The organism is Paenibacillus sp. J22FR5, assembly GCF_059691975.1.
On sequence record NZ_JCAUAN010000043.1, the window covers coordinates 1 to 49,869 of the forward strand.

The 49,869-nt window shown below is 44.7% G+C and carries 43 protein-coding genes; 7 read left to right on the forward strand and 36 right to left on the reverse strand.

Annotated elements, in window-relative coordinates; translation table 11 throughout:
• From AC58P7_RS30865 to AC58P7_RS30890, 6 genes are all read right to left on the reverse strand, one after another.
• Positions 1-2,709 (reverse strand): beta strand repeat-containing protein (locus AC58P7_RS30865; protein ID WP_497349829.1); only part of this gene is annotated, 2,709 nt, incomplete at its 3' end.
• A 69-nt stretch (positions 2,710-2,778) separates the two neighbouring features.
• Complete coding sequence (locus AC58P7_RS30870; protein ID WP_497349831.1) at positions 2,779-5,154, reverse strand: preprotein translocase subunit SecA; 2,376 nt, start codon at positions 5,152-5,154, stop codon at positions 2,779-2,781.
• 456 nt (positions 5,155-5,610) lie between these two features.
• Positions 5,611-5,937: a hypothetical protein gene (locus AC58P7_RS30875; protein WP_497349833.1), complete on the reverse strand. Its 327-nt coding sequence runs from the start codon at positions 5,935-5,937 to the stop codon at positions 5,611-5,613.
• Positions 5,909-6,130, reverse strand: a complete 222-nt coding sequence (locus AC58P7_RS30880; RefSeq protein WP_497349835.1) for a hypothetical protein — start codon at positions 6,128-6,130, stop codon at positions 5,909-5,911. The genes AC58P7_RS30875 and AC58P7_RS30880 overlap by 29 nt, the downstream gene beginning before the upstream one ends.
• A gap of 149 nt (positions 6,131-6,279) precedes the next feature.
• The gene (locus AC58P7_RS30885) at positions 6,280-8,175 is read right to left on the reverse strand and encodes a PrkA family serine protein kinase (protein WP_497349837.1); all 1,896 of its coding nucleotides are present in this window, start codon (positions 8,173-8,175) and stop codon (positions 6,280-6,282) included.
• A 594-nt stretch (positions 8,176-8,769) separates the two neighbouring features.
• The gene (locus AC58P7_RS30890; protein WP_497349839.1) at positions 8,770-9,144 is read right to left on the reverse strand and encodes an iron-containing alcohol dehydrogenase; all 375 of its coding nucleotides are present in this window, start codon (positions 9,142-9,144) and stop codon (positions 8,770-8,772) included.
• Between the two features lie 108 nt (positions 9,145-9,252).
• Here AC58P7_RS30890 and AC58P7_RS30895 point away from each other — a divergent pair, with 108 nt between their 5' ends.
• Positions 9,253-9,966 carry a DUF2161 domain-containing phosphodiesterase gene (locus AC58P7_RS30895; protein WP_497349840.1) on the forward strand — a complete coding sequence of 238 codons (714 nt, stop codon included), beginning with the start codon at positions 9,253-9,255 and terminating at the stop codon, positions 9,964-9,966.
• 20 nt (positions 9,967-9,986) lie between these two features.
• Here the strand turns inward: AC58P7_RS30895 and AC58P7_RS30900 are convergent, their stop codons facing one another.
• The 5 genes from AC58P7_RS30900 to AC58P7_RS30920 all read right to left on the reverse strand — a co-directional run bounded on the left by AC58P7_RS30900 (position 9,987) and on the right by AC58P7_RS30920 (position 15,535).
• Complete coding sequence (locus tag AC58P7_RS30900) at positions 9,987-10,937, reverse strand: NAD(P)/FAD-dependent oxidoreductase (protein ID WP_497349842.1); 951 nt, start codon at positions 10,935-10,937, stop codon at positions 9,987-9,989.
• Positions 10,938-11,011: 74 nt separating this feature from the next.
• Positions 11,012-12,241 (reverse strand): MFS transporter, encoded by a 1,230-nt coding sequence (locus AC58P7_RS30905; RefSeq protein WP_497349844.1) that lies wholly within the window; start codon positions 12,239-12,241, stop codon positions 11,012-11,014.
• Positions 12,242-12,345: 104 nt separating this feature from the next.
• A complete protein-coding gene (locus AC58P7_RS30910; protein WP_497349846.1) occupies positions 12,346-13,668 on the reverse strand; it encodes an ABC transporter substrate-binding protein in 1,323 nt (440 codons plus the stop codon).
• 161 nt (positions 13,669-13,829) lie between these two features.
• A complete protein-coding gene (locus AC58P7_RS30915) occupies positions 13,830-14,666 on the reverse strand; it encodes a carbohydrate ABC transporter permease (protein ID WP_497349848.1) in 837 nt (278 codons plus the stop codon).
• Positions 14,666-15,535 (reverse strand): carbohydrate ABC transporter permease, encoded by an 870-nt coding sequence (locus tag AC58P7_RS30920; RefSeq protein WP_497349905.1) that lies wholly within the window; start codon positions 15,533-15,535, stop codon positions 14,666-14,668. The genes AC58P7_RS30915 and AC58P7_RS30920 overlap by 1 nt, the downstream gene beginning before the upstream one ends.
• 199 nt (positions 15,536-15,734) lie before the next feature.
• Between AC58P7_RS30920 and AC58P7_RS30925 the strand changes: the two genes are divergently transcribed.
• Genes AC58P7_RS30925 through AC58P7_RS30940 form a run of 4 tightly spaced genes read left to right on the forward strand, consistent with a single transcriptional unit; the run spans position 15,735 to position 20,721 of the window.
• Positions 15,735-17,534, forward strand: a complete 1,800-nt coding sequence (locus tag AC58P7_RS30925) for a cache domain-containing sensor histidine kinase (RefSeq protein WP_497349850.1) — start codon at positions 15,735-15,737, stop codon at positions 17,532-17,534.
• 1 nt (position 17,535) lies between these two features.
• Positions 17,536-19,164, forward strand: coding sequence for a response regulator (locus AC58P7_RS30930; protein WP_497349852.1), 1,629 nt, complete (start codon positions 17,536-17,538; stop codon positions 19,162-19,164).
• 52 nt (positions 19,165-19,216) lie between these two features.
• The gene (locus AC58P7_RS30935; protein ID WP_497349854.1) at positions 19,217-19,648 is read left to right on the forward strand and encodes a hypothetical protein; all 432 of its coding nucleotides are present in this window, start codon (positions 19,217-19,219) and stop codon (positions 19,646-19,648) included.
• On the forward strand, positions 19,648-20,721 hold the full coding sequence (locus AC58P7_RS30940) for a phosphodiester glycosidase family protein (RefSeq protein WP_497349856.1): 1,074 nt from the start codon (positions 19,648-19,650) through the stop codon (positions 20,719-20,721). The genes AC58P7_RS30935 and AC58P7_RS30940 overlap by 1 nt, the downstream gene beginning before the upstream one ends.
• 275 nt (positions 20,722-20,996) lie before the next feature.
• On the opposite strand, the gene AC58P7_RS30945 is transcribed toward AC58P7_RS30940, so the two are convergent.
• Both AC58P7_RS30945 and trmL read right to left on the reverse strand, forming a co-directional pair.
• On the reverse strand, positions 20,997-21,251 hold the full coding sequence (locus tag AC58P7_RS30945) for an AbrB/MazE/SpoVT family DNA-binding domain-containing protein (RefSeq protein ID WP_171630099.1): 255 nt from the start codon (positions 21,249-21,251) through the stop codon (positions 20,997-20,999).
• 192 nt (positions 21,252-21,443) lie between these two features.
• Positions 21,444-21,908 (reverse strand): tRNA (uridine(34)/cytosine(34)/5-carboxymethylaminomethyluridine(34)-2'-O)-methyltransferase TrmL, encoded by a 465-nt coding sequence (trmL, locus tag AC58P7_RS30950; protein ID WP_497349858.1) that lies wholly within the window; start codon positions 21,906-21,908, stop codon positions 21,444-21,446.
• Between the two features lie 143 nt (positions 21,909-22,051).
• On the opposite strand from trmL, the gene AC58P7_RS30955 reads away from it, so the two are divergent.
• Positions 22,052-22,765, forward strand: a complete 714-nt coding sequence (locus AC58P7_RS30955; protein ID WP_310501922.1) for a winged helix-turn-helix domain-containing protein — start codon at positions 22,052-22,054, stop codon at positions 22,763-22,765.
• Between the two features lie 324 nt (positions 22,766-23,089).
• On the opposite strand, the gene AC58P7_RS30960 is transcribed toward AC58P7_RS30955, so the two are convergent.
• The 23 genes from AC58P7_RS30960 to liaF form a co-directional block, all read right to left on the reverse strand.
• A complete protein-coding gene (locus AC58P7_RS30960) occupies positions 23,090-24,634 on the reverse strand; it encodes an MDR family MFS transporter (RefSeq protein ID WP_497349860.1) in 1,545 nt (514 codons plus the stop codon).
• 55 nt (positions 24,635-24,689) lie between these two features.
• A complete protein-coding gene (locus tag AC58P7_RS30965; protein WP_497349862.1) occupies positions 24,690-25,430 on the reverse strand; it encodes a hypothetical protein in 741 nt (246 codons plus the stop codon).
• A 25-nt stretch (positions 25,431-25,455) separates the two neighbouring features.
• Positions 25,456-26,133, reverse strand: a complete 678-nt coding sequence (locus tag AC58P7_RS30970) for a polymer-forming cytoskeletal protein (RefSeq protein ID WP_497349864.1) — start codon at positions 26,131-26,133, stop codon at positions 25,456-25,458.
• Positions 26,134-26,146: 13 nt separating this feature from the next.
• Positions 26,147-26,776 carry a YhbD family protein gene (locus tag AC58P7_RS30975; RefSeq protein WP_497349866.1) on the reverse strand — a complete coding sequence of 210 codons (630 nt, stop codon included), beginning with the start codon at positions 26,774-26,776 and terminating at the stop codon, positions 26,147-26,149.
• A gap of 457 nt (positions 26,777-27,233) precedes the next feature.
• Positions 27,234-28,220 (reverse strand): class 1b ribonucleoside-diphosphate reductase subunit beta, encoded by a 987-nt coding sequence (gene nrdF, locus AC58P7_RS30980; protein ID WP_497349868.1) that lies wholly within the window; start codon positions 28,218-28,220, stop codon positions 27,234-27,236.
• A gap of 21 nt (positions 28,221-28,241) precedes the next feature.
• Positions 28,242-30,326, reverse strand: coding sequence for a class 1b ribonucleoside-diphosphate reductase subunit alpha (gene nrdE, locus AC58P7_RS30985; RefSeq protein WP_497349869.1), 2,085 nt, complete (start codon positions 30,324-30,326; stop codon positions 28,242-28,244).
• Positions 30,313-30,672 (reverse strand): class Ib ribonucleoside-diphosphate reductase assembly flavoprotein NrdI, encoded by a 360-nt coding sequence (gene nrdI, locus AC58P7_RS30990; protein ID WP_056609533.1) that lies wholly within the window; start codon positions 30,670-30,672, stop codon positions 30,313-30,315. The genes nrdE and nrdI overlap by 14 nt, the downstream gene beginning before the upstream one ends.
• A 590-nt stretch (positions 30,673-31,262) precedes the next feature.
• Positions 31,263-32,351, reverse strand: coding sequence for a 3-phosphoserine/phosphohydroxythreonine transaminase (gene serC, locus AC58P7_RS30995; RefSeq protein WP_497349871.1), 1,089 nt, complete (start codon positions 32,349-32,351; stop codon positions 31,263-31,265).
• A 79-nt stretch (positions 32,352-32,430) separates the two neighbouring features.
• Positions 32,431-32,940 carry a mismatch-specific DNA-glycosylase gene (locus AC58P7_RS31000; RefSeq protein WP_497349873.1) on the reverse strand — a complete coding sequence of 170 codons (510 nt, stop codon included), beginning with the start codon at positions 32,938-32,940 and terminating at the stop codon, positions 32,431-32,433.
• A 17-nt stretch (positions 32,941-32,957) separates the two neighbouring features.
• Positions 32,958-34,190 (reverse strand): DUF1501 domain-containing protein, encoded by a 1,233-nt coding sequence (locus AC58P7_RS31005; RefSeq protein WP_497349875.1) that lies wholly within the window; start codon positions 34,188-34,190, stop codon positions 32,958-32,960.
• 12 nt (positions 34,191-34,202) lie between these two features.
• Positions 34,203-35,531, reverse strand: a complete 1,329-nt coding sequence (locus AC58P7_RS31010; protein ID WP_497349877.1) for a DUF1800 domain-containing protein — start codon at positions 35,529-35,531, stop codon at positions 34,203-34,205.
• Between the two features lie 133 nt (positions 35,532-35,664).
• The gene (locus AC58P7_RS31015) at positions 35,665-36,222 is read right to left on the reverse strand and encodes an NADPH-dependent FMN reductase (RefSeq protein WP_497349879.1); all 558 of its coding nucleotides are present in this window, start codon (positions 36,220-36,222) and stop codon (positions 35,665-35,667) included.
• Between the two features lie 190 nt (positions 36,223-36,412).
• A complete protein-coding gene (glnA, locus tag AC58P7_RS31020; protein WP_497349881.1) occupies positions 36,413-37,837 on the reverse strand; it encodes a type I glutamate--ammonia ligase in 1,425 nt (474 codons plus the stop codon).
• Between the two features lie 240 nt (positions 37,838-38,077).
• Entirely contained in the window at positions 38,078-39,121 is a 1,044-nt protein-coding gene (aroF, locus tag AC58P7_RS31025) for a 3-deoxy-7-phosphoheptulonate synthase (protein ID WP_497349883.1), read from the reverse strand.
• Positions 39,122-39,298: 177 nt separating this feature from the next.
• Positions 39,299-39,838 (reverse strand): DUF2062 domain-containing protein, encoded by a 540-nt coding sequence (locus tag AC58P7_RS31030; RefSeq protein WP_497349885.1) that lies wholly within the window; start codon positions 39,836-39,838, stop codon positions 39,299-39,301.
• A gap of 36 nt (positions 39,839-39,874) precedes the next feature.
• On the reverse strand, positions 39,875-40,831 hold the full coding sequence (locus AC58P7_RS31035; RefSeq protein ID WP_497349887.1) for a 4-hydroxy-3-methylbut-2-enyl diphosphate reductase: 957 nt from the start codon (positions 40,829-40,831) through the stop codon (positions 39,875-39,877).
• Positions 40,832-40,877: 46 nt separating this feature from the next.
• Positions 40,878-42,353 (reverse strand): sensor histidine kinase, encoded by a 1,476-nt coding sequence (locus tag AC58P7_RS31040; protein ID WP_497349889.1) that lies wholly within the window; start codon positions 42,351-42,353, stop codon positions 40,878-40,880.
• 1 nt (position 42,354) lies between these two features.
• Positions 42,355-43,044, reverse strand: coding sequence for a response regulator transcription factor (locus AC58P7_RS31045; RefSeq protein WP_497349891.1), 690 nt, complete (start codon positions 43,042-43,044; stop codon positions 42,355-42,357).
• 123 nt (positions 43,045-43,167) lie between these two features.
• On the reverse strand, positions 43,168-44,760 hold the full coding sequence (locus AC58P7_RS31050) for a S1C family serine protease (protein WP_497349893.1): 1,593 nt from the start codon (positions 44,758-44,760) through the stop codon (positions 43,168-43,170).
• 139 nt (positions 44,761-44,899) lie between these two features.
• Positions 44,900-45,313 carry a YugN family protein gene (locus tag AC58P7_RS31055; protein ID WP_497349895.1) on the reverse strand — a complete coding sequence of 138 codons (414 nt, stop codon included), beginning with the start codon at positions 45,311-45,313 and terminating at the stop codon, positions 44,900-44,902.
• 102 nt (positions 45,314-45,415) lie between these two features.
• Positions 45,416-46,066, reverse strand: a complete 651-nt coding sequence (locus AC58P7_RS31060; protein WP_497349897.1) for a response regulator transcription factor — start codon at positions 46,064-46,066, stop codon at positions 45,416-45,418.
• Positions 46,050-47,102 carry a HAMP domain-containing sensor histidine kinase gene (locus AC58P7_RS31065; RefSeq protein WP_497349899.1) on the reverse strand — a complete coding sequence of 351 codons (1,053 nt, stop codon included), beginning with the start codon at positions 47,100-47,102 and terminating at the stop codon, positions 46,050-46,052. Before AC58P7_RS31065 ends, AC58P7_RS31060 begins: the two co-directional genes overlap by 17 nt.
• A gap of 9 nt (positions 47,103-47,111) precedes the next feature.
• Positions 47,112-48,185, reverse strand: coding sequence for a cell wall-active antibiotics response protein LiaF (gene liaF, locus AC58P7_RS31070; protein ID WP_497349901.1), 1,074 nt, complete (start codon positions 48,183-48,185; stop codon positions 47,112-47,114).
• A gap of 270 nt (positions 48,186-48,455) precedes the next feature.
• Here liaF and AC58P7_RS31075 point away from each other — a divergent pair, with 270 nt between their 5' ends.
• On the forward strand, positions 48,456-49,745 hold the full coding sequence (locus AC58P7_RS31075) for an ammonium transporter (RefSeq protein ID WP_497349903.1): 1,290 nt from the start codon (positions 48,456-48,458) through the stop codon (positions 49,743-49,745).
• Positions 49,746-49,869 lie beyond the last annotated feature (124 nt).

A 49,869-nucleotide genomic window follows, 5' to 3' on the forward strand; every position in this document is an offset into this window, starting at 1 on the left:
TGTATCGAACGTCAATACGATCTGATCTGTCGATGCCGCACCTACACTCGCTACATTCGTTGCTGCCGCCGTTGTGAATACTGGCACCTTCGAACCGAAGCTGCCTCCGATAATTTGTTGAATTGACGAAGGCGCAGCCGTTTCACGCGAATAGTCCGACAAACTTTCTCCCGTTGTATCATACGTAACTGTATCGCCTGCCAAAACTGTTGCCCCTGCCCCCAACGTCACTCGCAACGTCGTCGCGTTTTGCCATATCGCGCTACCGTCCGTTGTACCCAAGCTATGACTGTTGTTCACTGACAAGTTTGCAAGATTCGCCGTATCCCCGTTCACTTTGTTCGTAGGCGCATTAAAGACGATATCGAAATATTGTCCAGCTTGACGATAGGTAGTGTTACTATAATTCGGGCTTGCCGTGTTCATCATTAACGTTGCTGTTCCAAACGATCCTGTATTAATTGTATGAGCAGACTCGCTAATAGCACTTGTTCCCGCAGCATCTTTTAAGTTCCCGCTCGGATCAATGGTAACCGTATCATTCGTAAACAAAACAGCATCAGAGTCCAAATTAACAACCAACGTCTGATTGTCAGTCCAAGAAACGCTAGGCGCCGTTCCTAATGAACGTCCAACAGGAACCTTTACTACCGTAGATACATTGCTGTTATTGATTGTCTGATTCGTAGGAATATCAAAGAGAATGGTTATTGTGTCGCCTGCGCCTGCACCGTTCTCAGCTGCACCTGACTCCGCCGCTGTAATACTGGAAATATATGGAACTTGTAAATTCACAAGAGTAACTGCTACATTACCTGAGCTTCCATTCGCTTTATTCGCATCAGCGTACGTTACGACCATATTGTTGCCGAATGCTGCAACATTCAATTCAGAAGGAGTCGCCGCCGAATTCGTAGCGGTCGTTACAGGCTTGAATTTCCCTTTGAATATGCCCGTAGTTGGTCCTGTTTCCGTCAAAGTTAAATTAAAACCTGCCACATCGTCCGCAGAGGATACACTGACAGTCGTGGATTCTTGAACAGCCGGATTTAAATCCAAATCTGTATCATTCAACGATACTTCGATAACTTCCTGACCGCTTACGTTCAATCTTTGATAAGATAGAACCCCCGTCATCCGATCCTTGCGCTGCATCGTGGCTGTCGTGGTTGCATTAGCGGCATTGTCCGCCTTAAAAGCATCCGTGTAAGTGACCGTCACCTGCTCCAGGTTGTTTGCCACACCGATGACGCCAGCACCAGTAGAGTTGCCGATTGTGAACGTGCCGGTAAATACGCCCGTATCTGCACTTTCAGTCAAAGCAACGGTAATGCCTGTAGCATCTGTTATTGCAGATTTGACATCAACGTTGAGTGTTTCACCGGATGTAGTGTTGATAAGATCAGCGTCATTCACGGTGATAGTTACAGTCTCACCTACAACGGCGTAAGTTTTGTCCAGTGAAACAGTGCCTGTAACATGGTCTTTCCGTGTAATTGTGTGGGTCAGGGAAGATACATTACCCGAAACGTCGCGCGTGTCCGTGTAGCTTACCGTAACGGTGCTTCCATTCAAAGCTTGTATCGAAGGGCTCGATGACGTCGCATCGTTCATAACAAAAGTACCTGTGTATATACCCGTGTCTGCACCAGTTTCCGTCAATTGCAAAGAAAAACCCGTCGCATCGTCGGCAGAGGTCACCTGGACAGTAGCATTCTCCGCTGAACCGGCATTTAAATTCAAATCGTTGTCCGTCAATGTTACGGTAATAGCTTCGTTAAAGGCCGCTTTTGCCGGCGAAGCTGTAAGTGTAGCTGTGGAATAATCCTTGCGGATCAATGTGCTTGTAACAGTGTCGGAAGTATTATCAGCTTCCTTATCGTCCGCGTACTCCACGAAAAAGCCGCTGTTATTAGCAGGGGAAATCTCCGTTCCTACTGTAAAAGTTCCAGCAAACACTCCTGTGTTTACACCGGTTTCCGTCAATAGTAAGGAGAAGCCGGCGACTTCAGCCGTTGTCGTCAAATTCACAACTTGCGTCTGAACAGTAGTGGCATCGGTATTCAAATCAAGGTCAGACAGCTCAACCCGTACTACCTGACCATTATGTACAAGTCCATTCGAAATCGTGGCATTGGAACTGTTGTCTTTAAAACTCAAAGCCCCGGTCGCATGATCTCTTCTGGTAATCGTTTTGACAATCGGATTAAGCGTGTGGGAGGTATTCCAGTTCGGATCCAGAATGGTTACAGGGTTATTGTTCTGCACCTTTATTTCATCAACGGCCGGACTACCCGTATTTTCACTTACCAGCTTCAAGGAACCTTGAAAAATGCCGGTATTGATGCCTGTTTCTGTGAGCGTGATGCTAAGTGTTCGATTATCGTCAGGAGAAGAGACACTAACCGAGGTCGTTTCGACAGCGCCAGAATTGGTGTTCAATGTGCCGTCGCCGCCATTCGCATTGACAGTAATCATGACGCTTTCTCCCGCAGCCGCATACGAAGAACTGACCGACATGGAGCCCGCATAAGTAGCAGCGTGAGCTGTTTGAGCTGGTAAAAACGGCAGAAGTGAGCCTGCGACCAAAATCCCGCCTGTTACAACGGCCATATTGTTTTTAGACGAAGTCTCCTTCTTTCTACGATTAAACTTGCTTGGCTGAGCCACTTCTTTTTCTTCTGGATTCTGCTTCTTATTATCTGACATATAGGCCTCCTATAATGTAATCAAAATTTGAATTTATATATGATACTTTGATAACAAAGCCATCTAATCTCAACAAGCTACTGTTTGACTGGCGCGCTGCAATTCGCGCCATGCGTTTCGCAATGCGTCCTTTCGGACAGCATGCATCATTTCTTCAAACATGGACGATATTTCCTTTTCGAACTGTATGTAAGGGTCCAGATTTCCGTAAGCCTGTAAACCAATTCCCTTCTTCACATCCTCTACGGCCTCTATGAATTCCATCCAGTGGTGATCCAAAGCAGTTATCAGCGCCCGCTTTTCCACCTGTTGACTTCCATCGCCGTAAAGCTCTGTCAGTTCTTCGAAAACGATACAAATTTGAGGCGCGAGACTTGCCTTTATGCTGGCTGCCGTCACCTCATCTTGGCATTCCAGCCTGAGCGGCCTCTGATCGGGAAATACGCTTCGAACAGCTGCCATGATCCCCGCAAAATTCAACGACTCCACTGAATTCGCGAAAAAGCCCTCAACAATGTTCAAAATCACATCTTGTATAGACTCTGTTAACTTGGCATGTACATCCTCTGTTTCCAGAAGCTCGTTCCTGATCGAATACATCGCCAATCTTTGAAGATTAAGCACACAATCGAAGGCAAGGAGTTGTTTTCTAACAAAAACATGTTGTGATTCCACTTGTTTTTGAGCGTCACTGATTCCTTTGATGTAACGCTTTCGAGGGATAGGCTCTGACAAATCGAAATTAGCGTTTTCCAATTCGTCCAACATTTGTTCTGGATAATAATGCCATAACATTTCATCTTCCAAAGAAGCATAAAACCTTGAATACCCCGGATCCCCTTGACGCCCACTGCGTCCGCGAAGCTGGTTGTCGATTCGAGAAGATTCATGACGGGAAGTACCTAACACATATAGTCCGCCTAGCTCTTCTACACCAGGCTCAAGCTTGATGTCTACCCCTCTTCCGGCCATGTTCGTAGCAATCGTGACTGCGCCATACGTGCCTGCCTTTTCAATGATTTTCGCTTCTTCGCTAATATGCTTTGCATTTAATAATCGATGTGGAATTCCTGCTTCGTTAAGCAGAGAGCTAACATATTCCGACCTTTTGATATCTTCGGTTCCAACAAGCACAGGCTGTCCGGTTTCATGGATACGTCTTATATCTTCTATGACTCTATTAAATTTCGCTTCTTCCGTGAAAAATAATAGATCTCGCAAATCTTTGCGAATGACAGGTCTATGGGTAGGGATTCTCACAACATCTATACCGTAAATATCACGAAGCTCGTCCTTAGACTCCATCGCAGTGCCCGTCATGCCGCATATTTGGGCGTACATAGCGAAAAAACTTTGCAAGGTTATCGTTGCAAGGGTTTTTGGCTGCCCTTGAACCAGAATCCGCTCTTTTGCTTCTATAGCTTGATGGAGTCCTTCCATAAACCTTCTTCCTAACATGGGCCGTCCTGTGTTCGGGTCGATAATAACTGCTTCCTCGGTTCCGTCATCATGGCGGATAATGACATAATCAACATCTCGTTTGAAAACATAGTTCGCTCGCAATGCCTGAACTATAAAATGATAGAGTTCCGAATGCTCCTGCTTTGTCAAATTATCAACAGAAAAAAGATCTTCACAATAATCCATTCCTTCTTCCGTTAACACGACATGTTTATGGGACTCCATGATCTGAAAATGGCTTTCACTAAGTTTTTTTATTTTCTCGTCAATAAAATATAAATACTGTTGTCCATTACCTGGAGGCGCCGAAATAATTAAAGGAGTGCGCGCTTCATCTATCAGGATACTGTCCACTTCGTCTATAATGATATCGTATAAACCACGCTGAACCTTTTCTCCTGCGCTCAGCACCAAATGATCCCTTAAATAGTCAAACCCAAGCTCCACATGTGTGGAATAAATAACATCTTTTAGGTACTGCTCCTTCCTTACAGCAGGAGACATTCCAGCAATGATGCAACCAACGGTAAGTCCAAGCATGCGAAAAATTTCTCCCATCTTGCGACTATCCCGCTCAGCCAAATATTCGTTTACTGTAGCAATATGTACGCCGTTCCCTTCCAAAGCTTGCAAAAAAGCAGGGAACACAGCGGTTACTGTCTTGCCTTCCCCCGTCTTCATTTCTGCAATATGCCCTCTGTAGAGCATGATTGCCCCGTAAAGCTGAACATCGTGCACAACAATTCCTAAGACTCTACGGCATGCCAGCTTAACCAAAGCATATGCCTCAGGTAGAAGAACTTCTCCAGGGGTTCCGCTTTGGATCTGTTCGGCTAGTTCTTTTGACCGATGCTGCAATTCATCATTTGCCAAACTTTCTTCCATCTCTAGATACAGATTATTGATTTCACTAATGATAGAGACAATATCTGCCGGCAACTGCATTTGATTTCGAGTTATACTTTTTAATAATCGAGTAAGCATTCTACTATCTGTCACCCCCTTCTAGTGAAGCTCGATTTACTTGAGCTACGACCTTTTAGTCAAAAACAGAATTATACAAATGCTCACTGTATTTCGACATTCCCGTCATAATACTGCAAATTAAACTGTAAACTTTCAATTTGTTAGATCTTTCGACCTAATTATAACTAATTTTGGTTAGTATGGCTATCAATAGTCTAGAAAAACTAATCCCAAAGACCCGAAATTCAAATTTTACATGCAAATTATGCATGGGTCATACTTCCTAGTTTTCTTCGATTCGACAAGATATAACGAATAACCTTTTTTATTCGACATTATCTCCCGCGATTCAAATAGTTATTTTTCTGTAAACTATATTTTACATCACATAACTGCTTCAATAAAAAAAGAAGCCCTATTGCATTTTTCTCAACAAAAGGAGGCTTCCTCTAGGAATTTTTCATCGTTTTTTCCCTATTTCTTCCTAAATTTGATCAAATCACAAAGCCCCACGAAAAAAACAACAATCGTCGTGAGCACGATCATTCGGAAATCCCAGGCATTCGGAAACTCATTCATTTTGGTATCCGTGGCCCGAAGGATCAGTACAAAAAATAACAACACCAAATCAAAAAACATGCAATAAGCCATACGTGCCGAAAGTTTATAGAGCGGAAGTTTGTCTATCATTTTGCCGAATCCAAATAAATCACTCCACTTTCCGGATTCAGACTTCGACTTCTGGGGGGGATCGCAATCATCCTTCTTCTTGTCAACGATCGGCTTTGGCTCGTTTGACATTCTCCTGGCCAACTCCTTGCAACGGTTCAGCAGCATCCTGCCACATCAGTACGGCTCCGATGAAGCTTACACCTACAATGAAAATCCCCCCCAAAGGTGATAGTAGCTTCACTTCCCATGTCAAGATAATAGCTAGAAAGCTTACTAACATTAAAATATAAGCACCTGTAATCTTCATTGAGTTCCTTGCCATGATCTCTTACACCTCCCTTTTATATGAAGCTAAAGTAGTATATGAGAGATTCATAGATGACGTGTTAGGCGGCAATCCTCATCTCCATCACGGCAAAAAGACCTAAGGGGTCGTCACCCACTCAGGTCTTTCGCTCTAAGCATTTTTACTTATCTGTTCAATAAGCTTCCTACGTATCGCAGCAATTCATTCGCGCAAACCGGGCAATAGCCATGCTCATCGATCAACTGTTTCGTCACGTCGTTAATTTTCTTCAGCTGCTTCTCATCCGGTGTTTTCGTGGATGTTGTAATCTTCACGATGTCCTTCAGATCAGCGAATAGCTTCTTCTCAATGGCTTCACGCAGACGCTCGTGAGAGCTGTAGTCGAACCTTCTGCCTTTGCGTGAGTAGGATGAGATGCGGATCAAGATCTCTTCGCGGAACGCTTTTTTCGCATTTTCCGATATACCAATTTGCTCTTCAATGGAACGCATGAGCCGCTCATCTGGATCCATTTCCTCACCGGTTAACGGATCTTTAATTTTCCCCCAGTTGCAGTAGGCTTCAATATTATCCAAGTAGTTATCGAAAATGGTTCTAGCCGACTCCTCAAAGGAGTAGACGAACGCTTTCTGCACTTCTTTCTTGGCAATATCGTCATATTCCTTACGGGCAACGGAGATGAAATTGAGGAAGCGCTCCCGCTCATCCTTAGTAATCGATGGATGCTGATCCAAGCCATCCTTCAATGCACGCAGCACATCCAAGGCATTAATACACTGGAGGTCCTGGCGGATTAAGGCACTAGAAATTCGGTTAATAACATAACGCGGATCAATACCGCTCATGCCTTCTTCTTGATATTCATTTTGCATTTCCTTCAAATCGGCTTCTTTGTAGCCTTCTACAACTTCACCGTCATACATGCGCATTTTCTTGATCAAATCCATGCCTTGCTTCTTCGTTTCCTTCAAACGTGTAAGAATGGAGAAGATCGCGGCCACACGAAGTGCATGCGGCGCAATATGGATGTGCGACATATCACTCTGTCCGATAAGCTTGTAGTAAATTTTTTCTTCATCGGACACGCGCAAATTGTAAGGGATCGGCATGACAATCATACGAGACTGCAAGGCCTCATTTTTCTTATTGGCGATAAAAGACTTATACTCCGTTTCATTCGTATGCGCGATAATTAACTCATCGGCACTGATAAGGGCGAAGCGGCCCGCCTTAAAATTCCCCTCTTGCGTAAGTGAGAGCAAATTCCAAAGGAATTTCTCATCGCATTTCAGCATTTCCTGGAACTCCATGATTCCCCTGTTCGCCTTATTCAGCTCGCCATCGAAACGATACGCGCGCGGATCCGACTCGGAACCGAACTCTGTAATCGTCGAGAAATCGATACTTCCTGTTAAATCGGCAATATCCTGAGATTTGGGATCTGACGGGCTGAAGGTACCAATCCCCACACGCCCTTCTTCGGAGACAAAAACACGCTCCACATGCACATCTTCAATACAACCGTTATACTCCGTTTTCAAACGCATTTGGCACGATGGACATAAGCTGCCTTCAATTTTCACATTAAGCTCGCGCTCGATCTCTAAACGCAACTCCATCGGAATTAAATGAAGTGGCTCCTCGTGCATTGGACACCCTTTGATGGCGTAGACTGCACCCAAATCGGTTTTGGCAAATTGCTCTAACCCTCGCTTCAACATCGTCACAATTGTGGATTTCCCACCGCTTACAGGACCCATTAGCAATAAAATACGTTTGCGAACATCCAATCGACGGGCAGCGGAATGGAAATATTCTTCCACCAGCTTCTCAACGGCACGATCTAGACCGAAAATCTCTTGGTTGAAAAATTTGTAGGATTTGTGGCCGACTTGGTCGTTGATGCCTTGCGAAGCAATCATATCATAGACCCTCGAATGTGCAGTTCTCGCGAGTCCAGGATTACTGCGAAGCAATTCTATGTACTCCGCGAACGTACCGGTCCAGCTCAATGAATCCTTCTCCGTACGATGCTCTGAAATTCTTTTGAATATGTCCATGGGTACCTCCTTTCACTGCTGCCTTTTTGGCAATAGGTCAGCTCGTGATGGTGAATTGTGTACTACAATCCTATGCACCCAAGAAGGATAACTTGCCCGAAATTTTAAAGAGAATATCGATTTGTTCCTTTCTCCAAAAATGTCCGTACCTCATTGGAAAACGACCGCCCCCTTGAAAACTAGATGAAAACAAGAGGAGAAAGGGGTTGACGCAAAGTGAAAACCAACCAATTCCACATCTGGATTGTGTTGTAGGTAGGGCATGCAGTGGAGGCTTATTCCGAAGACCTTCACAATTTACTCGAGGAGAATAACTGGATTTCCTACAGTTAATTTATTCCAAATCGCCTGCCATGAGCACGGTCGCGACGCCGACCTTCGCGCCGTGCAGCAGCGCACGGCGGCGCTGCTGCAGGAGCACCATCTCCCAATAATGGGAGATGGTGCTCCGCCCCGGAGGCCGGCCGTGAATGGCCGACCAAGAGCATCGAAAGGCCAGATAGGATCAGCCTTCCATCAATCGACGCATGCCCAGCTCGGTGCACTGAGCAATCTCTTCAAGATGAGCGGCGCACAGCTCCACCGCCTCAAGTGTCAAGCGAGCACTCCGCTCGCAGAAGTACTCATCCAGCAGCACGCGTCCGAGCGACCAGTCAGCAAGTGAGATGTGTTTCCCGAGCATGTCGCCAACGCCAGCTGCAATATCGCTTGCTGTGACGATGTCAGTATGCTCAAGTCGGCGAAAATCGCCTCAGGCGCTGAGCAAGGGATCGTCTGCTTGAAGCCGCGAACGATCAGCAGTGCGCCCACGGATGCGAAGCCGTCGACAGATGGCGCGGTAGGCACCGACAAGAACGGTCGATTCGTACGATGGATGGCTGACGAAACGGAAAATGTCGTGAATCGTGCCCGTACCCACGGCGCACATGCGAAACTTTTACCCTTCCAATCATTCAGCAATTCACTCAAATCTCTCATCTCCTAACCTGTACATCTCCCCCCAAATCTAGTTCAACCTATGCTATAATGAAAGCCATTCTAACAGACTTTTTGCACGAAAAGAGGAGAACAAACCTCATGCCGATCCAAACCGAAACCGAATTGTATGCCCCGATTAAACACTTCTTTGAGCAGCGTGGCTATACCGTTCGCGGGGAAGTCAAGCACTGTGACTTAGTGGCAATTCGTGGCGATGAGCCACCGGTTATTGTTGAATTGAAGAAGAGCTTTAATATCCCGCTTCTCGTCCAAGGAATTGAACGACTGAAGCTTACGCAAGACGTATATGTCGCTTTTGAGCTTCCTAACAAAGGAAAAGCCCCCCATCGCTTGCAATGGGAGGAGATTCGTCGACTTTGCCGAATGCTGGGACTTGGCGTCTTGACTGTCCAATTCTACAAACGCAAACAGCCCACAGTCGATCTCGTCTGTGAGCCTACACCTTATACCCTACGCCCCAACAAAAGGGCTTCTGGGAAGCTTATGACCGAATTTCATGAACGCAGCGGCGACTATAATGTAGGAGGAAGTTCTGGGCAGAAGCTGATGACAGCCTATCGCGAGAAATCACTTCATTGCGCCTATCTGATGCAGCAGCACGGTCCATTAAGTCCACGCAAGCTGCGTGAATTTACTAGCAACATGAATGTGAGCTCGCTTCTGCAGCAAAACTACTATCGTTGGTTTGTCAGACAAAGCCGCGGTATCTATCATCTTACCTCTAGCGGCGAGAAAGCTTTACAAGAGTATGCTCACGTAGTAGCAGCTTTCCCAACCGTGTCTATCCCCTAATCTTTTCTTATGTCTGCTCTTTACGAACGAATAACAACCCGATGCACATTCGCTTCCTCATTCATGCGCAGCAGCGCCTTGTTCATCCAAATTGCCGCCTGTGAGCCTTCCCCCATGGCGATTGTCACCTGCTCCGCATGAACGCCAACATCGCCAGCTGCCCAGACGAACGGGACGCTCGTCATCTTACTGCGGGGATCGGTCATAATATGCCGATTCTCCATGCGTTCAGCGCCAAGCTGACGCGCCAGATCCGACTTCACTTCATTCCCTCCGAAAGCAATGAAACCACGCTCTGCTTGAAGGCGCCCGCCGTCTCGAAGCGCGACTCCCTTGAAACGTCCAGGTGAATCGACCTCAATCTCTTCAATATCTTCCGCAACATAAGTAATGCCCTTGTTCTTCATTTCCATCAGGTACTCATTTTTCACTGCCCGATTTTGGTGATTTATATAGGTCATCTTTTCTGTTCGATCGCGGAGCTTAATGGCCATAGCTGCTCCGGCATCACCGGAGCCCATCACTAGCGTATTCCTATCCCTAATCTCGTATCCGTCGCAATCGGGACAAACATATACGGTTAGTCCCAAGCATTCTTTCAGGTTTGACAGTTCAGGCATGCGATCCATTAAGCCCGTTGCTAACAGAAGCGTCCTAGCTTCATAGCCTTGACCACTTTTTCCCCATAGCTCGAAGCCTTCACCGATTTTTGCTTTAGCGATAGCCTGTACAACTTCATCTTGGACAAAAGTAACCCCGAGCTTTTCCGCTTGCAATCTGCCTAATCGACGCAGTTCCTCGCCCGATACCCCATCTGGCCAACCTAGAATATTATGATAGCTTCTGCATAAGGTAGAACGGCCGTAACCCGCATCAATCACAAGTACGCTATGTTCGTATCTTCCTAATTGAATAGCCGCTTGAAGTCCTGCAATGCCTCCCCCAACGATAATACTGTCTAATTTCTCCATTAGAACAATTCCCCTCTTCTTCAATTCTCTACCTTCTAGGATAACCGAATTGAGGGGCTCTCATCCTTGTAGGCCTATCGATTCTTGATTGACCAGACTAAACCAAATTGCGTCAAGGAAGCCAGCAGCAGGATCCATGGAATCCAGCCGCCATCCAAGTCGCTGCCGAAGGAAATGAGTACCAGAATGGAAATAACCCGACCGACATTTAAGAAAAATTCTCGCACAACCACACTTTCTACTTTCAATTCCCCTTTAAGAGGAAGCCTGGCGATCAAACTATAATAGTAGCCTGTCATCGTATTCCCTTGAAGCGGTGCGAAGATCGAATACAGAACCATAAAGCCGACCACGGACCATACATTTAAACTTCCTAAAATGCAGGAGATTCCAACGAGATAACCTACTGTCGATATCGTCAAATAAACCCTCGCCCTGCCCGCGTTCGCATACTTCGAGATAAAGATACCCATCACAATACTTAAGCTCGAATAGAGAACACCGAGATACCCTACCAAATCTTCACGCGGCAAAACCTTGAATAAAAGAATGTTCGGTAGAAACAACATGGTACCTTGGAGCAAGCCCATGCCGAAGAAGCCAAGCAGCGCTTTCGACCACTCTTGCTTTTTCTTCATGATAAGTCCCGTATATTTTAAATAGTACACACGATGATGACCGCCTGAAGCCTTGATTTTCAAGGAGATCAGTGCTGCCAGTAAGAACATAAAGAAAGCAATAGCGAAGACGATCGTGTATCCGCTTAACCCCTCTTTTAATCGAATAATGAAGCCAGCAAGTGCCGGTCCTGCAAGTGTAGCCGCTGTGAAAAACATCATATTATAGGCGAGATAGCGTATCCGATTCTGCTCGGTCGATACGTCATACATCAGGGTTAAATAACCGACCCAGTAGAAGCTGCCCGCTAATCCATTAAATATCGCAAAAAGGACGTAATAATCGACAAGCCGCTCCCCAGCAATACTCACACTTAAATAGAAGAGACCAATCAGTACAATACCCAGTCGGTACGATACCATACGATCCTTCTTCTTAATCATGTAACCGCCAATGGCGAATCCAATTGGTGTTAAGATATAGACGATCATGCTGTAGGTCCCATTCACGACGACACTATGCGTTAACCGCCATAAGTATAAATTGAGAAACAACCCTGACATGGAAGCTCCGAATTGAAAAATGGAATGAATAAGTAATGAAATGACAGCCTCATGAGACAGCTTTTTCTCTAATGGAAGCGCATTCCCTCTGTGCTGCAGCCAAGCTCTGATTTTAAGATTCATGGTAGACCTCCAGTCCTCTTCATTGTAACAGCCATTTCTTCATCTGTTAAACAGCAAAAAGCCTCAGCATTGGCGCTGAGGCTTGACGTACAGGGAAATTAAGGCTACTTCTTAAGGCTATCCCATGTTTTCTGGAATTCATCCAACATTTGATCTTTCGTGTACTTCTTAGCTACGTAACCTTGCATGATATCACCGAATTTTTTACTGGAAGCTTCTCCACCTGGGAATTTAAACCAGTTCCAGCTCAATGTTTTGCCTGCTTTGCTATACGCAATGATGTCAGCTGCTAATGGTCCAAGTACTTTCTCGTCAGCAGGGATTGTTTTGAACGCTGGGATAAACTTGAACTCTTCTGTGATGTATTTCTTACCGACATCGGAGCTAACCATCCAATTTAAGAATTTCTTAGCTTCGTCTTTAACTGCAGAGTTTTTGTTGACAACCCAGTTATTCGGTACACCTACGAACAATTTGTCGTTCGCAGCAGCATCATCACTGATCGGCATTGGCAAGAAGCCAATTTTGATGTCTGGGTTTGTTTTTGTAATTTGAACTTGTGTCCAGTTACCTTGTTGCGTCATAGCTGCTTTACCTGTTGCAAAATCCGTTACTTGTGTGTTGTAGTCTGTTTGCAATGGGTTTTTGTTGCCATATTGCAGTTGCAAGTCAAACAATTTCACCCATTGGTTGAACACTTCGTTACCAGAAATCTTCGCAGTGCCTTTGTTCAAGCCATCGATGAACGCATTCGGATCCTTCTGATAAGCAAATGGAAGGTTTACGAAATGGTTTCCAAGTACCCACCACTCTGCATAGCCTGTTTCAAAAGGTGTGATGCCTGCATCTTTTAGCTTTTTAGCCGCTGCTTCTAATTGGGAGAACGTTTTTGGCAATTCAGTAATACCCGCTTTTGCAAAAAGGTCTTTGTTGTATTGGAAGCCGTAGCCTTCCAAGTTTAACGGTTGACCATACAATTTACCATTTTTGGTCATTGGCTCTTTCGCTACATCAACAAGGTCTTTCACCCATGATTGATCGGAAAGATCTTCAAGGTTATCGATCCATTTATCTAGATCCGTGAAACCACCATTGTTGAAAATGTCCGGTTTGTCACCAGCATTAAATTTCGCAAGAAGGGCTGCGCCGTAATCTGCTCCACCGCCAACGGTGTCGACTTGAATTTTAACATTCGGGTTCAGCTTCTGATATTCTTGCACCATTTTCCCAAGCTGGTCTGCTATCTCTACTTTAAATTGGAAAATTTTAATCGTAACAGGTTTACCGCTCGCTGCAGGTGTTGTTGTTGCTGTAGAAGCACCTGTGGTTGGTGCTGGGCTTGCTGTCTCGGTTTTTTTTCCGCAACCAGCTGCTAGTACGGATAAGGATAGTACAGCCGCCATTGAGACCATTGTTAATTTTTTCATTGAGGTAATGCCTCCCTTTTTAAATGTTACTTCACTTCATCTGACAAAGCTTGTTAGTTCATCGCTTGCTTACATGATTCATTGTAAACACTTACATGCTCAGTTAACACCGAGTATATTGAACATAAAGGTGGAATATCTTGCACATATTTGCAAATATGTCATCCTTTAACTGAACCCGCTGTAATGCCTTCTACGATATGCTTCTGCAAGAATAAGAAGAAGATAACGATAGGCAATACACTTAGCGTTAACCCAGCTAATGCTAAATCCCACTGTTTCGTATATTGACCGAAGAAGGAGAATGTAGCCAGTGGAATGGTCCGCAGCTCTGGATTACCTAATACAAGAGATGGCAGCAAATAATCATTCCAAATCCACAAACTATTCAAGATGATAATCGTAATCGACATCGGCTTCAGCAATGGAAATACGATTTTCCAAAACACACCATACGGTGAGCTGCCATCTACTTTGGCTGACTCTTCAATTTCCAACGGGATGGACTTGATGAAGCCATGGTATAAGAAAACATTCAAGGAAACGCCAAACCCGTAATAGCATGCTACCAATCCGAGCTTACTATCCATCAGACCTACTTGACTTGCAACGCGAACGAGCGGAATCATGATCGATTGGAACGGAATGACCATCGCTGCAACGAACGCCAAGAAGACGAGATTATTGAACTTACTGGCCTTTCTGACCATACGATAGGCGGCCATTGAGGAAATAAGCACGAGCCCTACATTACTTAATACGGTAATGAATAAGGAGTTGAAGAACGCCTTCGGAAACTTCATGATTGACCAAACTTTGGTGTAGTTATCGAAATACAACGAGCTTGGAAGTTTAGCTGTATTGGCTGCCAGCTCAGGAAATGTCTTTAAGGAATTCACGATAACGAAGTAAAACGGAACTAAGAATAGCAAAGCAATCAAAATGCCGAGCACTTCTAAGCCAAATAATCGGCCTGTGTATTTTTTGACGGAATCCATTAAACCTCAACCTCCTTACGCTTGGTGTACATCACTTGGATGGTTGAAATGATCGCAACTACGACGAAGAATACGAGAGCTTTAGCCGTACCTAAGCCATAGCGATTATTACGGAAAGCTTCTTGATAAATATTGATCGAAACCGATTCAGTGGAATTGAACGGTCCACCTTTGGTTAAGGAGAAGTTCAAATCAAAGATTTTGAATGACCACGAAATCGTCAAGAACAAGCAGACGGTCACCGCTGGCATAATGAGCGGAACGATGATGCTGCGCAGCACTTGTAAGCGTGAGGCGCCATCTATGTACGCTGCTTCCAGCATATCCTTCGGTACATTCGACAAGGCCGCAATGTAGATGATCATGAGATAGCCAGCGCCTTGCCATACACTTACAATGACAATCGCCCAGAAAGCGGTTGATGAAGTCCCTAACCATGGAAGATTGAAAAATCCGATACCGGTTAGATCGCCTACGGTTGCAAACCCTTTTACAAAAATAAACTGCCATATAAAGCCGAGCAATAAGCCCCCAATCACGTTAGGCATAAAGAAGATCGTGCGCAGCACATTTCTTGCCTTCAATGCTTGTGTAAGCAGTAGGGCTAATAAAAAGCCTACAAGGTTCGTAAGAATCACATTGGTTACCGTCAAACGTGATGTGAAGCTAAACGCATTGCGATAATCCTTATCATGGAATAAAATTTGCTTGAAATTGTCTAATCCATTTAAGGTTACATTTGTCGTTACGCCATTCCATTCTGTAAATGAATAATAAATACTCATCAGAAATGGAACGAGGACCACAACACTAAAGAATAGCAATGCAGGTCCAATAAATACCCATTGCTGCAGCCATCCCGATAACATATTTTTCGTTTTCACTGGGAAATCCCCCTTACCATTTTACTTCTATTCCTCAAGTATAGAGATCTCCATGCCCCTGAAACACTGACGATAGTGATGCATTAGGTGGAATTTGTTGACCTCTCCTGCTACAATGTAGGGGAAAATCCCATTATAGAAACCGAGCTGATGAAGCCTGATTAGACACAGTATTCGCAATAAATTGATCTTATTTCTGCTCATTGCCACTCTCGTGCCCTTCCTCACTTCCCTTGTTGTGTCCTATTTCTTCACCAAACAGAAGGTGACAGAAGATACGTTGACCAACAATTCCGCCTTACTTTCACAAGGTAAAACGAATCTCGTGAATTATCTCGATGGCGTGGTCCAAGCCTCATCCACGATTTACACCGGGATTCATCTTGCCGAGCTCGGCCAGTTTTATGATATTATCCAGTCCCAACGTGATATCGATTATATGAGTGATAAAGTAATCAAAAGCGGGCTACAGGTCATGTCCCATTCCGTCAAGGAAATTAAACAAATTTACCTTTACGCCTCGGTTAGTGATCGTTCTTATCTCGCAAGCAATGACTCTCAAGTGAGTTCTATCGGTAAATATCAAGGATTGCGAAATTTTCCTTCGAAACAGCTTGTCTATTTCGAAACAACACACCAAAGCCATTCATACGATTTAACGCTCACCGTGTATTCTGCGCCAATGCCTGTTATCTCTATGCACCGTAAAATCATGTATTCGCCTAATAATACGTCGATCGGTGAGCTTATTATTGATTTGAACTTGGATCTTGTTTCTGACATTTCCCGAAATTTATTTACCAGTGAGCAAGAAGAGCTCTACATATTGGATGAAACCGGACATATTGTTTATGGGCCTGATCCATCCAAATGGGGTCTTTTATTAGAAGGCAGCTGGGGAGATGAAGCGATTCACAGCAATCTTAACAAAGGAAGCTACGAATGGAATAAAGGCGCTTTTGCGGGGATTAATATGTATGAGAAAATGCGCACAGATTATCTGAATTGGACGATTGTAAAACGCCTTCCGTATGAACAATTGACCAGAAATGCTAGGCAGTTGACCTTCATTAACGCCCTCATCCTTTCCTTCTTTATGCTGATTGTGATGGCCGGCACAGTGTATATTAGCATTCGTTTTACAGCTCCTATCAAGCAATTGATTCGTTACATTACACGGATTCAAACAGGGCAAGTTGGGCTTGGTGATCATCATAGTGACATTGAATTGACCCGAGCCGATGAGATGGGGATTCTAGCGAACCGCTTCCACGGGCTCATGCAGGACTTGAATCAAATGGTGATGCGCGAATATCGGCTAGAACTGGCGAATAAATCGAATCAGCTGATGGCGCTGCAAGCGCAAATCAATCCACATTTTCTGAATAATGCCCTGCAATCCATCGGAACACTAGCCTTGCAGCACGAAGCACCTAAGATCTATACACTGATTAATTCTCTTGCCAAAATGATGCATTACAGCATGAATACGAACGAATCCATAGTTCCTCTGCGGAAAGAAATCGACCATATTAAGGCTTATTTGGAGCTGCAGAAGCAGCGTTTTGAACATCAATTTGATATTGTCTACGACATTGAAGAGGGAACCCAGATCTTTTCTGTGCCCAAAATGATTCTTCAACCACTTGTCGAAAATTATTTCAAGCATGGCTTTAAACCAAGTCAATCAGAAGCTGTGGGCATCTTGCGCATTGAATCTATGAAGCTGGTCACGCCCGAGGGGGACTTCTTGAAGCTCACCGTGGCGGATAATGGTATCGGAATGACCGAGCAGCGGATCAGCGAAGTACGTATTCGATTAAAAGCCTCTTCCGTCGCAGACGATTCCTATATCGGGCTTCGCAACGTGCTAACTCGCGTTCAGCTTTATTTTAATGATGATGCAGCGTTGGATATTGAGCATGTGCATCCCCAAGGTGTGCGGATTGTCATCCTTATTCCGATGAAAAAGGGAGTTACCTGAGATGAAAGTATTACTTGTAGATGATGAGAAACATGTCCGAGATGCGATCCGATTGCTTGTAAATTGGAAGCAATATGGGATTGATACCATTCTGGAAGCACCTGATGGTGAAGCAGCTATTACGCTCGTTCGCAGTGAGCATCCTGAGATTATTATGACGGATATGATGATGCCCATCATGAACGGTGTCAAGCTGCTAGAGTGGATGCATCGGCATGCCCCTGACTCCAAAACCATCGTCATCAGCGGCCACGACGACTTCTCTTTACTTCGACATACGGTGAAGTTTGGCGGAACGGACTATATTTTAAAACCGATTGATCCGGATCAGTTGAACGAGGCTTTGGATAAAGCTATACAAACTTGGCTCAAGGATGAGGAGCTCCGTCATACGAATCGCGAGCTGAATATCGAGGTTAATCAATTCAAGCCGATTTACTGGGACAAGTTGCTTTCGGCACTAATCGCCGAGCCAAGTACGTATGAACCGGTGTCTGAGCAGCTAGAACGCGAACTTCATTTATCCAGAAGCGTTGCAACGTGTCGTGTTGCCATTCTCTCTTTAGATACGATGGAAGCTAGTATTAAGAATAAATTTAGTCAAAATATCGATCTTCTTCTCTTCTCATTGATTAATATTTGCAATGAATTCATCGTTCCCCAGAAGCGCGGCTATGCGTTCCGACATTGGCATAATCCCAACGAAATCGTTCTCTTCTTATGGTCAGCTCCATCAATCGCAGAGGAACTGCTGTCGACCATTAATGATGGCATTCGAACTGCTCTGCATGCCCGTGTGGACTTTGGAATTGGGAGTGAACACAGCTTTCCAAATCAATTGAAATTGTCTTATCAGGAAGCGCGAGATGCGCTTCGGCAACGCAATCTGAAAGCCAAAGAAACTTGGATTCATAACAACTGGCAATCGACCAAGGCGTCACAAACAACACTGACGTTTCACCAATTTGAGGAGCAGACTCTTCTTGCCTTGCGAAGTGGGAATGTGGAACAGATTCAGGATATCGTTCAGCAATGGATCGACGCTGTACGAAGTTGCGAGATTATCACGCCCGAACAACTTGAACATTGGTGGGGCGAATATCGGGTGATGATGCGTCGCTGGGTTCAGCAGTTGATCCCCAATAGCCGCGAGGAAGAGATCCATCCGTTGCTCCTGGAGGATAGCGCAGCCGCGATAATTACACTCGACGAGAAAGGCATCCTATCCTTATCTCTCTGGCAGCAAGAGCTTACTCGGAGCCTCGTTCAAGTATCTAAGCTTCATCTTGAGCGTCAGCACAAGGACAACAATGTGATTTTTGAAATCGCCAGCTTTCTGGAGAAGCATTATCATGAGGATATTTCGCTTGCGGATATTGCCAGCCGCTTCTATCTCAGCCGCGAGTACATTTCGCGCAAATTCAAGCAGGAGTTTGAAGTCAATCTCTCTGATTACTTAGGGCAGATTCGGATGAGCAAAGCCAAAGTGCTGCTCTGTAATCCAAATCTTCGTATTTCACAAGTTGCTGAGATGGTTGGCTATCAGGATGAGAAGTATTTCAGCAAGGTTTTCAAAAAAATGTCAGGCATGACCCCCAATGAATATCGAAAAACAGCGAATTCTATCTAATATTCCGAGAAAATAATGGAATATGCTATACTAGTAGTAAGAGGTGATTTTCATGAGTATGCCCATGGAGAATGCAACGGCGAATTCTTTTCCCCGCACGTCGAAGGCAACTCGGGTCAAGAAGAAAACGTATGTCTTCCTATTTGTGGGTTGGGTCATGCTGATCGCAATCGGAGTAGCAGCTACGATGATGTACACAGAGCATCTGAGGCAACAAATATCGACCGATATCGCACAGCAAACCCAGCAGCAATTACAAGTCATTCAACAAGATTATCAGAAGCAAATCTCTCAATTGAAGGATAGTGTCACTTCCGATATGAAGACTTTGCAAGCCAAAGTAGATTCCTTGAATGAACTACTGGCTTTCACCAAAGATAGCGCTAACAGCAAGACCGATAATAGTAATCAACTTTATACGCAGCTAGCTGACGTCAAGAAGAAGCTAGATGAGCTGACCAAAAATCTGGATGTGTTGAAATAATGACAGCGAATTCCATTCAGCAAATCAACCGTGTTATGTTGCTTGCCAGTGCCCCCTTTCTAGGTATGCTGATTTGGCTGCTCTTTGTCTCCCTGCATATTTCCATCCCAGTAAAGGCTCCCGAGGCACAGACACCGATTAATTTCCATCAAGAAATGCTCGCCATGAACAGTCTGCTAACCCAATCGAATAACGATGCCGTTCAAACCAAAACCATTATTCAGCAGTATTTCCAGCTGTATGAGAAAAGCACGGCAGAAGTAACGGCCATGCTCCAAACGGCTGTTGCTACTGTCGTGAAACCCGGACTTATCTATGATGCACGTATTACAGCCAAGCTCGGCAGTCCAATTCGTCAAGCCAATTCTGACAATATCGACATTCAATTGTTCGCTTTGAATGAAAACCACTATTCAGGATATGCTCTTAAAGTAAACCTCAAAAGTGATAAAGCGATTAAGCTCGTCTTGGGGAACGATAAGCTCGGCTCCAGCGAAACAACCTTAGCCGCAGCCTCGCGTTATGGCGCCGTTGTTGGGATCAACGCAGGCGGCTTCGCGGACGACAATCGTGGCAAGCGCTATCCGTTGGATACCACGGTCATGAATGGGAAATATGTGAACGGCTTCTTTCCCACCAACAATGAGACGGCATTCATCGGTTTGAACAAAGATCGCAAGCTCATCGGCGGCAAGTTCAGCTCGCAGGCCGAACTCGACAAGCTAAACCCTTTGATGGGAACAACCTTCGTCCCTGTCCTTATGAAAAATGGCAGCAAGATGGCCATTCCCTACCAATGGCAGAGCTCACCTGCTAGAGCAGCTCGAACAGTAATGGCCAATTACAAGCATGATCAGCTTTTATTCCTTGTCACCGACGGTTACGATGAGAGTGGTAATTCCGGCGCTACGCTTGCTGAACTGCAAGACAAAATGCAGCAGTTAGGCGTCGTGGATGCTTACAATCTCGATGGCGGCGGCTCTACGACACTCGTCTGGGGCGGCAGCGTGATCAATCGACCTTCCGATGGTCGACTGCGACCGCTGGCTACGAACTTCTTATTTTTCAAATGACCCAAATTATTCACACAAATTTCGTTTCTTTTTTGGGGATGGTTGGGTATAATAAGCCTTAACTATGTGCAAAAATGTTTCTTTAACCCTATAGGAGGTGCAGCAATGTTCGGTTTATCCACAACATTTTGGCTCGTTAATTCCGTTTTTCTATTATTCATCGTCGCAATGATGACGGCTTCCTATAACGAGGACAAAACAAAAGGCCTTTAATATCAAGAAAAAAAGCATCCCCTTCTCCAACGGAGAAAGCGGATGCTTTTTCTTTTTAACTACTAGGCTCTCGCCTTAAGCAGGTTCATTTCAGTTATACAAACGCCGCAAATATAACGATCTTTGAATTCACTGACACTTTCCATGCTACCGCAGAACACACATTTCGGACGATATCTCTCGAGAATGATATGGTCACCCTGTACTAGAATTTCTACAGGATCTCCCTCATTCATTTGGTATCGTTTTCTTAACGATTTAGGTAATACGATTCGTCCCAATTGATCGACTTTTCGTACGACTCCAGCTGGCTTCATCATAGGACTTCACCTCTCTTTTCCCAGACGTTTTCTACGCTTCCGGCAATTTCACTTCGACCAACATATCTATATCGAGCTTACGAATTACTATTCGCCGTCTTTCATGAAATTCCTTCCGCTTAGGCCCCGAAAACTTTCTTTTCTTGTCAAAAATGTCGGTTCAGACCTAAAAAACATAGGTCCTCTGTCCTATTCGAGACCTACAAACCCGGTTTGGCGTAGTCCCTCATATACTATAATTGCCGCAGAATTGGATAGATTTAATGATCTAACGCTATCTGACATAGGTAACCGTATTAAGGTTTCCGGGTGCTGCCTTAACAGTTCCTCTGGCAGTCCTTTCGTCTCTTTGCCAAATACGAAAAAATCACCATCTTGAAACGTAAAGTCAGAGTAGCGTTTGCTCGCTTTCGTCGATGCGAAGAAGAATCTATGGCCTTGGTAAGCCGCCAATACCTCATCAAAAGAGTCGTGGTAGTCAATCTTCACCGAGTGCCAATAATCAAGTCCAGCGCGTTTCAGCGTCTTATCATCGGTATCAAATCCAAGGGGTCTGACCAAATGAAGATGAGTGCCTGTTGCGGCACATGTTCGTGAAATATTGCCTGTGTTCGCAGGAATTTCAGGTTCTACTAATACAATATGAAAAGCCATCTCTGTTCATTCACCTCATTCTCTATCCTATTATAACCTGTGGTGGATTGCAATTTAACACAGGGTTAACTTTATCTTAATATCGCGATGATAGAGGTACGTCATACTAGAATTATCCTTCATTAAAAGGAGCCTACCTAACGATGAAAAAGAAAATTCTTATTGTTGACGACGAGCCTTCCATCTCGATGCTAATTGAATTCAACCTCAAGCTTGCCGGTTTCGAGGTACACTGTGTGTTCGACGGGGAAGCTGTTTTCGGTGCGATTCAATCATTCCGTCCCGATCTCATCGTCCTTGATTTAATGCTGCCCAAAATGGACGGCTTACAAGTATGCCGCAAGCTTAGAAGCCAAAACAACCTCGTTCCAATCATTATGCTAACGGCGATGCAAGATCTTACCGATAAAATTGCTGGTTTGGACAATGGCGCCGATGATTACATGACGAAACCCTTCTCACCACTGGAGCTCGTTTCCCGCATTCAAGCAATCCATCGCCGTATTCAAACTTTGCCGTCCACCACGGAAGAAGCACCGATCGCGATTGGCCAAATCTCTGTTAAAGCAGAGCAGCGCGAAGTGACGATGAATGGTACGCCAATCGAGCTTACGCCGAAGGAATTCGAACTGCTCCTGTTCCTCTGCAAGCATCGTGGAAAGGTGCTTAGCCGACAACAGCTGCTTCATGGTGTATGGGACTATCATTTCCTTGGGGATACGCGTATCGTGGATGTCCATATCTCACATCTGCGCGATAAAATTGAGCAAAATGCTCGGCATCCTGAGTATATCATGACCATCCGCAACGTCGGCTACAAGCTGACTGAGCCTGTCATCAAGGAGTCATATGCTTGATTAACCATATTCATACGATGAAATCTTTGCTTTTTTCAACAAGAGGAACGTAGGTGCGCTATTGGTATGATTTCGTGGGTTTTTATCGTTGAGAGGAACGTAAGTACACTAATTATTTTATTTTCGCGGTTTCTGGCGTTTTTCGGAAAAATAAGATACTCACGTTCCCTCTCGATGTCCTATTCGCTCGTTTAGCAGCAATTAGCGAATCCTGGTACCCTTCCCTCTAAAACAGCAGCCCCATAGAAATGGTTATCCTCTTTTATTGCAAAAAAATAGCCTCATCAAAGTAGGATTAACTACTTTGATGAGGCCTCTTTCTTGTTAAGCTTTCTTTGCTGCTGCTTGCTCTGCTTGCTGATGTTCCACGGATTCAGTCAAGCGTTCTTTACTCATAAGGACAGCCGCAACGACAGCCAAGGCTGTTGGAATCAGTGCCCACATGAATGTATACGTAATTGAGGAGGACAGCCCTGCTGTGATTTTTTCTAACACTGGCGTAGGGATTTGGGCACGCATCTCAGGTGCAAGAAGTACCCGCGGATCACTGAGCGCTGGATTATCCGTCATCGCACCTTGCCCGCTTCCCGCGAAAATCTCCTTGAGCTTCGCTGTGAAATCATTCCGCTGAATGATTCCGAATAGTGTAATCCCTAGTGTCATACCCAGGGAACGAATGAAGGATACTGTAGCATTCACAGAACCACGTTGCGAAGGATCGAAGTGATGAATCGACGAATTGGAGAGTACTGAGAAGCTCGCACCGATACCAACACCGACGACAATCATGCAAAGCGTCACAAACCAGCGACTTGTATCAGGCTCAAGCTGCGTCAGCATGAACATACCTGCGGCTAGAACCACCACAAAGATCATCATAATGTTGCGGTATGGCATCTTATTCATTAAGAAACCACCGCCTACGGCGGAGAAAACAGAGCCTACCATCATAGGCAATAAAACGAGTCCTGAATTGGTCGCTGTTCCTCCAAGTACACCTTGAATATAAATAGGGATATACACAGACGCTGTAATAAAGCCCATCCCGCTCAATAAACCAAGCGCATTACTCGTTGTGAATAGGCGAACTTTGAACATCGGGAACGAAATAATCGGTTCGATGACTTTTCTCTCAATGAAGATGAAGGAAATCGTTAGAATCGTGAAAGCTGTAAAGAGTCCTACAATAAGACTGGAATCCCACGCATATTTATTCCCCCCAAGCTCAAGGGCGAACATTATGCTAACTACGGCACCAACAAGGGTAACGGCACCCCACCAGTCAATCTTCTGCTTCGTATGAATCGGTGATTCTTTGTAGAACATGGCGATGAAGATAAGTGCCAAGATACCAAGTGGAATATTTACATAAAATACCCAATGCCAGTTAATATAATCTGTAATATACGCGCCGAGTAACGGCCCAAAAATACTAGATAAACCAAATACCGCTCCGAACAAACCGCCTAGCTTTCCACGTTGCTCAACAGGTACGGTATCAAACATGATTGTGAAAGCGATTGGAATCAGAGCTCCCCCGCCGATCCCTTGGATCGCACGGTAAATGCTAAGCTGAACAATGCTTTCTGCTGTCCCACATAACATGGAAGCACATAAGAACACGATTAATCCAAAAATAAAAAATCGTTTGCGTCCGAACATATCGGACAACTTCCCGAAAATCGGCATGCCTGCCATTTCAGCGACCATATAGGCGGATGTAACCCATACAAACTTATCGAGTCCTCCTAGATCACCTACAATGGTTCCCATCGCTGTGGCAACAATTGTATTGTCCATCGACGACATCAACATGGCCAAAAGTAGACCCGCTAAGACAAAGCCTACTTTATTATCTTTACTCGTCATGCTTACACATTCCTTTACTATTTGTTTTCGTCTTACCATTTGATCTTACAGAATTCTATACCTTGCGTGATTCCTTCACAATGGCACCCTTCTTTTTCTCTAGATGCACCTTGTATTCAACCAAATCGACTTCACAACCGGGGCCAATGACGACTTGGTTACCGCGAACAACCTTGGCTCTCGTATGCTCCAAGTAAATATCATCGCCTTCAATGACCGAAACCGTGACCGCGGCATGCGGTGATGGTCGGAAGAAGAAGCTTAATGGATGAAGCAAACTTGCTTTGCGAATTCTAATCTTCTCTCCGCCGATCTCCTTCGCAGTGGAGTCTTGAAACAGTCTGATGTCGATCTCTCCTGCGTTAAGCAGCCCCCCAACATCAAACATACCCTTCAGCTTAAACACATCGACTTCGCAATCCCCGCCTGCTGCGATTTGGCCCTTTAGCGCGATCTCGGCTCCCTGCATATAGCCTCTCACTTCAATCGTCCCTGAACCCGTAAGTGAGCCAATTTCGGCATCACCACTAATGCTCACTGTCCCCGAATTTTTCATTGTATCGCTTTGAACATTACCCGTCAATGCAAATGTGCCCACAATGCCTGTATGGCCTGCCTGCAGATCACCTTCCATATCTAAGGTGCCGACACATTTAAGAAGACGGCATTTCATGTCACCTTCGATGATGCCTTCTCCAACAATTTTCACACGATCATAGAGGCCGCCTGCCGCGGTAGAACTGCCTGTAATGTTCAAATTACCGATCTTCGAACGTTTGTTTGCATCTTTTCCCATTGTACCTCAAACCCTCCTCTCTATGCTACAATTTTTCACTATGTTTCACTTTGGATCGTTTATCTTGCTCGAGCTTCGCCGTATATTCAATGAGTCCGATCTCACAGCCAGGTCCGATCGTGATATTCGCTCCTCTAACAACTTCAGCAGTTGTATACTCCAGATAAATATGATCGCCCTCGATCGTTTGAGCCGTCAAATGATTCCCGATGGCCATAGGCAGAATCTTCAACCATCGTGCCAAATCAATTCCCGGCTGCTTACGTATTTGGATTCGTTCTCCGCCGATCTCCGCAATTTTGCAATGCCCATGCAAAGTAACAATGATGGTATCCGCATTGAGTGTGCCAACTTGCAGTCTACCATTCGCATTAAACTTCTCTGCCTCACAATTACCTGTTATCGTTGTCGCACCATTTATTTCAAGGCTTTCGCCAGTATAATTACCCTCGATCTTGACCCTGCCATGAATACGGGTACGCTTCGCCTTCAGATTCCCTTGAATCGTTAGGGTTCCATTCATTTCAGCTGTTTCAGACGTGATGCTGCCATTCACTTCTGCTCGACCATTTAGATTAAAATCGGAGCAAGTGATGTCTCCTTCCAACCGTCCAAGGCCATCAATTTTGACCGCACGAAAGCTCCCGCCGTTCGAAGAACCTATCCCGGAAATCATCAAATTACGTTTCGTATCTGCTTGCATGGATTCCACCTCCTCACAATGTTGTTATTTTCAACTTCAGCTCTTCAATTTTCTTTGCTACTTGCACGCGGAGCACGACTTTCACGCCATGCTCAAAGTACAGCTCACTACCTGTCGTTACGAGTAGAAAAACCGTTAAGCCCATCTTACGAATAAAAATCAAATCACAGGGCTTTCCTTCGAATTTGGCATACTGCTCTTTCATCGTCAGAAGCAAGTGCTTGCCTTCATCGAGACTTAACTCACCGGATCGTAAGCAATCTTCTAACAGGAACAGAAACAACGTTTGTTCAAAGCTATAAACCGATGTGGTACCCAAAAATGGAGACGCATAGTCAATCGTTTGTAGAGAAACAATGTTTCGTTTCATTAACTCTATTTTATCTATTTTCATATCACTTGGAACGATAGAGAATACATCTGCGAGTTCGTCCAGGGATAAATCATCTTTCATGTTTAAAATTTTATCGATGCGAGCGAGCATCTGTCCCTTCGGGAAAAACGTTTCCTGACCAGTAAATGCGGATTTCCGAATAAACCATTCCTCAGGAACTAAGTTTTTACGTTTCCAGCGGTATAATTGACCATAAGATATGCCCGTTAGCTCTAAAAGCTCTTTTTTCGATATTAAATCCTCTTCCAACGTACATCCCTCCTTCACTTTTTAATGTAACATAACATTGTTACGCTGTAAAGGTGCCGATATAAGAATCTATGTGCACGATCCCACTCGCTCAGAATGCAGCTCTAAGAATGCTGAACTGAGCGATGGGGATAGTGGCGACAAAATAATCTATGAACACGATCCCACTCGCTCAGAATATAGCTCTATGAATGCTAACTGAGCGATGGGGATAGTGGCGATAGAAGAATCTATGCACACGACCCCACTCGCTCAGAATATAGCTCTATGAATGCTAACTGAGCAATGGGGATAGTGGCAATAGAAGAATCTATGCACACGACCCCACTCCTCCTAATACAAAGAACTCGTACAGCCTGTTTTCGAAAAAACAGGCTGTACGAGTTCTTGGCTGGTCCCTCTCAACTTATGTGAGGGGGGGTTGTGCAACTGCATGTTATTACTGGTACGAATAAGCCTAAAACACGAAATCATCATCCGTCAAAGCTTCAACGTGAATCGTACGCACATACCCATTCCCTTTTTTGGAGAAAAAGTCATGCTGTTTCGTCTTCGTGCTCAGTCCGTTCAATACAATCGGGTTGATGTCCTCTTCCGGGAACATCGGTTCAACACCTAAGTTCATGAACGCTTTATTCGCGTTGTAGCGCAAGAATGCTTTCACATCGTCCGCTAGTCCTAGTGGTCCGTACAAGCTATCTGTGTAGCCTTCTTCATTCGCATGAAGCTCTTTCAGCAGCGCACACAGCGTCGCATACGCCTCGTCCTGCTCAGCGGGACTTAGCTCCGCGTACACCTCTTGTGCGAGCACACCGATGTACAAGCCGTGGATGCTCTCATCTCGCAAAATCAAGTCAATGATTTCGCCGCTGCTCGTCATTTTACCCTGACCAGCCAAATACAACGGATAATAGAAACCGCTATAGAACAAATAGCTTTCCAGCAGAACAGACGAAGCCATCGCGAGATACAGCTCTTTGGTCGTTGTAATATTTTCATAGTAATGTGAAATCTTATTCGCCTTAAACTGCAAGTGTGGATTGCGCTCCACCCATTGGAACAGCTCGTTAATCTCTTCTGTCGTAGAAAGTGTAGTAAAAATCGAACTGTACGACTTCGCGTGAATTTGCTCCATCATCCCCATGAAGCTGAGCACAGCTTTGCGCTGCAGCCCATCTACATGCTCAAGAATCTTTGGCATCCCTACGCCGCCTTGCATCGTATCAAGCAAAGTCAGACCGCCAAGCACCTTCATATAGAGCTCACGCTCTACGGGGCTTAGTGTAATCCAGGACATTTTATCGTCAGACAGCGGAATTTCTTCATCCGTCCAGAATTGCATAATATTTTGATTCCAAAATGTAATTGTAAAATCGTCATCAGGACGGTTCCAGTTCACCGCTTTTTTGACGATGGGTTTATTAATGGTTGGTGCACTTGTCATGAATGGGTATCCCCTTCCTCATTATACCGAGCAGCTTACACATTCCTCAACGGATAGCTGATTGGTTCGTGTGTAGTAGAGCGATTTAAGTCCTTTGTGTGCCGCATACAGGTATAATTTGGCAAGTTGTCTTGTTGAAACATCACTGTTTACGTGTAAAATGGTCGAAATCCCTTGATCCACATGCGTTTGAATCTCCGAAATGAGATCAAGAATCTTGAACTGATCCATTTGATACGCGGATTTATAGTAGAAGAAATTGTCGCGCGCCATGAATGGCATCGGGTAATACGTTGTTGAGTTCGCATACGTACGCGTCTCAATCGGTTCAACAATCGGCATGACGCTGGACGTTGAATTCTGAATATATGAGATGCTTTGTGTTGGCGCTACAGCCAAACGGTATGCATGGTACAGACCGTGCTTCTGAACGCTCTCTTGTAACGCTCTCCAATCGCTTGGCGACGGAATCGGCATGCCTTCGAATAAAGCTTTCACTTTATCCGACACAGGGCGGTAATCGGTCTCTGTATAACGGGTAAAATAATTCCCATTCGCATATTCGGATAGCTCAAAGCCTTCAAATGATTGACCGGATTCTTTGGCAATCTCCATACTTTTCTCGATGGAATAGAAGTTCATTGCTGCGAAGAACGTACGAACGAAATCCTTCGCATCGTCACTTTCATAAGCGATTTTGTTTTTGGATAGATAACCGTGCAGGTTCATGACACCTAGACCAACAGAATGCAGCTCACGGTTCGCTTTGGCAACACCTGGTGCATTGCTAATCGTCGTCATATCACTCACCGAAGTTAAGGCGATCATGCCTTCGTGAACAGTTTCGCGCAGCTTTTTACGATCCATTACGTTCGCAATGTTCATGGAAGCTAGGTTACAACTAATATCGCGAAGAATCGTATCTTCTTGGCCATAATCATTAATTTCCGAAGTTTCCTGCAGTTGGAAAATCTCGGTACAGAGATTGGACATCTTGATCGTCCCGATCTCTTTGAGCGCGTGATCCTTATTCGCATTCGTACGGTTCATCATATATGGATAACCGGATTCCAGTTGGGTTGTCGCAATTTTGGTCAGCATATCACGCGCACTCATGACAGCTTTCTTTTTTACCTTTGGGTTCGCTAAGAGTTCATCGTACATAACATCCATATCAAGATCATCCATATGTTTGCCATAGGCTTGAAGCACGGTATAAGGCGCAAAAATATGTAAAGGCTTGTTCTCCTCCGCCAGCTTATAAAACTTATTAGGTACAATAAGTCCAATGGATAGAGTTTTCAAACGAGATTTCTCATCTGCGTTAATTTTCTTGCTATCTAGGAACTCCATAACATCCCAGCCAAAAATGTTGTAATACGCCGCGCCTGAGCCTTTGCGTTGACCCATTTGATCCGCGTAGGAGAACGCATCTTCCATAAGCTTAAGTACTGGAATAATACCTTTTGCCGCGCCTTCAACGCCTTTAATCGTTTCACCGCGTCCACGGAGCTTTGATAAATTCACGGCTACACCGCCGCCAATTTTGGAAAGCTGCATACACGTCGCTAGCACATAGTTGATGGAATTTAAGGAATCATCCATTTCGAGCAAGAAGCAGGATACCAATTCACCACGACGACTTTTTCCTGCATTTAGGAATGTAGGTGTCGCTGGCTGTAAACGTTGCTCCATCATAGACACAGCGAGTACTCGTGCCGTCTCCGCGTTTCCGCGTCCCAAGTAAAGGGCAACAATCGCTACGCGATCAGGGAAGTGCTCAAGATATAACGTCTTATCATCACTGCGCAAAGCGTAATCTGTATAAAATTTCGAAGCTGCCATATACGAAGCGAACTCGAATTGATTGTCATGTGCCACTTGATAAACGCTGTTAACTTCAGCTTCTGTGTATTTCTCATAAACGTTCTCATAGAAGTTATTGTCAATCATATAACGAACCTTGGAAGAGGTATCGGGGAATGTGAGGCTTTTGCTGTGGACTTCTTTCATGAATACTTCAACAGCTTCTTTATCCTTCTCTAATTGGAAAAAACCATCCGTACCTCGTTGCATTAATTCATTATTAAGTTCAATGTGCCGCAATTGCTTGTACCCCCTGAACAAATCGTTCTACATCATTTTTGGTGCCAGATAATTCGAATTTGGTTAAAACGGGAACATCGTAGAGCGCTGAGATCGTATCTGCGCTTTTGGCGAAGCCGTCTCCCCAGTTGCGATTACCGCTAGCTGCTACGCCTTGGAGACGAGAAGAGTTGCTTTCTAGGAATGAAGCTACCTTGGGTGGAATTTGACCAAAGCCGGTTGTATACGTTACAAGCACGAATGGCTCGTCCATTGTCATCGCTTCCTCAATTTGAACCGCGGGCATTTGAAGCTTCGCAATAAATCGGCGAACATTTCCAGTCTTCGAATCGTAAGCAATCAACATAGCTTCCGTCTCCTATCGTTCTCAATTCTCTCTCTTGTGCCATCACTTGCGGGTAACCTATATGTAGTGAACATTCGTATTCTATCGTTAGTTATTCATGGAAGAAGCTAAACCTAAATCGACAGAATCTGCGTTTTCTTAGCTACGCCGTACGCGGTCAAAAAAGCCGAAAACCTGCGGTTTTACTACATTTCCAGCTCTATTTGAGCTTTCTTCTAGCAATCTCGCAACGCGCTTTTTATCACGACATCTAGTTGATAGATTCAAATTTATATCAATATATTGTGTTTGTCAACGAGCAAAACGGCCTATTGACACCCCAAAAAGACCTAAACCTAGACGGGACGTGGCTCGCTAGGTTTCGAAAAAATATTTTCGATTTTTACTTGATTTTTTCGAAAATGTCGAAATGCCTAGGACTATGAGCTCCCACTATATCTAGTTTCAGATTCCACCTTAACAACCCTCTTTAAACCTTCCCAGAGACCCTCTACAGGCGTCCAAACCCTCCAATCGATAACTCATGCCTCCAACAAAAAAAAGCTATTCACGCGCACACGAGGGTGCCATGAATAGCTCCATTCATTTTCTTAGCTGTTGCGTTGTTGGAAATCCGTCATGAAATCAGCAAGTGCTTTACACGATGTGTAAGGTACAGCGTTATACGTTGAAGCACGTAAACCGCCAACACTGCGGTGACCTTTCAATCCGACAAATCCTTGCTGTTCCGTTTCTTTAATGAACTTCTTCTCCAGCTCTTCATCTTGCAAGCGGAACGTAATATTCATTGTAGAACGACTGCCAAGATCCACAGGTCCGCGATAGAAGCCATTGCTGCTATCAATCGCACGATAAATAAGGCCTGATTTTTCTACATTGTTCTTCTCAATTACCGTTAATCCGCCTTGCTCCTCAATCCATTTCAATACGAGATTCACCATATAAATGGAATAAGCAGGCGGCGTATTGTATAAGGAGTTGTTTTTGCTATGCGTTTCATAGCGCATCATAGTTGGAATTGTTTTTGGCAGATCGACGAGTAAATCGTCCTTGATAATCGCAACAGTCACACCAGATGGTCCAAGATTCTTCTGTGCTCCTGCATAGATCATGCTGAACTTCGACACATCGACTGGGCGGCTCAAGATATCGCTAGACATATCGGCAATCAAAGGAACGTTTCCTGTATCCGGATAGCTCTGGAACTGCGCACCTTCAATCGTTTCGTTGGAAGTCACATGCAGATAAGCGGAATTCGCGTGAAGATTAATCTCACTCAAATCCGGGATTTTCATGAACTTCTGCTCCTTGGAGCTTGCTGCGATGGCAACTTCGCCGAACAGTGCAGCCTCTTGAACTGCTTTTTCAGCCCATGCGCCAGTTAGTACGTAACTGCCTACTTGACCAGCTCTCAAGAAATTCATAGGAATCATTGCAAATTGAGAGCTTGCCCCACCTTGCAAGAAGAGAATTTGGTATCCAGCCGGAATCCCGAAAATACGCTTCAATAATTCTTGTGTTTCATTGTGCACTTGCTCATATTCCGAACTACGGTGAGAAATTTCCATGATGGACATGCCAATACCTTTAAAATCAACAAACTCCTCTTGCGCTCTCTGAAGTACTTCGAGCGGTAAAGCCGCAGGCCCTGCGTTAAAGTTATAGGCCCTGTTTCCCATGAGTGACCACACCTTTGCTTTTGTATTATGGCTATGATAGCAATATTCTGTTCAAGCATCAAGTAAAACCTCAAACCGGTTATCCGAGACTAGGCAGAATCCCACGATAAATCGCTATCATTTCCTCCAGCTTCATCCGAACAAGTCCACTTGAAGACGGGCACACATAATCAATAACGCCCTCTACCATCGGATCCGGTTGACTCCCCCAAGGTATGCCTCTGCGGCCGCTATATTGCTCATAAACACCCTTCCCGACGAAGCAAACCACCTTAGGGCGATAGGTCTGAATCTTTTCTTTTAAAATACGTCTGCCCTCCCTGTACTCCTCTGCGGTGATTTCCGCTGCTGTCAATGAGGGACGTGCCACAATGTTTGTGAAACCGTAGCCGATTTGCAGCAAATCGCCGTCCTCCTGCGGCTTATAGAGCCGTGGTGTTATACCCGCTTGATGAAGAATCCGATAAAATCGATTACTAGGATTCGCATAATGATGTCCCGTTTCGCCTGAACGGATACTCGGGTTATAACCAACGAAGAGAATTTTCAAATTCTCTCCAATATGATCTGAGATTGCCGCAAGTTCCAACAGCGCACCTCTTTCTTTTAGATAAACTTCAAATTCTCATAGGATTTGCCCAGTACAGTCGCTGTATCACCTTGTAACCAGGAATCAATTAACGTACTATACACGGAGCGAAAATCCACTTCATATTTCAAATCACCATTGTCCAATTTACTTAAATTCGGATAGGCTCCATACAGACCGCCTTTCACCTTGCCGCCAATGACGAACATCGGTGCCGCTGTCCCGTGGTCTGTTCCACCGCTTGCGTTCTCCTTAACACGTCGTCCGAATTCTGAGAACACCATCACAGCTACACGATCTTGCAGCCCTTGTGCTTCCAAATCCTGATAGAAAGCCGTCAGCCCTTCATCCACCTGCGTCAGCGTGCGCTCATGCTGCAGCTTCTCATCGGCATGATCATCAAAACCACCCACTTCTATATTGAACAGTCGGGTTCCTGACTTGCTTGCTAACAGCTTCGTCACAACCTGCAAGTCTTTAGCGAAATTCGTATTCGGGTAGGTCACTTTATTCGTATAAGTAGCAGACAGCGATTGAATCGCTTCGACGCTTTTGAACGCTTCAGACCCTCTAGTCGATACAACACGCAGTTGCTCCAGCTGATTCGAAGCTCCATACATATCCAAGAACGCTTTGGAGATTCTATTCTTGTCCATCAAAGCCGTCTTAGGATCAAATACATGATAGGACTCCAGCTCTTGAATGACGGGAAAGCTCGATTTATCTGAGGCGAAGGCCTTACTCCCCGACCCGCTAATTTGAATGGCTTTTAGAGGATTGCTGTTGCTCTGCAAGGAAGCATCGGCGTAACGAGCGAGCCAGCCGCTGCGGCTGAACTTGTTAGGCTCTGCGGTTTGCCAGATTTCCATAGAACGAAAATGTGAATGATTAGGCTCCGGATATCCAACACCTTGTATAATAGCCATTTTGCCCAACTTATACAACGCTGCCAATCCCTTGAGACTTGGATTTAAACCAACATGATGATCAAGCGCGAGTATGTCCTTCTGCTCATATGCAAGTGTAGGCCGCGAATCAAAGTATATGCCTTGTCCATAGGGGATCAACGTATTGATGCCGTCATTGCCGCCGCTTAATTGCACAACAACCAACACAGGGTCTTCTACATCAGCCACTGTACTGCCAGCCCAAAGTGATTTTCCCGTTTCTGTAAAAAGTGCACCGCCAAGCCCCAGGGTTGCGAATAACGCTGTACCTTTAATCAGAAAATCTCTTCTCGTTAGTTTCACCTGGATCCCCCCTTATTTCATTTGAGCCTCAGGACTAATCAAAACCAGCTGCAACAGGCCACGCAAACCTGTCGTTTTCTGCTTCGCTTGTTTGTTATGTACAATCGTGTCATCTGCATAAGCGCTCAAGCTCTTCTGTGTTTGCTCCGATAAATCCGTAATTCCCATGAGCTGTGCAAATTGCTTCGCCCATTCCAACGGAGAATTGGATTGATCCGGCGTGAACTCGGCAGAAGTCAATGACTGTCCGTTCATTTGCTTCGCAACGCCCTCAGCAAATTGATATCGTGCCAATAGACAGTTCGTTGTGAGCCATGCAGCGCCACCTCTCCAGCCTGCAACATCAGGAGGAACAAATAGCTCCTGTCCCATCCTCCGCATCGCTTGCGCATGCCCCTTGGCGACGGAGAGCTTACAGCATTTCAGGATACCCGCGACATAATCTGCTGGTGTTTTGATAAGTGCCAACCTGTATTTCTCCACATAAAATTCATCAGATAAGAAAAGCTCCTGAAGCACTTCCCCCACTGTATGTTTCTGCGTAATTAATCCTGCTATGGTCTGAATCCAACTCTCTGAAGGTGTGTCCGTTGCAAAATAATTCAACAGCTTCGCAGCCAGAAAAATTGGTAATGATTTTTGATGAAATAAGATGTCGATGACATCGTCTGCATCCAGCTTACCACTTTCACCTAAGAACGTTTTCGAGTCGTTGTCGTGCTCTTTGGCATTATAAATGACCTTATGTTCATTCTTATTGTACATCCACCCTGTGAATGCCCGCGCAGACTCCTTCACATCCAATTCTGTATAGTGCCCGATCCCAAGCGTGAATAGCTCCATCACCTCACGGGCATAATTCTCATTCGGCTTGCCTTTTTTATTCTGATTGACATCCAGCCAAATCATCATCGCCGGATCCTTGCCAATCTCGGTGAGAAGCTCTTTGAAATTCCCTAAGGCATATTTACGAAACAGCTCATTTTGACCCACCATAAGCGCCGCATCCTTCACCTTATAATTCGCCGTCGCAAAATGCCCATGCCAAAACAACGTCATCTTCTCAATGAGCGGCGAGGGCGAGCTTACCATACGATACAACCAAAACATCTGTTGATCTACTAATTGGAGTGGATCTAACGCTTTCTTACCGTCCGCATGAAATTGATCAAATGAGGCTGGCTTTGGAGCATTAGCGATGAGTGCTTCACCAGATACCAGACGTCTTACCGTCTCTTCCCGCCCTAGTGCAAGACATGCTGCAACCTCTTCTTTCGTCGAACCAAATCCCGCACGAAGTAATAGATGAACCACTTCCTTGTTCGTCCACTGGAATCCCATGAGCTTCCCTCCGTCCACTTTTTTCCATACTGTACCATATAAATATGTCAAAAGTGTGTAGTAAAACGAAAAAACCAAGACATAGACTTGGTTTAGTTGATTATTTCTGCCTTTTGAGCTGCAGCTCTGACGATTACGATTTGGTTCCTGAAGATAATTGCCCAGCAAGTTGTAGGAAGGACCCGACAACACGTCGAATTCGCTTCTCCACATCCGGGTGGATGTCCTCGAAGGGCACATCTCCGCGGAAGCTCTTGCGTTGATCACCGCCGATAGAAATCCATTCCGGGCAGTTAATACCATGCAGATTGCGAACAACGGTCTTAAGTTGTGTCAGTGAGCTAACGGCAACCGCTCCACCTGAGGAGCTGACGGATAGCACCGCTTTGTTATTGAAATGATCCTGCCCAATATGATCGAGCGCATTTTTCAACACGCCAGAAATTCCGCTATGATACTCTGGCGCTGCGAGGACGATCGCATCGGCGGCCAGCATAGCTTGTTTAAATGCCGCTAGTGCTTGATAGTTGTCTCCATCGTCTTCGGGTGAATAGAATGGTAAGGGTGTCCGATACAAGTCGATCATCGTTACATCGTGTTGCTCTTGTGTTGCCAGATGTTGAATATATGCGGCAAGTCGTGTACTAGTCGCTGCTCCATGATTGCTTCCTGCAATAATCGTAATTTTCATCGTCTTTCATCCTTCCTAAACTGATCATCTTTTAGGAATATTATACCTAACATTCTTCCCTTGCACATCATTAATTATAATTATTCTAAAATAATAAAAATTATTATATTATACAAAAAGAAAACTGCTCCCTTCACAGATCACTATGAAAGGGGCAGTTCCTATGATGATATCGAATATGTGCTAAGGATTAGCAATCGAAGTAAAGGTTATACTCGTGTGGGTGAATACGGATTGCAACTTGTTTCGCTTCGCCACGTTTCAAGTCGATGTAGTTATCGATGAAATCTTGTGTGAATACGCCGCCTTCAGTCAAGAAGTCGGAATCAGCTGCAAGAGCATCCAAAGCCTCGTCTAATGAACCAGGAACGCTGCGGATTTCAGCTTTCTCAGCATCGGACATTTCATAGATATTTGTATCAAAAGGACCGTATCCAAGAGCACGTGGATCGATTTTCTTTTTGATTCCGTCAAGTCCAGCCATCAACATTGCTGCGAAAGCAAGGTATGGGTTAGCTGTGCTGTCTGGTGTACGGAATTCGATACGACAACCTTTAGGTGTCACAGCTGCGATAGGAATACGAACTGCTGCAGAACGGTTACCTTTGGAGAATACAAGGTTAACCGGTGCTTCGTAACCAGGAACTAGACGTTTAAAGGAGTTTGTACTTGGGTTAGTAAGTGCGATCAACGCTGGAGCGTGATACAAGATACCACCGATGTAATTAATAGCCATTTCGGAAAGGTTAGCATATGCGCCTTTTTCGTAGAACAAAGGGTTACCTTCGTTGAAAATGGACATATGAACGTGCATTCCGCTACCGTTGTCACCAAATAGTGGTTTCGGCATGAATGTTGCTACTTTACCATATTCTCTCGCTGTGTTAGCAACGATATACTTGTATTTAAGCAAGTTGTCTGCTGTTTTAGTCAACGTGTCAAAACGGAAGTTGATTTCAGCTTGACCAGCTGTAGCTACTTCGTGATGGTGACGCTCGATGCGAAGACCAGCATCAGCAAGTTTATTACACATTTCAGAACGGATATCTTGTTGGGAATCCATTGGAGCTACTGGAACGTAACCACCTTTTACTGGAACTTTGTAACCAAGGTTACCGCCTTCTTCTTTACGTCCTGTGTTCCAACCAGCTTCTTCGGAGTCAACTTCGAAGTAAGATTTGTTCATACCATTTTCGAAACGAACATCATCAAAAATGAAGAATTCGGATTCTGGTGCGAAGAATGCTGTTGTACCTACACCAGTTGTTTGCAAATATTCTTCAGCCTTTTGAGCGATGCTACGTGGATCACGGTCATAACGTTCGCCTTCAGGTGTATGGATGTTGCTCATAATGATTAAAGTTGGGTGTGCTGTGAAAGGATCAACATACGCAGTTTCCGTATCTGGCATCATTACCATGTCGGATTGTTCAATACCACGGAATCCTGGGATGGATGAACCGTCAAAAGCTACGCCATTCACGAATGTTTCTTCATCTACTTCTGTAGCTGGCAAAGAGATATGCTGCGCTTTACCGGAAAGACCAACGAAACGAAAATCTACCCACTCAATATTTTTTTCCTTGATAAGGTTCAACACGTTTTGAACTGACATTTAAAAAACCCTCCCATTTCCGTACATTCAACGTACTTTACATGATTAATGTTCAACTTTTGCTTGTTTTCTTTCACATATTATATAGCTATTCCTCTAACACAGTCAATACTTATGTCAGGTATTTTTTAAAGATGTGTAAGCTATTCTTACACTATTTCATTTACTTCCCATATATCCAAAAACAGGAAACGGATTTCTCCGTTAGGAAAGAAACCCGTTTCCATTTAACCTGGTATATTACGCCAAAATGGCTTCTTTTTTTGTATCAAACTTCTTACCCAGCAATGGAGCAAGCTTCTCAAGATCAGACAGTAAGTGAGCAAACTGATCTGGGAACAAGGACTGCACACCGTCGCCTGTCATTGAATTGTCTGGATCTGTATGCATTTCGATGATTAAGCCGTCAGCGCCAGCAGCAACGGATGCCTTCGTCATAGGAACAACAAGCTCTCTGCGGCCCGTTCCATGACTTGGATCTGAGATTACCGGCAAATGGCTCAACTGTTTAAGCACTGGGATTGCCGATAAGTCTAACGTATTTCGTGTATACGTTTCGAATGTACGGATTCCGCGCTCGCAAAGCATAACATTCGGATTGCCGCCAGCGAGGATGTACTCAGCTGCATTCAAGAATTCATCATAAGTGGAACTAAATCCACGTTTGAGCAACACTGGTGTTTGAATCGTTCCTAGTTTCCGTAGAAGATCAAAGTTTTGCATATTACGCGTACCCACTTGGAGGATGTCAGCGTATTGTGCACATACATCAACGTACTCCGGTGTCATAACTTCTGTAATTGTAAGAAGTCCGTGCTTCTTACCCGCTTCAGCCATCATGATCAAGCCTTCAACGCCAACACCTTGGAAGCTGTATGGACCTGTTCTTGGTTTAAATGCGCCGCCGCGAAGTACTTGGCCGCCAGCTGCCTTCACCAAGCGAGCAATTTCATCGATTTGTTCTGGTGTTTCTACTGCGCAAGGACCGCCCATAACAACGAGCTGCTCGCCACCGATTTCAACACCTTTGATAGTAATAACTGTGTCTGCAGGGTGGAAGTCGCGGCTTGCTAATTTGTACGACTTGGAAATTTTCACAACTTGCTCAACACCTGACATCTGGCGAAGCTGTTCTGCTAATTTCGGATCCGCTTGACCAATGATCCCAATGACTGTACGATCCTCACCTTTAGATACATGAGCTTGAACTCCTTGCTTTTCAATAAATTGTACGATTTCCTGAATACGCTCATCCGAAGTTTTGTTTGATGTGATTGCGATCATGTGATCCACGCTCCTAATTAGTTTATTATGGGATAATTCATTGTTATCTCACTTCGTAATTTTCACTCACACGCTTCAACGCTTGTTCGCTTCTACGCTTTTATGCTTCTATGCTTTTAACCGTTAAAGTAAATATACAACGCTTGACGAGATTTCGTCAAGCGCTAATTTATTTTCCTATTCATTTGTTTTCGAAGGGGCCAACTCATCTTTACGAATTCTACGTTTTTCTTTACGGCGATTCGTGTGGTATTTAAGCAACAGCACAACAGGGAAATAAGCAATGATGCCAAGGAAAAGACCAACGACCATACCACCGACAATTAAATCCAATCCGCTTCGAATAATATTAGAAAGTAGATGCGGTAGATGATGAATCAGATAGATCTTAAAGTGCTTCGGCACTAAAGCTTCCCCGACCTGCTTATTTAGAATTGAAAAAGGTATATAGATGACTTTACCGAACACAAAGCCAATTAATGCCGCAGGTAGGTTCGCTCTCAGGAGATAAACCAATGGAAAAATGAGAACAAACGCAAATCCCGCAGTGGGCAGCGTGAACATCTCAACGAATAGACCAATCGAAAAGCCCCTTGCTACCATGGAAGGACCGCCCTTGGCACGTAGAAGAAGTAAATATTTGTATCTAAACCAACGTTTAGTACTTTTCCAATCGTAGCGAGCTTTCATCATTTTCACCTTCTGAGTACTTTGCATGCTAATCTCAATCCCGTCGAGTGGAATAAGCAGGAATTACACATTACTTGCTGCTTTGGATTTAACAGTGGGAATTAGTTTCTTCATATTAATAGTACGTTTTATTTCCCAACTGGTTTCATCTTTCGCATCATAGTTTTCCAAATAGGTAATAACCTCTTTGGTTATCGGTGTTGGTGTGGAAGCTCCTGAGGTTACACCCACTTTACGCACATTCGCCAACCATTCGATGTTCAGTTCAGATACATCTGAAATTCGGTATGCCATAACACCAGCGATTTCTTGCGAAACCTGCGCTAAGCGATTTGAATTGTTACTTTTCGGATCACCAACTACAATGACCAGATCCACTTCCTTTGCTTGCTCCGCGACAGCCTCTTGCCGAACTTGCGTAGCCAAGCAAATTTCATTATGAATTTCGGCTTTCGGGAAAAGAGTCAATAACCGATTCATAATATGTTTAATATCCCATTGACTCATCGTTGTTTGATTCGTAATGATGATTCGGTTTGACTTGAGATTGAGCAATTCAGCTTCCTCTAGCTTCTCAATGAGATGCACATGATCAGGTGCTACGCCAATAGCCCCCTCTGGCTCTGGATGCCCCTTTTTACCGATATAAATAATGTCATAGCCGTCCGCGACTTTCTCGCGAATCAAATCATGCGTCTTCGTAACGTCTGGACATGTTGCATCCACAACGGTTAGACCTTTGTCACGCGCTAAACGCCTTACCTCAGGAGAAACCCCGTGTGCGGTAAATATAACGGTACCTGTTTCGACTTGCTGCAAAATCTCAAGACGATTCTCGCCATCTAGCGTAATGACACCTTCTTCTTTGAAGAAATCCGTCACATGCGCGTTATGAACAATCATGCCTAAGATATATATAGGTCTGGGAAGATTTAAATTTTTAGCAGTTTGCATGGCGAGTGCCATTGCGTCAACAACCCCATAACAGTAGCCTCTGGGGGATATTCGAACAACTTCCATATCTTCCACCTACCTAAACCATCGTATTTCTTCTAATTATATCTGATTATATGGCATGAGGGAAGTTCGCGGGAAGCCAGATCAAAAAGGTACTACCTTCATCCTTCCGTGTAGTGACTTCAACAGATCCGTCATGCTCATCAATGATCCATTTGGCAATGGATAGACCTAGTCCTGTCCCCGTCGTAACCCCTCTAGATAAATCAGCACGATAAAAGCGATCGAAAATATGAGGAATATCCTCTTTATCCATCCCGATGCCGGTATCTGATATTCGTATACCAATAAAACTATTCCTTCTTATTGCTTCAATGGCAACAGTGCCCGAAGGTGTATACTTAAAGGCATTTTCTATAAAAATAAACATCAGTTGCTGCAGATAATCACGATTCCCCTGCACAATCGCATCTTCGAGAGCTTCTAAATTGCCCACTTGCCACTCGGCCGTATGCTCAAGCAGCTGCGCCCTCCTTACCACCTCTTGAACTAGCGGCTTGAATTCTATCGGTTGTTTCTCCATGATCACACCGGCATCTGCCCGAGCAAGTGCAAGTAAGTCATTGACTAATCTGCTCATTCGCTGCGCTTCACCTGCAATATCGTGCATAGCCTCCAAGGACATCTGAACTTGGTCTGGCGTAGCCAGCGCTTTGGTCCCCGATGTTTGCTTCCACATTTTCTCCAGCAAATCAACGTTACCTCGAATCGTTGTCAGAGGCGTCCGAAGCTCATGTGAAGCATCCGATACGAATCGTCGCTGTGCGCGATAAGCTTCATCTAATTCCACATACGTAATCTGAATACGGGATAGCATCCCATTAATGGTATTGGTCAAACGTCCTATTTCATCCAATGGACCATCGTAGTGAATTCGCTTCTCCAGATCGTCTCCGCTTCCGATTTGATTCGCAGCATCGATGACACGCTCAATTGGTTTCAATGCCTTACGTGCTAAAAACCAACCAAGTGAAGCTGCAACGAGAATCGTAAGAATCGCCCATATTATCAGCGTATTGCGCAGCGTAACTGCAGTCCTCTCATAGCTCCCAATCGGTACAGCAGATTGTAATACACCAATAAGATTTCTCGCCTGATCATCTGACCGTATACCTAAATAATAGATGAGAATATCTTGGTTTAGAAACTTGGTTTTCTCAAAAAAATCAGTCTGCGTTTGCAATTTATCTAGAACAGCTTGACTCAAAGGCAATGTTTGTTGATAATTTTGCAAATTCGCTGATCGGTTATAGCTCTTGAGCAATACATTATATAATTGTAAGAAGGTATTCGTAGATAAGAAATCTCTCGCCTCCAACTCTAAGTCGAGCGCAAGACCTTTCTTTGAAAGAACGTAACTTGTCTGAATACGTGCCGCGCTAGTGACAGCTTCGTTCTTCAAATCCTCACGAATTTGATCATAAAGGAAGAAGTTCAGAAGGAAATAGAGCACAATCCCAAACAGCAGCATCGTGATGGCCAATATACCTGAATACCAGAGCGTTAGCCGCAGGCGAAGCGACATCTTAATTTTCCCCTCTCAACACATAGCCTGCTCCTCGGACCGTTTGAATCAAACGTTTATGGCCAAATTCTTCTGTCTTCTGGCGTAATAGCGCTATGTAAACCTCTAAGACATTGGACTCGCCACTGTAATCGTAGCCCCATATCTTCTCCATAATAATATCCCTCGACAGCACGCGTTTCGGATTTTGCATGAATAAATGCAATAAATCAAACTCTTTCGTTGTTAATTCGATGAGTTTCTCGCCGCGGAAAACCTCACGCGTATCTAAATCTAGTATGGCATCTTCAAAACCCAGCCGATTGTTCATCTGCTCAGGACGCTCTGTTCTTCGACGAAGTAATACACGCACTCTAGCTAACAGCTCTTCCAAAGCAAAGGGCTTGACCAAATAATCGTCAGCACCTAAATCCAGACCTTTCACACGATCACTAATATCATCCTTCGCAGTCAGCATAAGAATGGGCACTTCACTGCCGCTTTCACGTATACGACGAACAACTTCCCAGCCATCGATGTGCGGCATCATAACGTCCAAAATAATGAGCTGCGGCTCTGTCACGAGCATTTGCTTGAGTCCCTCTAAGCCATTAGCCGCTGTTGTAACCAAATACCCTTCAAAGGCAAGTCCGCGCCTTAGCATGGACGTGATTTTCTCATCATCATCAATCACCATAATATTTTCTCTCATCGGTCCGCCCCCGTTCTACTTCCTATTGTAACAAAATTACTGCTTAGCAAAAAGAAGCAGAGCCTGCAAGCTTGAGGCCGCGGACTCTACTTCCTTTTCATTTGAATTCATTGGACTTCCAGCTTACTGAGCCGGTGTCTCTGTCAGCGTGTTTTTATCCCCAACTGTAACTGGCACTTCTGTCCGCTTACCATCACGAATGATACCTAGCGTTACTTTGTCGCCTACCTTGGTTGCTTGAACCTTCGTGATCAACTCTTGTGAGTTTTTGATTTTCGTACCATTCAAATCTACGATCACATCGTATTGACGCAAACCTGCTTGGAATGCTGGGCTCTTACGTTGAACACTGCCAACCAAAGCGCCATCTGTGTTAGAAAGCTTCAATTCACTAACCCAGTCTTTGCCGATATCTTGCAGTCCAACACCGAGGTAAGGAACTGGCTCTTTTGGAATTGTCACATTATTTTTCAAATTTTCTAGAACAGATGAAATCGTGCTTGTTGGAATCGCAAAACCAATACCTTGCGCTTGCGAGCTTACCGCTGTATTGATCCCAATTACTTCACCGTTTAGGTTCAGCAGAGGACCACCAGAGTTACCAGGGTTAATGGAAGCATCTGTTTGCAGTAAATGTTTATATTCACGAGTGCCCTTCTCATCCGGGATACTAATTGGACGTTCCTTCGCACTAAGCACACCAACGGTTACCGTATGGTCGAACCCATAAGGGTTACCGATCGCAACAACCCAATCCCCTACGTTAACGTCGTCTGCTTTACCAAGAGGAAGGATAGGGAAATCTTTTGTACCTTCAATTTTAAGGACAGCTAAGTCTAAATCATAGGAACTACCTTGCAATTTGGCTGTGAATGGTTTGTCATATCCTTCGACAGTTACTTGAATTTCGTCAGCACCGTCAACCACGTGCTCATTCGTTAAGATATAACCTGTTTTTTCGAAAATAAACCCTGTTCCCATACCCGCTGGTTGCAACTGGCCGCTTCCTGAATCACTTTGACCACTTTTGGGCGTTGTTTGTCCGCCACCGCCATTGTCGCCAAAAAACTGACGGAAGAATGGATCATCGAAAAGTGAGTTTCCATTGCTGCGACTCGATGTCTTCGGTTTAACGAGTGATTCAACCTTTACGATCGCAGGGCCTGCGTTTTGAGCAATTGCTGCGATGTTACCTGGGCGAACAACATCTAGGGCTACATTTTTCACTTCGCCGCCATTATTCGAGCTGCTCGCTGTGGTTGTCGCTGAATTTGAACCAGAAGCTAGCGGCTGGTTGCCTGAGAACATGTTCGTTTTATCCGCGGTGAACATCAATGCACTGACAACAAGTGCCCCTGCCATGAAAGCGGCAAAAATACTTTTAACCGAGGAACGCTTCTTCGCGTTCGGATCCCAACCTGCTGGACCTTGGGAAGCATGCTCAGGACCAAAGCTGAATGGGCGCAACGTCTTCGGCGGCGTCACTTCTACATTCGCAGTGCCTTCCGAAGCTGAAGAAGAAGTGGTTAAGGATTGTCCTTCATTTTCTTCATTGAAAGCTGATTTGTAAGGACCGTATGAATAGTAGTAGGAAGGTCTTTCTTTATTCGGCTCTTGCCCATCGTTTGCACGTGATTGCTCCTGCGTAGTGTCCGCGTTGTTATCATTATTCTGCGGCTTGAAAAAGTCGCTATAGTCTTTTTTGTTCTCGTCCATAGGTCTTACCTCCATTGATTATAGTTATAAGTGCATATTCTCTTGAAGGATCATGTTGTTCTCTATGTGTCTATCATGCACTCACAACCTTAAGCGAATATTAAAAAACAATAAAATGGAGGTAAAAATAGGACATAAATTAATGTACCCAGGCTTTTTCAACTTTTTGCAGTACAATCGCAGCTTCTTTTACCCATTTATCCTCGATCCCGGCATCGGAATCCAGTGGAGCTTGGAACTGATCAATCAATGCACCTGCAGTCTCTAATTCAGCCTCAGGATCTACCCCTTCATTATAGACATGCTTCAGCACAAATGGTGTACCTACCTCGACGACTGCATCAGTCGCCTCCGTATCGCCGTCGATTCTACCAGTGATAACTTGAACGGGAATTCGCAGCCAAACTTTATGCGCCTCATCCAGAAAACGATCAAAGTAGCCATGGTCGTAATCCCAGCCTCCGCCCAAATTAAAATCAAACTGTTCTAGCTGGGCACGTACTTTGTCAAACGATTCTTGAACCTGCTCCAGTGAGGAAGATAGTGGTTTCATAGAGATTGGACACTCCTTAAGCGCGCTTATTATTTTACTTACGCATAGAATGTGCCAAAATAACGTTTTTATGTGTGATAGTCCCTCTATTTGTTCGTTCTGTTAAACCCATCCTTTTCGATGTGCGAAAATGGCTAATTGCGTTCGATCATCAAGTTCACACTTCATCAACAGGTTGCTGACGTGCGTTTTGACCGTTTTGATACTAATAAAAAGCTCCTCGGAAATATCTTTGTTGCTCTTCCCTTCGGCAATTAACAGAAGCACTTCTTTCTCTCTCGCTGTTAACCCTTCTTGCTCCGGCAATTCACTCCGTTGTCTAATGCCTCTTGTCAGCGCTTGAGAAACTTCCGCATTCATAACAGGCATCCCGCGGTAAGCACTCTGAATAGCATGAATCAATTGGTCCGAAGAGACCGTCTTCAACATATAACTAATGGCTCCTGATTCAACAGCCTCAAGCACTTTCGCTTCTTCCAGAAATGAGGTCAGCATGATGACCTTAACCTGAGGGAACTTGTCACAAATCAGCTTCGTCGCACCAATTCCATCTAACACCGGCATCGTTAAATCCATAAGGATAACATCTGGCAGTGTCGATAAAGGTCCTCCTTGCAACTGATCATAAGCATCACGACCATTCGAAGCCTCCCCCACGACCTCCAAACCAGGTTCCAAAGATATATACGTACGCAGACCCACGCGGACCATATCGTGATCATCGACTATCATGACTTTAATGTTCGGATTCATTCTGTTTTCCCCCTGAATGTCCAGTAAATCGCGGAATACGTACGCGCACGCGAGTTCCAGAGCCTAATTTGCTATCAATCTCCACTTCGCCTCCTAGCTTTTGTGCTCGTTCTCTCATCGTTGATAAGCCGTGGGAAGCAGAAGGAATATCTCTTCGTTCAAAGCCTTGACCATCATCCTGCAATTGCAACACATATTGATGCTCTCTTTCGTAGATCGCCAAACGCACTTGCTTGGCCGATGCATGCTTGATGACATTCGCTAGACCTTCTTGAATAATGAGAAAAAACTGATGTTCAATCGCTTCTGATATGATTTCAGGTAACGAAACATCAAGTTGACCCTGGAGTTCATGGGTCCGGCAATATTCCGGGAACCATTTCTCCAGGGCTTCTTGTAAGCTCATATCTTTTAATTCAATCGGTCTTAGCTGTGAAATGAGACCCCGCATCTGTTTCTGGGCATGATGGGACATCTCAATGAGTTGATTCATCAAAGTAGGTGCAGCGGCTGGGTTTCTTTCTAAAATTTTCGGAAGCGAGGAAGCGGACATATGGATAGCGAACAGCTCTTGACTCACGGTATCATGGAGATCTCTCGCAAGTCGGCGTCTTTCTTCCATGACTGCGTTCTCCGTTAACTCCTGTTCCCGAATCGCTTCTGCTTCCCCTAACTTTTGCATGAGCTGTACCCGTTCTTCTATCGATGTGGCCATGCTGTTAAAAGCCTCATACAAATACAGAAAGGGTTCAACAGGCTCCATATCGATACGAACTGAGAAATTCCCTTTCGACAATTCAAGCATGGCAACATGCAGTTCATCTACCTTGCGCTGCCATCTTCTAGTCGCAATATATCCAACGGTCAAGCACACCACAAGAATAGCTAAGACAAACCATAGCCGAAACTCCCAAAAACTAAGCAGCTCCTCATAATATTCAAGTACAATGTAAATACCTGAAACCGTCAATACACTCGAGATCAGAAAGTAATTCAACAGCTGCCACTTCATATTGAACATTCGCAATTTGTACATGCTCCATCCTTAACCTATCTTTTTAATGGTAATATCACCAATAAACATGCTAGTCGTTACGACGATTTTATGTTCAGCTTCTTCATACTGAGAGGTTTGCGTTCTGATGTTACGAAGGAATCCACTTTCACGACGATCAAGCACCTTCATATCGCCAATAAAAGAACTCGCCATGACTCGTACTTCAACATCCATATCATTCGGGATGAAAATCTTCACATCACCAATGAAGGCCGTGACATGAATCGTGGTCTCTCCTCTTGGAATTGAGGCACGTGTAAGATCAATAACGGAATCGCCTATAAAATGTGAGATCTGAATCGGCTTTAATTCCCAAGCTTCTTGACCTAGATGAACATCTCCGATAAATCCATGACGGTGAAGAACATCTCCCGAATCGAAATTACGAACAAAACCATCATATTTGTCGTGGTGGTGGTGATTAAAATTACGTTTCTTGGGCTCTTTCCATTCATCAAGTTGGTCATCTTCGGGATAGGCACCGTGAATATCCTTAAGTACTTCCTTCTCTTCATCGGTAAGCCCATATTTCACATTACTCGTCGGAGCTTGATCCATGTGTTCTTTCGGATTGCCTGTCGAACCATCGGAAGTGTTCCAAGTGCCTGACTCCCATTGCTTTTTGTGATGCGCATGACGCATGCGATTGGCTTCTCGCCGTGCTTTTCTTTCTTCATCTCTTGCTTTCTTAATCGAAGGCCAATCAGGCGATTCCTTTTTGCTCGGTCTAAAAATCACATTTAAACCAAAGAATATTAAGGCAAGGGGAGCTAGAAATTTGAACATTTCTCCAATAGATAAATCTGTAACGTTTAAATTCTTTAATAGAAAAATGGTGCCAACGCCGCACAACATTAAGCTCCAAATGGATTCCCCCCACTGATGCTTACGTTGTGATACGAAACCAACTAGTCCATAAAAAATCAGAATGACTGGCCAATACGTGGAAAACATATAGGCAACATCCACATGAATAATGCCCAATTGATTTAGTAAAAAGAGAGTGCCCGCTGATATGAGGACAAGCCCCCAGATCATTCTTTGAAATATATGCGGATTCATACGTTCTTCCTCCATTTGTGTGAAGCGTTGTTATGATAACTCTAGTTTATAAGATACCAAGTAGAATGAAAAGAGACGTTGGATTGAAGGCATCCTCGGTCTGGAGACCGATATTTTAGTCGATTTTCAGCAAACCTCACATGACCGTCGTATAAGCCGAACAATTAGATCATTATGTTATGTAATCTTACGTATTTCGTTGACATGCTTATCATCAGAACCGTATAATTGGTGCTGAGAATGCAAGTATTATAAGGGGAGATTGCAAAAATGGATCAAATCCAACAGCTTACTTCTGGCCTAGATACAATTTGGGTTGTATTGACCGCTGCGATGATTTTATTGATGGAAGGCGGCTTTGCCTTACTTGAAGCTGGTTTTGTAAGACAAAAGAATGCCGTAAGTATTATCATGAAAGTATTTGTTGATATCTCATTTGGTGCGCTTATTTTTTACTTTTTTGGATTTGCACTTATGTACGGTAAGGACGCAGGTGGGTTCATCGGTACAACAGGCTTTTTCATGGGAGGAGATTTAACACACATCGCGTTAACCATCTCACATGAAACCTATTGGTTATTCCAATGCGCCTTTGTTATCGCCGTTATCTCAATTGTATCCGGAGCTGTAGCAGAACGCATCAATTTCCGTGCTTATATTCTTTATACAATAGCCATGACTGGATTAATCTATCCTGTTGCTGGCCACTGGGTATGGGGCGTCAATGGTTGGCTTGGCAAGCTTGGTATGGTTGACTTCGCTGGATCAGCCGTCATCCACGGTCTCGGAGGTTTCTCCGCTCTTGCCGCTGCGATGATCATCGGTCCACGAATTGGCAAATTCTCTGCAGATGGAACAGCCAACATTGTTCCACCATCTAATCTGCCACTTGCCTCCGTCGGCGCATTCATCCTTTGGTTCGGTTGGTTTGGGTTTAATTCCGGGAGCACGTTAAGCGCTACTAACTCCTCGATCGGACACATCGCGGTAACAACGATGCTATCCGCTGCAGCAGGCTGTGCCGCCTGCATTCTGTTCACCATGATGCGCTATCGCAAAGCGGATCCGCCCATGGTTATCAATGGCGCGCTCGCTGGGCTCGTCGGAATTACTGCAGGCTGCGCCTTCGTCAGTGACGTGGCAGCCATCTGTATTGGCGCGATATGCGGGATTGCCATGGTCTACGCCACGGAAATACTGGAAGCCAAACAAATTGATGACCCCGTTGGCGCCTTCCCGGTACACGGTATCAGCGGATGCCTAGGTACGATTGCCGTCGGCTTATGTGCGAAACCAGATGCCATTCGCGAAGGAACGGCTGGATTATTCTATGGCGGCGGTTTCCACCTTTTAGGTGTTCAAGCACTAGGACTCATCACTGTCTGTGTGTGGGGATTCCTCATCACGTGGGTATTCATGAAGCTTATTAAGATGATTGTCCCTTTGCGCGTAAGTCGCGACGAGGAATTGGTCGGTCTAGACGTAGGATCTCACGGCGTTCCCGCTTACAGTCAGGAAGAAGGATTCCTGGACTTACAGCATTTGAAGAACAATCAATAAGGACGGAATCGAATAGGAGGGGGCGGCTAGCCCCCGACCTCTCACACCACCGTACGTACCGTTCGGTATACGGCGGTTCATGAAACATTCCGTAAATCGTGGTATCTGTCCGCTAAACTTTTAA

Coding starts and splice junctions, on each gene's coding strand:
- AC58P7_RS30965 (WP_497349862.1), bottom strand. CDS start 25,430: ATGGGAAAAGATGCAAACAAACGTTCGAAGATCGGTAATTTGAACATT.
- AC58P7_RS31035 (WP_497349887.1), bottom strand. CDS start 40,831: ATGGAAGTTGTTCGAATATCCCCCAGAGGCTACTGTTATGGGGTTGTT.
- AC58P7_RS30875 (WP_497349833.1), bottom strand. CDS start 5,937: ATGTCAAACGAGCCAAAGCCGATCGTTGACAAGAAGAAGGATGATTGC.
- liaF (WP_497349901.1), bottom strand. CDS start 48,185: ATGAATCCGCATATATTTCAAAGAATGATCTGGGGGCTTGTCCTCATA.
- AC58P7_RS30955 (WP_310501922.1), top strand. CDS start 22,052: ATGAAAAAGAAAATTCTTATTGTTGACGACGAGCCTTCCATCTCGATG.
- AC58P7_RS31075 (WP_497349903.1), top strand. CDS start 48,456: ATGGATCAAATCCAACAGCTTACTTCTGGCCTAGATACAATTTGGGTT.
- AC58P7_RS30870 (WP_497349831.1), bottom strand. CDS start 5,154: ATGCTTACTCGATTATTAAAAAGTATAACTCGAAATCAAATGCAGTTG.
- AC58P7_RS31050 (WP_497349893.1), bottom strand. CDS start 44,760: ATGGACGAGAACAAAAAAGACTATAGCGACTTTTTCAAGCCGCAGAAT.
- AC58P7_RS31065 (WP_497349899.1), bottom strand. CDS start 47,102: ATGTACAAATTGCGAATGTTCAATATGAAGTGGCAGCTGTTGAATTAC.
- nrdI (WP_056609533.1), bottom strand. CDS start 30,672: ATGTTGATTGCTTACGATTCGAAGACTGGAAATGTTCGCCGATTTATT.
- AC58P7_RS30935 (WP_497349854.1), top strand. CDS start 19,217: ATGAGTATGCCCATGGAGAATGCAACGGCGAATTCTTTTCCCCGCACG.
- AC58P7_RS30940 (WP_497349856.1), top strand. CDS start 19,648: ATGACAGCGAATTCCATTCAGCAAATCAACCGTGTTATGTTGCTTGCC.
- AC58P7_RS30900 (WP_497349842.1), bottom strand. CDS start 10,937: ATGGAGAAATTAGACAGTATTATCGTTGGGGGAGGCATTGCAGGACTT.
- AC58P7_RS30885 (WP_497349837.1), bottom strand. CDS start 8,175: ATGGACATATTCAAAAGAATTTCAGAGCATCGTACGGAGAAGGATTCA.
- AC58P7_RS31055 (WP_497349895.1), bottom strand. CDS start 45,313: ATGAAACCACTATCTTCCTCACTGGAGCAGGTTCAAGAATCGTTTGAC.
- AC58P7_RS30915 (WP_497349848.1), bottom strand. CDS start 14,666: ATGGATTCCGTCAAAAAATACACAGGCCGATTATTTGGCTTAGAAGTG.
- AC58P7_RS30905 (WP_497349844.1), bottom strand. CDS start 12,241: ATGAATCTTAAAATCAGAGCTTGGCTGCAGCACAGAGGGAATGCGCTT.
- trmL (WP_497349858.1), bottom strand. CDS start 21,908: ATGGCTTTTCATATTGTATTAGTAGAACCTGAAATTCCTGCGAACACA.
- AC58P7_RS30895 (WP_497349840.1), top strand. CDS start 9,253: ATGCCGATCCAAACCGAAACCGAATTGTATGCCCCGATTAAACACTTC.
- AC58P7_RS31045 (WP_497349891.1), bottom strand. CDS start 43,044: ATGAGAGAAAATATTATGGTGATTGATGATGATGAGAAAATCACGTCC.
- AC58P7_RS30960 (WP_497349860.1), bottom strand. CDS start 24,634: ATGACGAGTAAAGATAATAAAGTAGGCTTTGTCTTAGCGGGTCTACTT.
- AC58P7_RS31040 (WP_497349889.1), bottom strand. CDS start 42,353: ATGTCGCTTCGCCTGCGGCTAACGCTCTGGTATTCAGGTATATTGGCC.
- AC58P7_RS30920 (WP_497349905.1), bottom strand. CDS start 15,535: ATGTTATCGGGATGGCTGCAGCAATGGGTATTTATTGGACCTGCATTG.
- AC58P7_RS30910 (WP_497349846.1), bottom strand. CDS start 13,668: ATGAAAAAATTAACAATGGTCTCAATGGCGGCTGTACTATCCTTATCC.
- nrdF (WP_497349868.1), bottom strand. CDS start 28,220: ATGACAAGTGCACCAACCATTAATAAACCCATCGTCAAAAAAGCGGTG.
- AC58P7_RS31060 (WP_497349897.1), bottom strand. CDS start 46,066: ATGAATCCGAACATTAAAGTCATGATAGTCGATGATCACGATATGGTC.
- AC58P7_RS30945 (WP_171630099.1), bottom strand. CDS start 21,251: ATGAAGCCAGCTGGAGTCGTACGAAAAGTCGATCAATTGGGACGAATC.
- aroF (WP_497349883.1), bottom strand. CDS start 39,121: ATGATCGCAATCACATCAAACAAAACTTCGGATGAGCGTATTCAGGAA.
- AC58P7_RS31010 (WP_497349877.1), bottom strand. CDS start 35,531: ATGGGATTCCAGTGGACGAACAAGGAAGTGGTTCATCTATTACTTCGT.
- AC58P7_RS30930 (WP_497349852.1), top strand. CDS start 17,536: ATGAAAGTATTACTTGTAGATGATGAGAAACATGTCCGAGATGCGATC.
- glnA (WP_497349881.1), bottom strand. CDS start 37,837: ATGTCAGTTCAAAACGTGTTGAACCTTATCAAGGAAAAAAATATTGAG.
- AC58P7_RS30880 (WP_497349835.1), bottom strand. CDS start 6,130: ATGGCAAGGAACTCAATGAAGATTACAGGTGCTTATATTTTAATGTTA.
- serC (WP_497349871.1), bottom strand. CDS start 32,351: ATGGGAAACAGGGCCTATAACTTTAACGCAGGGCCTGCGGCTTTACCG.
- AC58P7_RS31015 (WP_497349879.1), bottom strand. CDS start 36,222: ATGAAAATTACGATTATTGCAGGAAGCAATCATGGAGCAGCGACTAGT.
- AC58P7_RS30970 (WP_497349864.1), bottom strand. CDS start 26,133: ATGCAAGCAGATACGAAACGTAATTTGATGATTTCCGGGATAGGTTCT.
- AC58P7_RS31030 (WP_497349885.1), bottom strand. CDS start 39,838: ATGCAAAGTACTCAGAAGGTGAAAATGATGAAAGCTCGCTACGATTGG.